Genomic DNA, 56,658 nt, shown 5'->3' on the forward strand with positions numbered 1-56,658 from the left:
TGCCCCGCCTGCGCTCGCTGTTCGCCATCCCCGCCGTCCTCGCGCTGTCCTGCCGGAGCGTCCCGGCCGCGGTGCCACAGGCGCATGCCGTCCTCCCGAAGAACGTCGTCCTGATGGTGGGTGACGGCATGGGCCCCTCGCACTTCGCGGCGGCCCGGCTCCTCCGGGGCGAGGCCTTCGCGGCGGGCCGCTTCCCGGTGACGGGCATGGTCTCCACGCGCTCGGCGAACTCGGTGGTGACCGACTCGGCGGCGGCGGCCACGGCGATGGCGACCGGGACGAAGTCGAACAACCGGATGCTGGGCGTGGACCCGCAGGGACATCCGCTCACCACGCTCCTCGAGCTGGCTGAGGGGCAGGGGCGGGCGACGGGGCTGGTGACGACCACCTTCTTCGGGGACGCCACGCCCGCGGCCTTCGCCGTCCACACCGCGCGCCGCGACCAGGTGGCGGACATCGTCCATCAGCTCCTCGCCAGCGACGTGGACCTCGTCGCGGGAGGCGGCGCGGAGCTGTTCGGCACGGACGGACTGCCGGCGTTGTCCACCGCGGCCGCGCAGCACGGCTGGTCACTCATCACCGAGCCCGCCGCGCTCGCCTCGGCCCCGGCGACGAAGGCGCTCGCCGTCTTCCCCTCGCAGAAGAACGCCGCGGACGTCCCGGGCGCGCGGCTGCCGGACCTCGCGCGCTGGGCGCTGGCGCGCCTGTCCACGGACCCGGATGGCTTCTTCCTCCTCCTGGAGCACGAGGGCACGGACACGGCCAGCCATGAGAATGCGGCCGACGACCTGCGCGACAGCCTGCGCTCCTTCGACGAGACGGTGGGCGTCGTCGCGGACTTCGCGCGGCAGCGCGGTGACACGCTGGTGCTCGTCGTCGGCGACCACGAGACGGGTGGGCTGCGCGTGCTCGCGGACCCGGCCGGGGGCGTGGCGCTGGAGTTCGGCACCAAGACGCACACCGGCTCGCTCGTCCCGCTCTTCGCGCTCGGGCCGGGCTCCGAGCGGTTCATCGGCTTCTACGAGAACACGGAGATTGCCCACAAGGTGCAGGCGCTCTACGGCGTGAGCGCGGAGCCGGCGCAGGCCACGTCCCACGCCGCCCGTGTCTCCACGGGCAGCGTGGCTGGCGGCCGCTGAGCGCGGGCGTCAGGCCTTCTCGGCGTAGACCAGCCCGTACTCGTCGGTGTTGTAGTGCAGGTGCCAGAAGAGCTGGCCGGGGTCCGTCTCCCGGGCCTTGCGCACATTCTCGCGGACCTGGTCCATCGACATCGCGCCGGGCTCGCGCTGGTGGCGCGTCAGGCTGTGCAGGGCGGTGAAGGCGGTGTTGGCGCCCGGGTACACATCCAGGGCGATGGACTCCAGCTTTGCGTTCTTGAATCCCGCCCGCTGCAGCTCGGCGACGTAGCGCTGCGACGTCCACACGTTCGACTCGGGCATGGCGATGCGGCCGCGCCAGTAGCGCAGGTGCAGGCGGCGGCGCAGTCCCAGCCCGGCCTCGCGGTCCGTCTTCATGCACATGTCCGCCATCACCAGCCGGCCGCCGGGGCGTAGCACGCGGAAGGCCTCGCGCAGGAAGTCCCGGCGCGTCTTGAAGTGCAGGGCGGACTCCAGGGCGAAGACGACGTCGAACTCGCCGGCCCCGAAGGGCAGGCTCGTCGCGGAGCCCTCCATCAGCCGGATGACGTTGTCCAGGCCGACGAGCCGCGCGCGCTCGCTCGCGATGCGCACCTGCGTCGGAGTGACGTTGATGCCGGCGATGCGCGCTGGCTTGTAGGACTCGGCCCAGAGCAGGTCCTGGTCTCCATAGCCGAAGCCGCAGTCCAGCACCGACTCGCCCGCGCCCAGCCGCGCCGTCCGCGCCAACAGGTGTGCCATCTGGGACTGGGCGGCGGGGAACAGCTCACCCACCCGCTCGCAGTTGTTCTCGTCCACCTTCTCCACGTCGCGCCAGTAGCCCAGGTTCAGCCACAGCGGCTCGCGCCCCGTCCCAGGGCGTACCTGCTGGGGCGTGGGCATGCCGGGCACCCACGGGCCCACGTCCTCCGTGTAGAAGCGCGCCGCGTCCGCCAGCAGCGCATTCTTCAAGCGCGTTGCCACCTTCACCACTTCGAGCATCCACTCCTCCCGAGTCGTGCGGGCAGCATATCCGAGTCACTGGATTTGCATGAATAGCGAGGAACGCTCGGAGATAGACGAAGGGCCCGGATGCCGGGAGTGTCTTCCTCCCAACACCGGGCCCTTCCACTCCACCGTGCCGTGCCGCGCGCTACGCCGAGCGCTTCACGTTCTTCGAGGCGTCCACCAGCACCTTGGCGAACACGAGCCCGTCGGGGCCCGCGTCGGCCTGGATGTGGTCGCCCGGGAGGAACTCGCCGCTGAGCACCTTCAGGGCCATGGGGTCCAGCAGGTACTTCTGCACGGCCCGCTTCAGCGGCCGGGCGCCGTACGTCGGGTCGTAGCCGCGCTCCGCGAGGAAGTCGCGCGCCTTGTCCGTCAGCTCCAGCGTGAGCCGCTTGTCGGCGAGCAGCTTCGACAGCCTCGCGAGCTGCAGGTCGACGATGCGGTAGATGTCCTTCTTGCGCAGCGGCTCGAAGATGACGACTTCGTCCACGCGGTTGAGGAACTCCGGGCGGAAGTGGCCGCGCAGCGCGTCCATCACCTCGTCGCGCGTCTTCTCGTCCAGCTCGTCCTTGCCCGCCATGCCGGCCTGGATGTCCTGCGAGCCCAGGTTGGACGTCATGATGAGCACCGCGTTCTTGAAGTCCACCGTGCGGCCCTGGCTGTCCGTCAGCCGGCCCTCATCGAGAATCTGGAGGAGGACGTTGAACACGTCATGGTGCGCCTTCTCGATTTCGTCGAAGAGCACCACCGTGTACGGCCGCCGGCGCACCGCCTCGGTGAGCTGGCCGCCCTCCTCGTAGCCGACGTAGCCCGGCGGCGCGCCGACCAGTCGCGACACGGCGTGCTTCTCCATGTACTCGGACATGTCGATGCGGACCATGGCTGAGTCGTCGTCGAAGAGGAACTCCGCGAGGGCCTTCGCCGTCTCCGTCTTTCCGACGCCCGTGGGGCCCAGGAAGATGAACGAGCCGATGGGCCGGTTCGGGTCCTGCAACCCGCTGCGCGCGCGGCGCACGGCGTTGGACACGGCCTCAATGGCGCTGCGCTGGCCGATGACGCGCTTGGCGAGCCGCTCCTCCATGTGGACCAGCTTCTGGACCTCGCCCTCCATCAGCCGCGAGACGGGGATGCCCGTCCACTTGGCCACGACTTCGGCGATGTCCTCCGCGTCCACTTCTTCCTTGAGGAACTTCTGGTTCTTCTGCAGCTCGGCCAGCTTCTCGTTCTGCGCCTTCACCTCCTTCTCCAGCGAGGGAATCACGCCGAACTTCAGCTCCGCCGCCCGGTTCAGGTCGCCCTGACGCTCGGCCGCCGCCTGGTCGTTCTTCGCCTTCTCCAGCTTCTCCTTCAGGCCGCGGATGGCGCTGATGGCCGTCTTCTCCGCGTCCCAGTGCGCCTTGAGCGCGTTGAACTTCTCGCTCAGGTTGGCCAGCTCCTTCTCGATCTGGCCCAGGCGCTCCTGCGAGTGCGGGTCCGTCTCCTTCTTGAGGCCTTCCTTCTCAATCTGGAGCTGCATCACCTTGCGGCGCACGTCGTCCAGCTCCGTGGGCATGGAGTCGATTTCGATGCGCAGGCGGCTGGAGGCCTCGTCCACGAGGTCGATGGCCTTGTCCGGGAGGAAGCGGTCCGCGATGTAGCGGTGGCTGAGCGTGGCGGCGGCGACCAGGGCGTTGTCCTGGATGCGCACGCCGTGGTGCACCTCGTAGCGCTCCTTCAGGCCGCGAAGGATGCTGATGGTGTCGTGTACGCTGGGCTCGCCCACCATGACGGGCTGGAAGCGCCGCTCCAGGGCCGCGTCCTTTTCGATGTGCTTGCGGTACTCGTCCAGCGTGGTGGCGCCGATGCAGTGCAGCTCGCCGCGCGCCAGCGCCGGCTTGAGCATGTTGCCCGCGTCCATGGCGCCTTCCGCCTTGCCCGCGCCGACGATGGTGTGCATCTCGTCGATGAAGAGGATGATCTCCCCGGCCGCGTCCGCGATTTCCTTCAGGACGGCCTTGAGGCGCTCCTCGAACTCGCCGCGGTACTTCGCGCCGGCCACCATGGCCCCGAGGTCCAGGGACACCAGTCGCTTGTTCTTCAGCCCCTCGGGAACGTCGCCATCGATGATGCGGCGCGCGAGTCCCTCGGCGATGGCCGTCTTGCCCACGCCCGGCTCACCGATGAGCACCGGGTTGTTCTTGGTGCGGCGGCTGAGCACTTGGATGCAGCGGCGGATCTCCTCGTCGCGGCCGATGACGGGGTCCAGCTTGCCGGAGCGCGCCGCCTCCGTGAGGTCGCGCCCGTACTTCTCCAGCGCCTGGTAGGTGGCCTCCGCGTCCTGGCTCGTCACGCGCCCGGAGCCGCGGACCTCCTTGAGGCCCGCGAGGACGCGGTCTCTCGTCACGCCCGAGGACTTCGTCACCTCGCCCACCGCGCCCTTGTCGTGCGTCAGCGCGAGCAGCAGGTGCTCCGAGGAGACGAACTCGTCCTTGAGGGACTTGGCCTCGTCCTCGGCCTTGTCGAAAAGCTTGAGCAGGCGCTGGCCCAGAATCGCGCTCTCGCCGCCCTGCATCTTGGGAAGCTTTCCGAGGGCCTCGGCGAGGCGGGCGGCGAACAGCTTCGCGTCCGCGCCAATCTTCCGCAGCAGGGGCTCGACGATGCCGTCCTTCTGGCCCAGGAGCGCGGTCGCCAGGTGCTCCGGCTCGTACTGCGGGTTGTCCGCCCGCCGAGCAAGCGACTGGCCTTCCTGGATCGCCTCCTGCGCCTTCACCGTGTATTTGTCGAGTCGCATGTCAACAACGTAAGAGCCGAACCCCCCTTGGCAAGTTGGCGCAGTGCGTCGGAGTGTCTGCCTGTCATGGAATACTTTGGACTCCTGGTAGCATCCGGGCTTTCAAGGAGCCGGAGTTGCCATGTGGGCTCGGGCCGGGTATAGGCGGCGCCCATCCTCGGGGGGCTGAAACCTGGAAGCGCACGGCGGTTATCTCGTACGACTCGAAAGCCTGGGCGGGCTGGAGCTGATCCGGCTGGCGCGCGAGGCGCTGGCGCTGGACGGCGCCACCGGCGCCGGCGGCCTGCACGTGACGGTGAACCGGCGCCGCAAGGTGGTACGGCTGGCGTACGTGGGCCCCTTCTCCGCCGGACGCCAGGGCGCGCACTGGTACGCGGCACACCACGCGCTGCCGAGGCTCCTGTCCCGGGCCGCCAACGTCACGGTGCACGCCTACGTGCATGATCCAGACGAGGGCGAGCAGGTCATCGCCTACGGCAACGGCAGGCGCGTGGGTGGCGAGCGGGTGGTCTACGAGGACGTGGAGTTGCCCGGCCGTCCGGAGGACGTGGACGACGCGGCCTTCAAGCACATGCAGGAGCGTTGGCCCATGGGCCACCTGGCCTACGTCTTCGGCCTCACGCGCAAGGAATTGCTGCGCCTGCCACTGGCGGTGCCCGGCCGCGTGCTGGCGCTGGATGGCTCGGAGCAGGACAGCGCGTCGGCGCTGGAGGCCCTGCTGCCGGGCTCGCAGGTGCCGCACCTCGGGCCGGACGCCCACTGAAGGGGCGCCCCCGCACCGGGGCGGCTACTCCTCTTCGGTCGCCGGCTCCCTGGCGAGGACGGCGTCCCGCACGGAGTCACTGCGGAAGTACTGGCCGAGCAGGGCGAAGGTGCCCGCCACCAGGGCCGTGCCGAGCACGGAGAGCCCCACGGCGAACCACGGCGCGAGGGTGCTCACCATGTCCGCGGCCACCGGGTCCTGGTACGCCGGCAGGTTCTTCATGCTCTGCGCCAGCGCGGTGCCCATGCGCCGCGACACCACGGCGAACTGGGCGCCGTCGATGGTGCGCAGCACGGCCACGGTGATTGCGGCGCGGCCGAGCAGGCGGCGCATGCCCTCGCGCGGCAGCCCATCCGGACGGAGCATGCGGGCGGCGGCGACGAAGACGAAGGCACACGCGATGGAGAGCACCCCCATCAGGACGGTGCGCGGCTCGCGCATGGGCTCGAGGGCGGAGTACTGCGTCCGCACCACCGTCTCCATGAGGGCCTTGTCGCCCATCCAGGCGGGGAACTCGTTCTCCAGCTGGCGCTCGCGCGCCTCGTAGAAGTGGGCCAGGTGGGTGGCCTCGCTCAGCGCGGACCAGCCGGTGAGGGCGGCGAGCACGAGGCCCACCATGGCGGCGAAGCGGATGCCACGAGGAAGCCCGCTCGAGCGGGAAGCAGACACCGTCACCGCTTGGTCGCCTCCACGAAGCGCAGGCGCAAGTCGGTGAGGAGCCCGTCGAAGAGCTTCTCCTCCTCGGCCGTGAGGTTCCCCTTCGTCTTCACGCGCAGCATGGAGAGCAGGTCCAGGTTCTGCCGGGCCAACGGCAAGTCCCGCGCCGTCTGGCCCGTCTCCGGATTGGGAGCGTCACCGAGGTGGATGAGCACCGCGGTGCCCAGCCCCACGATGAAGGTGCTGAAGGAAATGGACTCCTCGGACGCGGAGCGCGCTTCCCCCCGCATCACGAAGGTCTCGCCGCGCTTCTCGTCCCCGGAGCTCATGCGGAGGCCGGACCCTCGTCCTCGGAGCCCTCGTCGGACTCGTCCTCATCCTCGTCGATGTCGTCCTCGTCATCCTCGAAGTCGTCGACGTCGTCGAGCATGAGCGTCTCGATGGGGACGGACTTCTCCTGCACGTCCGGCAGGCCCTTGATGTGGCGCTCGTACGCCTTCTCGTCCAGGTGACCGGAGCGCAGGTACCGGTCCGCCGTGCGCTTGTCGAGGTACTTCGGGTCAGCCGAATCCGCCATGTTCAAATCCTCAGAATTGCTTGGAAAACAGCGCGCCACCTTATAGCAGGGAGGGCGCCTGTCAACGCCGCCGAGCCGCCTTCCAGAGCCGATGAACGCACCGCCCCGCCCCATGCTTCCCCGCGGCCCGTACCTGCTGTGTGACGATACCGTCCTCCCGGATGTTCCGCTGGTGGACAAGGCGGCACGGCTGGTGGCCGGTGGGGCTCGGGTGGTGCAGCTGCGCATGAAGCGCACACCGCCCCGGGAGGCACTGGCGGCCGCGCGCGAGGTGGCCGCGCTGTGCCGGCGCGCGGGGGCGCTGTGCCTGCTGAACGACAGGGTGGACCTGGCGCTGCTGGCGGGGGCTGACGGGGTGCACGTGGGGGACGAGGACTTGCCGCCGGAGGCCGCGCGCGAGCTGCTCGGGCCTGGCCGGCTGGTGGGCGTCACGGTGCGCGGCGTGGACGGAGCGCGGGCGGCGCGCGAGGCGGGTGCGGACTACGTGGGCGTGGGGCCGCTCTTCGGCACGACGACGAAGCAGGTGGCGGCGCCGGTGCTGGGGCTGGAAGCGTTCGCCGCGGTGGTGAAGGGCAGCCCGCTGCCGGTGGTGGGCATTGGCGGCGTGGGGCTGGCGAACATCTCCCGGGTGGCGGCGGCGGGGGCGCATGGCGCGGCGGTGGTTTCCGATGCCCTGCTCGCCGGGGACATCGCCGAGCGGGTGCGGCAACTGGTGGCCGCGTTTGAACGGGGCGGGGCGGGGGACTAGCCTCGCCCGCTCAGGAGCCCCATGAACAACCATCCGCGACACCACGGGCCGCCGCCGCGCCGCCCGAACATCGGCATCACCCCGGACTGGAGTCAGCCCGAGGACCAGGCCTTCGCCCGCTACGAGCTGAAGGTGCCGTACTCGGACGCGGTGATGCGCACGGGGGGCCTGCCCTTCGTGTTGCCGTACACCGACGACCCGTCGTGCGTGGAGGCATACCTGGACCGCGTCTCCGGGGTGCTCGTCACCGGTGGCGCGTTCGACATCCCCCCGGAGGCGTACGGCGAGGCCGCGCGCGAGGGGCTGGGGGCGCTGAAGGAGGGGCGCACCGCGTTCGAGGCGGCGCTGATGCGCGGCGCGCTCAAGCGCAACATGCCGGTGCTGGGCATCTGCGGTGGCATGCAGCTGCTCAACGTCGTGCTGGGCGGCACGTTGTTCCAGGACATCGGCCGCGAGGTGCAGGGTGCTCGCGAGCACGAGCAGAAGCATGACCGCACCCAGCCGCAGCACCCGGTGGAAGTGAAGAGCGGCACGCTGCTGGCGGAGGCGGTGGGGCACGGCCAGTTGATGGTCAACTCCACGCACCACCAGTCGGTGCGCGCGGCGGGCAAGGACGCGGTGGTGTGCGCGGTGGCGCCGGACGGCGTGGTGGAGGCGATTGAGTCCACCGTGCACGGCTTCGCGGTGGGCGTGCAGTGGCACCCCGAGTACATGGCCACGACGATTCCCGTGCACATGGGCCTGTACAAGTCCTTCGTGCAGAAGGCGCGCGAGCACCGGCGGTGAGTCCGCGCGTCCTCCTCTTGGCCGGGCACGAGCCCACGGGGAGGGCGGGGTTGCTGGCGGACGTGTCGGCCGTGCTCGCGCGAGGCGGCCAGCCGGTGGCGGTGCCCATGGCCCAGACGGCGCAGGGCACCACGACGTTCACCTGGGTGGCCTCGTCGCCGCGCATGGTGGCCGCGCAGGTGGCCGCCGCGTGCGAGCTGGGGCCGCTGCACGCGGTGAAGTGGGGCATGGTGCCCGGCCCCGCGCAGCTGTCCGCCGCGCGCGCGGCGCTTCAGGGCACGGAGGCGTGGTGGGTGGTGGACCCGGTGGTGCGCACGTCCCGGGGACAGGTGCTGTCACGGCTGTCCCCGAAGGCGTACCTGGCGCTGGCTGGGCCGCGCGTGGTGCTCACGCCCAACCTGGACGAGGCGGGGTGGCTGCTGGGCGAGCCCGCACCCCGCTCGGTGGAGGAGGCGGCGAAGGTCGCCTGCGCGCTGGTGCGGTATGGCTTTGGCGCGGTGCTGGTGAAGGGCGGACACCTGCCGGGTGACGAGGGGCTGGTGGACGTGCTGGCCACGCCCGGGCCGATGGTGTCGGTGAAGAGCAGGCACCTGTTGGGCGATGAGGGGCCGGCCACGCGCAAGTGGATGGTGCCGGAGGTTCGGCTGCTGCACGGCGAGTGGTTGGAGCGCGCGCCCGAGCTCCGCGGCACCGGCTGCCGGCTGGCCTCCGCGCTGGCCACGGAGCTGGGCCAGGGCCATCCGCTGGAGGCCGCGGTGAACGCGGCGCGCGAGCTGGTGGCACGCTACCTGCGAGCGGGTTAGTGCAGGAGCCAGCCGCCTGGGCGTCGCGGGTTCTACGCCCGACGCGGTCATGCTTCGCGAGCGGCCCGGCCCGCATGGGGCTTCGCGGGCCCTGCTCGCTGCGTGAGCAAGGCCCGCCTGAAGCGTCGAGGTCCTACTCGCCGCGGCTGCGGCTCTCGAAGCGGGTGTACTCCGAGAGGAACACCAGGTCGACGGAGCCGATGGGGCCGTTACGCTGCTTGGCGACGATGAGCTCCACCGGGATGACGGTGCTGGAGGGCGTAGACTGCGCGCCGTCGGCGCCTTCCTCCGTCTCCTCGCGGTGGATGAACATCACCACGTCGGCGTCCTGCTCGATGGAGCCGGACTCGCGCAGGTCCGACAGCATGGGCTTGCCGCCCTTGCGCTCCTCCACCTTACGGTTGAGCTGGCTGAGCGCGATGATGGGCACCTCCAGCTCCTTCGCCAGCTGCTTGAGCGCGCGGGAGATTTCCGCCACTTCCAGCTGGCGGCTCTCCACCTTGCCCTTCTGGTGCATCAGCTGGAGGTAGTCGATGACCAGCAGCGACAGCCGCGGGTCCTTCTGCTTCACACGCCGCGCCTTGGCGCGCAGGTCGAACGGGGACAGGCCGCCCGAGTCGTCGATGTAGATGGGGGCGTTGTAGAGCGCGCCCGCCATCTCCTGGAACTTCTCCTCGTCGTGCGGCGACAGCCGGCCTCCGCGCAGCTTCTTCATGTCCACGCGCGCGGTGGACGCGAGCAGACGCATGAGCAGCTGGTCCGCCGGCATTTCCAGGCTGAAGATGCCGACGGCCTTGTTCTCCTTCAGGGCCGCGTGCACCGCGATGTTCATCGCGAAGGACGTCTTGCCGATGCCGGGACGCGCCGCGAGGATGATGAGCTCGCCCGCGTGCAGGCCGGTGAGCTGGTTGTCCAGGTCGATGTAGCCAGTGGACAGGCCCGTGATGCCCGTGGCCGCGGCCTTCATCTTGTCGAGCAGGTCGAGCGTCTGCTCCATCAGCTCGCTGACCGGGCGCAGGTCGCCCTCGCGCTTCTTCTCCGCGAGGAGGAACACCTTGCGCTCGGCCTCGTCGAGCAGCACCTCCAGCTCGCCCGTCTCCGAGCTGGCCAGCTCCTGGATCTCCCGGCCCACGTTGGCCAGGCGCCGGCGGATGGCCTGGTCCTTGACGATCTGCGCGTACTGGACGGCGTTGGAGGCCAGCGGCACCACCTGGTCCAGCCGCATCAGGTACGCGGGGCCGCCCACGGCGACGAGCTGCCCGAGGACTTTCAGCTCCTCGGCCAGCGTCAGGTGGTCGACCTGCTTGGACTGGCCGTCCAGCTTGAGCATCGCCGCGAAGATCTGCGCGTGCGCGGGGCTGGAGAAGTCGTCCGGGAAGACCACCTCACCGACCGCGGCGATGAGTGTGTTGTCCGCGAGCACGGCACCCAGCACCGCTCGCTCAGCGGCCAGGTCCTCGTGAACCCGCCGGCCTTCTCTCATTTCCAGGACGTTTTCCATGGCTGCCCGCCCACTCTACAGGCGGCCCTGACATCCCCCAATTTTCTGGAACAGACCTGTAGCACCGGGTGGGCGGAGGAGGGGGATCCTACCCCCTGGCTCACCCCGCCATTCCCCATCTTTCGAGGAAGGCTTCACGCCACGTGCGGCTGAGCACCACCGTGGTGCCGTCCTTGAGGACGAGGATGCCGTCTCCGTGCGTCCAGGGCTCCAGCTTCGCCACCGCCTCCAGGTTGACGATGTCGCCCCGGTGCACGCGCACGAAGCGCTCCGGATCCAACCGCTCCTCCAGCGCGCGCAGGCTCTGGCGGACGAGGTGCTCGCCCTGGGCGGTGTACAGCCGCACGTACTTGTCCTCGGAGGACAGCCGCCAGACGGTGTCCAGCCGCAGCGGCACCCAGGCCTCGCCCACCTTCACGACGAGCCGCTCCAGCGGGCGCGCGGGCGTGGCGCGCGACAGGTCCTGCAGCAGTGCCTGGAGCCGGCCGGCCTCGCTGTCTCCGCCGATCAGCACCGCATGCGCCTTATCGAGCGCCCGGCCGAAGCGGGCCGCGTCGTAGGGCTTGAGCAGGTAGTCCACCGCATGCGCGTCGAAGGCGCGCAGGGCGAAGGCGTCGTAGGCGGTGGAGAAGATGACCGCGGGGCAGTCCTCCGGCCCGAGTGACTCCAGCACCTCGAAGCCGGTGAGCCCCGGCATCTGCACGTCGAGCACGAGCAGGTCCGGCCGCAGCGCCTCCACGCGCGCGAGGGCGTCTGTTCCGTCCACCGCTTCGCCCGCGAGGACGAAGCGGGCGTCGTCCGCGAGCAGGCGCTTCACCTTCGCCCGCGCGGGGGCTTCGTCGTCGACGACGAGCACGCTGAAGCGCTTCATGCCGTCACCTCGCGGGGCAGCCACAGCGACACGCGCGCGCCGCCTTCCGGTCCCTGCCCCCGCTCCAGCCGCGCCCGTCCACCGTGCAGCAGCGCGAGGATGCGCTCCAGGTGCGTCAGCCCCACGCCGGGCCCCTTCGCGGGAGAGGGCTCCCCGAAGCCGCGTCCCGTGTCCTCCACTTCCAGCAGCACGCTCGCACCGTCCTCACGCGCGCGGATGCGCACTTCCAGCGGCTCGCGCCGGTCCTGGTTGTGCTTCACCGCGTTCTCCACCAGCGCCTGCAGCGCGAAGCAGGGCACGCGCGCGCCTTCCACCCCGGGCGCCACGTCCCAGCGCACCGTCACGCGCTCGCCGAAGCGGGCCGCCAGCAGCGCGATGAAGCGCTCCGCATGGGCACGCTCCTCCGCCAGCGTCCACGTGGCCTCCTGGCGCTCCAGGCTGGCGCGCAGCAGGCCGCCCAAATCGCTCAGCAGCCGGTCCGTGCGCGCCAGGTCCTCGTACATCACCGCGCTGATGGTGTTCAGCGCGTTGAAGAGGAAGTGCGGGTGCAGCTGCCCGGTGAGCGCCTGGAGCCGGGCCTCCCGCAGTTCGCTCTCCAGCGTGGCCTCGCGCACGGCCCGCGCCTGCCGCTCCCTCCAGGCGATGAGGAGGCTCCAGAGCGCCCCAGCCACCGAGTACGCGATGAGGTCCTTCTGGGCCTCCATGGGAATGCGGAAGGCCAGGTCCCCATAGTCGTAGTGCCCCAGGCCGAGCAGCGCGTAGAGCGGGTACCTCGGCGGCACCATCGCCACCATGTGCAGCGTGGTGAAGAGCACGAAGCCCACCACGTGGATGCCCAGGAAGCGCGCCCAGCCGACGCGGGGGCCCGGCGCGTTGATGACGGCGGCGTGGAGGATGGGCAGCACGACCCAGACCCCCAGCGCCCCGGTGATTTCCCAGACGAACGGCTCCAGCACCGGGATGCTGCCGCCATTGCCGAGAATGGTGAGGAACACCGTCAGCCCGTTCCACAGCCCTATCCCGAGGAAGAGCGCGAACAGCCCCAGCACCGTCCGCGCACGCAGGCGCGGCCACTGCCAGCCGGAGGCATGAACGGAAGGGCTCTCGGTGGGAAGGGAAGCCATGGGCGCGTCAGGCAGTATGCTCCGCCTCCGCCGTCCGGAGCGCGGTGCGTCGGGTGCCGCGCGGCTTCATCCCGAAGCACGGCCTCAGGAAGGGCACCCGCGCCACGGCCTCGGTCAGTCCCCAGGTGACGCCGAAGGACGCGACGAGCACCAGCCCGAACAGCGCCAGCGGCCCCACGGGGAGCGCCAGGAACACGTAGCCCACGACGATGATGACCGTCTGGTGGAGGATGTAGAAGGGATAGGACAGCTCCTGCGCGTGCTTCAGCCAGGGCCGGCGCACGTGGATGCGCGCCCGCGCCCAGGCCAGCGCCGTCAGGATGAAGAACCAGAGCGCCGCCTGCGCGCCGAGCACCTCCGGCACCAGCGGGAACTCGCCGTCCGGAAACATGACGACGAAGAGCACGACGCTCGCCACCAGCAGCCCGCGCCGCCGCTCCGCCAGGTGGTCCCACACGCGCGGGCAGCGGCCCAGCAGGTGCCCCAGCAGGAAGAGCAGGCCATAGTGGCCGAAGGTCCTCGGGTCGTCCCTGAGCGCGTGCGTCTCCGGGTGGTGGCGCAGGAGCAGCCAGTTGAGCGCGAGCGGCGCGAAGAGCCAGGCCACGTTCCACCCCCGGCACAGCCAGTCCTCCACCCGCGTGAGTAGCGCCTGCCCGCGCGCCGTGCCCAGCGCCGCGAAGAGCGGCAGCGCGAGCATGCAGAAGACGAAGAGGTACGCGACGAACCAGAGGTGGTGCCAGCTGAAGCTGCCGGCGGGGTAGGGCACGAAGTCGAACACCGACGGGTAGAACTCCGCGTAGCTCCCGTGGAACCGGCCGCGGAACAACAGCTCGATGTAGATCTGCGGCGGCACCACCACGAACATGCCGAACACCAGCGGCCCGAAGAGCCGCTTCACGCGGTCCTTCGCGAACATCCCCACCGAGCGCCGCCGCAGCGCCAGGGCCGTGCCCACCCCGGAGATGAGCATCAACAGCGGCATCCGGACGTGGTGCAGCACCTGCATGGGCGGCTCCAGCCACGTCAGCGCCTGGGCGCTCTTCACGTGCCAGTCCCACCGGTTGAACATCATCCCCGTGTGGAACAGGTGCAGCAGCAGGATGGCCACCACCCGGAGCCAGTCCAGGTCGGGGCGGTGCTCGTCAACGGCGTGCGGCGCGGCAATGGTGCTCATGGGAGAGCCTCCTTCCACACCGGGATACGCACGGCGCGCATGACGCTCCACGCGGATGTCGTGGGACGGACCGGACGCGGCGCGAGCCGGACGGGAGGGGGCACGGGAAAAGCGAAAGGCCGCCCGGGTTGCCCCGGACGGCCTTCCGAACTTCAGCGACGCAAAGTCGAGGACTACTCGGCCACCACGTCGACCTTGATCTTCGCCACCACGTCGCGGTGCAGCCGCAGCTCCACCTCGAAATGGCCCGTCGACTTGATGGGCTCGGGCAGGTGGAGGGCACGGCGATCCACCGTCTGACCCTGGGCGGCAACGGCCTCGGCGATGTCCAGCGCGGTGACGGAGCCGAAGAGCTTGTCCTGCTCGCCGACCTTGCGCTTGATGGTCACCTTGATGTTGCCAATCTTCTTCGCCTGCTCCTCCGCAGCGCCCTTCAGCTTGGCGTTGCGGGCGGTGAGCACCGCCTTCTCGTGCTCGAGCTGGCGCATGTTCTGCTCGCTCGCGAGAACCGCCTTCTTGCGAGGCAGCAGGTAGTTGCGGCCGAAGCCGTCCTTCACGGTGACGAGGTCCCCGGACTTGCCGAGGTTGTCGATGTCCTCACGCAGAATGACCTTCATGTTCAGTCTCCTGTGCGGACCGGCGGCTAGCCGACCACCGCGTTGTAGGGGAGCAGCGCGATGCCACGGGCGCGCTTGATGGCCACCGCCACCTCACGCTGGTGCTTCGCGCAGTTGCCGGAGATGCGGCGGGGGATGATCTTGCCGCGCTCGGTGACGAAGTACTTCAGCGTCGCCTGGTCCTTGAAGTCCACGGAGGCGTTCTTCTCGGCGCAGAAGCGGCAGACCTTCTTGCGGCCGAAGCCGCGTCCACCACCACGCTTGTCGTCGTCGCCACCCATGCCGCCGCCGCGGTCATCACGACCGCCGCGGTCGTCACGGCCACCGCGGTCGCCACCGCGGCCGCCACCACCAAAACCACCGCCGCCGCCACCACCACCACCGAAGCCGCCGCTGCGGCCGCCCGGGCTGGAGCCCGTCTTGCTTTCAGTTCCGTTGCTCATGAGCGTTCTCGATTCCTGGGTTGGTCCCTAGGGAGTTGACCCGGTGGCCCTCAGGCCTCCTCGGTCGACTCCTCCTCCGCCTCGACACCCGGCTCCTCGCCGCCACGGAAGCCGCCCTCGCGCTCCGCGGGAGCGCCCGGACGGGTCTCCTCGACGTCGCCGGCCAGCTTCAGGTCCTCGAGGACCGGACGCGTCTCGGGGTCCACTTCGTCCGCGATCTTCACGGAGATGTAGCGGGTGACCTCGTCGAGGTTGCGGAGGTTGCGCTCCACCTCGGCCACCAGCTTCGCGCCGCCCAGGTAGCTGGCGTGCACGTAGATGGCGCGGGGCTGCTTCGCCACGGGGAACAGGGTCTTCTTCTTGCCCCACACCGTGAAGCGAAGGAGCTTGCCACCGTCACGACCAACGATGCCGCGGACGCGCTCCTTGAGCTTGTCCACGTTGTCGTCCGTCAGGTCCGGCTTGACCAGGAAGATGGTCTCGTACTCACGAAGCCGCGTCGCGGCCTGCGTCTCAGCCATGTTTTCTCTCCCCTTGGGGTCGAGTGCCCCCCGGACAATCCGAGGAGCGGGGAAACGGTCAACAAAGCCAGGAGGCCCTGCCGCCGGGGACGGGAAACCGCGCGCCCGTCACCTTCGCGCTACGTCCCGTGCACGAACACGGGAAGCTGTGAAAGAACATCCCACCGGGCCTACACCCGCTGGGGGAACGCGCCTTCTAGGAGGGGGCCCCCTCCAAGTCAAGCGGCCGGAGGGCCCGGCCGCCCGTCTGCCGCCCTGGAAGTGCCGGGGCGGGCCTGTTGGGGGCTACGCCTTCCGGTTGAACCGGTTCATGGCCACCGACAGCCCGTCCCGAATCCAGGTCTCCGTCATGTCCACCGAGCGGCCGATGAGTTCCTCCAACTGCCGGCGCTCCCCGTCGTCGAAATTGGACAGGACGTAGCCGGCCACGCGCTCGCGGGCGTTGGGGCCCTCCGGCTTGCCGATGCCGAAGCGCAGGCGGATGAAGCCCTCGTCGCCCAGGCTGGAGACGGTGCTCTTGAGGCCGTTGTGGCCGCCGCTGCCGCCGCCCGCCTTGAGCTGGAGCCGGCCGAAGGGCAGGTCCAGTTCGTCGTGGATGACGAGCACGTCCTCCACCGGCACCTTGTAGAAGCGCGCGGCCTCCGCCACCGAGCGGCCCGACAGGTTCATGAACGTCTGGGGCTCCACGAAGAGCACCCGCTCGCCGGCCAGCGTGCCCTGGCCCACCTTCGCGGCGAACTTGTCCTGGTTGAGCTGGGCGCGCGCCCGGGGCAGCAGCGCCTCCACCACCATGAACCCGATGTTGTGCCGGTGCCGCTCGTACTCGCGCCCCGGGTTGCCCAGCCCGACGATGAGCTTCATGAGAGGCTCCGAAACGAGAACGGGGCCAGCCCCTGCTTCGGGCCAGCCCCGCTCCAGAAGGGTTGCGTGAGACGAAGACTACTTCTTCGCCGGGGCCTTCGCCGCGGCGGCCGGAGCCGCAGCCGCCTTGTCGCCCGCCTTCGCCGCCGCCGGAGCCGCCGCAGCCGCCGCCGGAGCCGCCGCAGCCGCCGCCACGGGGGCCACCTCGGCCGCCTCGGGCGCGCTGAGGACCGCGACGGTGTAGTTGACGCTCGTCTTCACGGACACGCCCGCGGGGAACTTCACGTCGTTGACGTGGAGGGCGTCGTTGATCTTCAGCGGCGTCACGTCCACCTCGATGCGCTCGGGGATGGCGTTCGGCAGCGCCCAGACCTCGAGCTCGCGGCGAATCTGCGTGAGCAGACCGCCGTCCGCCACGCCCGCCGCCTTGCCGACGAGCACCAGCGGCAGGTTGACCTTGACCTGCTCGTTCTCACGCACGGCGATGAAGTCGACGTGGAGGATGTCCCGGGTCAGCGGGTCCATCTGGTAGTCCTTCAGGAGGACCTGGTGGGTGTCCGCGCCCACCTTGATCTGGATGAGGGTGTTGAACTTGTGCGGGGTGTTGATGGCCACGCGGACCGACTTGGGGTCCACGGCGATGTGCACCGGCTTGGCCAGGTGCTTGCCGTAGACCACGGCGGGAACCACGCCCTTCGCGCGCAGACGGCGGGCAACGCCCTTGCCGGAACCTTCACGCGCCTGGGCCTCGAGGGTGGTCTTGTCGACGGACATGGAAATGCCTCACGAAAGGGGGACTGCGGTTGCCACCGGCTGCCCTGGCGCCCTCGGCATCCCGCCCCATTGGCGGGCCCCGAAGACGGCGCCCTGGTCGAGGGAGCCAATGGAGGAGGCTGCACATGCCAGCCGGAGGGCTTGGAGTCAAGCCGTCCGGCGGGCGGGCGGGCGCCGGCTCAGACGAAGAGCGAGCTGAGCGAGTCCGCGCGGTGGATGCGGGCGATGGCCTCGCCGAAGAGGCGCTCGGTGGTGAGCACGCGAATCTTCGAGCAGGACTGCGCCGCGGGCGACAGCGGCACCGTGTCCGTGAAGACGACCTCTTCCAGCACCGAGTCGGTGATGCGCTGGATGGCCGGGCCGGAGAGGATGGGGTGGACGGCGTAGGCCACCACCCGGCGCGCGCCCTTGGCCTTCAGCGCGGCGGCCGCCTGGGTGAGCGTGCCCGCGGTGTCCACCATGTCGTCCACCAGCACGGCGTCCTTCCCGTTCACGTCGCCAATGAGGTTCATCACCTCGGAGGCGTTGGGGCGCGGGCGGCGCTTGTCGATGATGGCGAGGCCGGTGTTCAGCCGCTTCGAGTACGCGCGGGCGCGCTCCACGCCGCCAGCGTCCGGCGAGACGATGACCAGCTCCTGCGAGTCGGGGAAGCGCTTGCGCAGGTCCTCCAGGAACACCGGCGAGCCGTAGAGGTGGTCCGAGGGGATGTTGAAGAAGCCCTGGATCTGCCCGGCGTGCATGTCCATGGACACCACGCGCTCGACGCCGGAGGACTCCAGCAGGTCGGCGATCAGCTTCGCGGTGATCGGCGTGCGCGGGGCGACCTTCCGGTCCTGCCGGGCGTAGCCGTAGTAGGGGATGACGGCGGTGATGGAGCCGGCGCTCGCCCGCTTGAGGGCGTCGCACATGATGAGCAGCTCCATCAGGTGGTCATTCGCCGGAGGACACGTCGACTGCAGCACGAAGATGTCGTGACCGCGGACGTTCTCTCCAATCTCGACGTGGATCTCCCCGTCGGAGAAGCGACCGACCTCCGCCTTGCCCAGAGGGCGCTTGAGGTACTCGCAAATGCGATGCGCCAGGCCGGGATTCGAGTTCCCGGCGAACACCTTGAAGTCACGCGGCTGCATGGTGGGGCCGCTGACTAACCTGGACACGGGTGGAAGGGAAGTCCTAGTCCATGTCAGCCGGCGCTGAGACGAGCATCCCGGCTTGCGCCTGGTGCAGGTGTCTCTCGTACTCAATGAGGATGACGCGCTCCATCTGGCTGCGCGTATCCGCGTTGAGCGGGTGAGCTATATCCTTGTACGTCCCATCCTTCCGTTTCTTTGCCGGCATCGCGATGAACAGCCCGGAGGAGCCGTGGATGACCTTCAAATCGCGAATGACGAAGCAATGATCCAGGGTGATGGTGACGTACGCCTTGAGCTTGTCCTCTTCGACCGGAAACACCCGGACGTCGGTGATGTTCATGGTCCCCCCCCGAACCCGAAAGGTCGGAGCTGAAGGGAAGCCTGGGACATACCGGGTGTAAAATGCAAGCGGGGACCCGACTGACCCAGGTCCCAATGTTCAATTCACCCACAGTCCAACGGTCTACCGGTGGGGTCAGTGGAACGCGCCGGGCCAGTGCAGGACCAGGTGGGTCAGGAAGGCCAGGTGATAGACGACGATGATGCCGTAGACGATGGCGCCCGCGCGGATGGCGATGCGGCTGGCCCTCAGCCTCCGGTGGAGGCACAGCAGCCAGAGGCCCGCGTTCACGATGACCAGCTTGGAGAACATGAAGACGAGCGGAGACTGCTCGTACGCCACGCGCATCAGCGGGTTGAGCTCCTCCGCCACCCCGAGCTGCAGGAACAACAGGGTGAACAGTCCGTCCATCAGGTTCAGCATCAACAGCGCCACCGACGCGGGTGACACGTAGAAAGAAGCCCTGCTGGCCCACGCCGCATCCCGCGTCTGCTCGATTGTCGCCGCCACGCCCGCCTCCCTCGCCCGTCCACCGGAACCGGAAGCAGTCCCTTTCAAGAGGCTTGCCAGCGCCGCGCGCGGCGGCCCGGAGCAGGCGGGCGAGCGGGCTCATACGGGGCGTGGAGCGGGTGTGGGACGGGCGCGTTGAAAGTTGACTCCCCTGGAGGTGTGGCAGACTATCCGCGCCCCTTCCGGCCCCTCTTCGCGAGCGCTTCCTTGCACCAATTCCCCAAAGATATCGGGTGGATAGAGGTCATCTGCGGCTCCATGTTCTCCGGCAAGACGGAGGAGCTGATCCGCCGCGTCCAGCGGGCCTTGTACGGCAAGCAGAAGGTGCAGGTCTTCAAGCCGCGCATCGACAACCGGTACGACGACAATGCGGTGGTGAGCCACTCGCAGCTGAAGGTGACCTCCACTCCCATCGACCGGGCTGAAGAGATTTTTTACCGGTTGGCCGCGGACACCCAGGTGGTGGGCATCGACGAGGTGCAGTTCTTCGGCGCGGAAGTCGTCGCGGTGGTGCAGGCGCTGGCCAACAAGGGCCTGCGCGTCATCTGCGCGGGGCTGGACCAGGACTACCAGGGGCGGCCCTTCGAGCCGATGCCGCAGCTGATGGCGGTGTCCGAGTACGTGACGAAGGAGCTGGCCATCTGCGTCGTCTGTGGGAATCCGGCCAATCGTTCCCAGCGGATTGTTTCGAGCGGGGAGCGCGTGGTGGTGGGCGCGGCGGGGGCGTACGAGCCGCGCTGCCGCAAGTGCCATGTCGCGGAGCCGACGGAAGGCACGCCGCCGCAGACGCTGAAGCTGTTCGACTGAAGGACACGAGTCGTCCGCCTGGCGGGCGAGAGGAGCCGACCGCATGCGCGACACCTTGTACGCGAACGTGCCCTTCAAGCTGAACGAGATGACCCACCACTATGGACCGCACGTCCACCTGGTGGGAAATCCGTTCCTCCTCTCGCAGCTGGCGACGCTGTGTTCGAAGGGCGTCATCCAGCCGCAGATCAACCGGCTGGTGGAGCAGCTCTACGCCGACCTGGTGAAGACGGTGGTGAACGCCGAGTTCCCCCGGAAGATGGTGAGCCTGCCCACCCGGATGATTGATTACACCCCGCAGGGCCTCTACCAGGGCGAGGTCATCGACCCGCAGGTGCGCGTGGTGACGGTGAACATTGCCCGGGCGGGCACGCTGCCGTCGCAGGTGACGTACGACTTGATGAACACCACGGTGGACCCGTCGCTGGTGCGGCAGGACCACATCATCATGAGCCGCATGATTGACGCGGCGCAGGCGGTGGTGGGCTCGGAGATTGGCGGCGCGAAGATTGGCGGCGACGTGGATGACGCCTTCGTGCTCTTCCCGGACCCGATGGGAGCCACGGGCGGCAGCCTGTCCACGGCGATTTCGCTCTACAAGTCGAAGGTGCCGGGGCGTCCCCGGCGCGTCATCACCCTGAACCTCATCGTCACGCCGGAGTACCTGCGGCGCATGACGAAGGACCACCCGGACGTCATCATCTACGCGCTCCGGTTGGACAGGGGCATGTCCCCGCCGGAGGTGTTCGGCACGGAGCCGGGCGCGCTCTGGGAGAAGGAGCGGGGACTGGATGACCGGCAGTACATCGTCCCCGGAGGTGGCGGCTTCGGGGAGATCATGAACAACGCGTACGTGTAGTGGAGGAACCCTTGGCGTTCTACGAGCAGCAAGTCGGCGTGATGATTTCCGAGGAGAAGTTGCAGGCCCGCGTGCGGGAGCTGGCCGCGGAGATTACGCGCGACTACGCGGGCAAGGACCTGACGCTCATCTGCGTGCTGAAGGGCTCCGTGTTCTTCGCCATGGACCTGGCGAAGAACATCGACCTGCCGCTGAAGCTCGAGTTCCTCGGCGTGTCCAGCTACCAGGGCGGCACGGAGACGACGGGCGAGGTGCGCATCACCACGGACGTGAGCAAGCCCATGGCGGGCAAGCACCTGCTCATCATCGAGGACATCATCGACACCGGGCTCACCATGCAGTTCCTGCTGGAGAACCTGCGCGCCCGGCACCCCGCGTCCCTGAAGCTGTGCTCGCTCCTGGAGAAGCCGGCGCGGGCCCGGACGAAGGTGGACATCGACTACAAGGGCTTCGTCATCGACGACCACTTCGTCGTGGGCTACGGGCTCGACTACGCCGAGGTGTATCGGAACCTGCCGTTCATCGGCGTGATGAAGGGGAAGTAGAGGCGCCAGGGCCCGCCAGGCGCGCCTGCCCCGTCTCGGGGTGGCGAAGCGCCGAGGGCTCTGCGCGGATGCCGCCCTCCGGCCATGAGGAGGGCGGCCCTGTTGCCATCTGGTTGCACGTGCGCACCGTCCCTGAGGGGACTGCTCGTGTCGCGAGGCGCCAGTCATGGGCAACCATGACGCGGGCCCTCGCTGAGAGAGGCTGCGCATGCCTGCATCCATGGTGAGGTCCGCTCCGGCGCGTGCCGGTGGCGATGAGGCGCTCCGGAAGTATCTGGCGGAGCTGATAGGCACTTTCGTGCTGGTGCTGGGCGGCGTGGGGGCGGCCGTGCTGGCGGGGGAGCGCATCGGCTTCCTGGGGGTGTCGCTCGCGTTCGGCCTGTCGCTGCTGGCGATGGTCTACACGGTGGGGCCCATCTCCGGCTGCCACGTCAACCCGGCGGTGACGCTGGGGCTGCTGCTCACGGGGAAGATGGAGTCCCGGCACGCGCTCGGCTACGTGGTGGCCCAGTGCGTGGGGGCCATCGTCGCGGCCGGGGTGGTGCTGCTGATTGCCCGGGGGGCACCGGGGGGCTACTCGGCGTCCGTGGAGGGGCTGGCGTCCAACGGCTTCGGCGCCGCGTCGCCCGAGGGCTACGGTATGGGCGCGGCCTTCCTTACCGAGGTGGCGCTCTCTTTCCTGCTGGTGCTGACGGTGCTGGGCGCCACGGATGCGCGCGCACCCGTGGGCTTCGCGGGGCTGGCCATCGGCCTGGTGCTGGCGCTCATCCACCTGGTGGGGATTCCGGTGACGAACACGTCCGTGAATCCGGCGCGCAGCCTGGGGCCGGCGCTGTTCGCGGGCGGGCTGGCACTGAGCCAGTTGTGGCTGTTCATCGTTGCGCCGCTGCTGGGCGGCGCCACCGCCGCGGCCGTGTACCGCACCGTGTTCCGCCCGGTGGTGCCGATTACGGCGAGGACGGCGGAGCGGGCCACGGAGCGCGAGCGGGCGGAGCGCGTGGCAGCCAACCGGACGGACACCCAGGCTCCGGTCTGAGTCCGTACGTGGGGGCGGCCCGCGCGGAATGACGTGACCCGGGCCGCGCTCCCCCGGCCGGCAGCCGTGGAAGGAACGTTCATTCCGTCCGGCCGCCGGCAGAGGGGAGTGACGCGACTCGGGCCGTCTCCCCCGGACGGTAGCCGTGGAAGGAACGTTCATTCCGTCCGGCCGCCGGCAGAGGGGAGTGACGCGACTCAGGTCGTCTCCCCCGACGGTAGCCGTGGAAGGAACGTTCATTCCGTCCGGCCGCCGGCAGAGGGGCGTGACGCGACTGGGGTCGCCTCCCCCCGACGGTAGTCGTGGAAGGAACGTTCCTTCCGGCAGTCCGCCGACGGAGTGGAGGGCTTGCCGCGTCCTGGATGGATGCGACGGAATCGCGGTTCCGGACGGAGCCTGCGGTCTGGAGCGCGAGCACCCGCTTGCACGGGCCGGCGCGCTTCACGGGACGCTCGTGCGGGCGTATACGGCGGACGTGGGACGCGGCCGAGGTGTCCCGCACCTCGCTCCGGGTGTCACGGAGTGGAGCCACCGCCATGCTCTTCGACCCGACCTGCCTCGCCGCGTTCATGCTGGCCGGCATCGCGCTCAACCTCACGCCGGGGCCGGACACGATGTACGTGCTGGCTCGGAGCCTCGGCCAGGGCCGGTCCGCGGGCGTGGTGTCCGCGCTGGGCATCGCCGCTGGCTGCCTGTTCCACATCGCCGCAGCGGCGCTGGGGCTGTCCGCGCTGCTGGCGACTTCCGCCATGGCCTTCACGGTGGTGAAGTGGGTGGGCGCCATCTACCTGGTATGGATGGGCGTGCAGATGCTGCGCAGCAAGGCGGGCCCGGAGGCTGTGCAGGGACTCCAGCCCACGAGCCTGTGGCGCATCTTCCGCGACGGCGTCGTCACCAACGTGCTCAACCCGAAGGTGGCCTTGTTCTTCCTCGCCTTCCTGCCGCAATTCGTGGACCCGGCCCGGGGCTCCACGGGGGCGCAGTTCATCGTGCTCGGGCTGCTGTTCGACGTGACGGGGACGGCGTGGCTCGTCTTCCTTGCCGGTGCGTCGGGCGCGTTCGGCACGTGGCTGCGGCGCAACCCGCGCGTGGCCGCGGCGCAGAAGCGCGTCACCGGCGCGGTGTTCGTCGCGCTCGGGGCCCGGCTGGCGCTTCAGGGGCGGGAGTAGTCAGAAGACGGCGGTGACGACGAGGTACGCCACGTAGACCGACCAGGGCAGGGCGACGAGGATGCTCAGGAGGTTGAGCAGCCCCGCCCAGAGGGGGTAGCGCTCGCGCCAGGGCAGGAGCAGGAACTGACCTCCGGCCAGGATGGGCATGGGCAGGAGGTTGATGGCGGCCAGCTTCGCGCTCATCAGGCCCCAGGCGCGGAGCAACTCTCCGTTGCGGAGCAGCGCGACGAGGCGCTCGATGCGGCCCGGGAGGGCGGAGAACTCGAAGGGCAGGGTGAAGCCGTGGACGAACTGGTGGAGGCCCTCGGTGGCGCCCAGGCAGACCATGGCGATGGCGACCTGGGTGACCCACGGCAGGAGGATGACCGCGCCGTGCATGGGGAGTGAGAGTTGCTGGAGCCGGTTCACCTTTGGTGCGTCCGCGGGCTCTTCCGTGAAGCCCACCGCGCTGGCGACGGCGAAGGGACGGAAGGACCAGACGATGCCGCCCAGTCGCCCGGTCAGCAGGATGGGACCGATGCCCAGGTCCACGAGCACGGGCCGCGCGCCCAGGGTGCTCGCGACCGCCGCCTGGGCCAGGGCCCAGAGCACGTTGATGGCGAAGAAGAGCAGCCAGAGCCAGAGGAAGGGGACGAGGCGGTCCATACGGTGCGTCCTGTTCTAGCACGGTGGGGACGGTGCTTCCGGGCACCGCACCGCGCCTTCCTGAATCCTCCTGGAGTGACGCGTTGCAACCCTGATACGCCGCCATGGCGAGGTCGACATGGGCTACGGCATCGTCAGTCATCTATGGATTCATGGTCACCCGGACGGCGCCACTGTGAGACGGTGGATGGACGTAGCGCTCGCGAGTGCCTTCCGGAGTGGGTACGGGTTCGAAACCGTGGTCGTGGATGCGTACCGGTTCGGCCCGGCGCTGACGCTCGTCGACGTGCAGTCCCTGGGGGAGTTGACCCGGAGCAAGGCTGCTTCCGAGGCCGCTGAGGCCGGAGCGGAGACCGACTTCCTGACCCGGGTGGCCGAGCTCGCGGCCGGGGCGGGATTCCGGTGCACACGCCTCTGGATGGGTGACCTCGGCGACATGTCCTGGGAGCTCGAGGTCACGGGCACGGGAGGGCGCCCCAGCGGAGCCCGCATGCAGGACGCGGAGTTGACCACGCTCGGTCCGCAAGGCTGGAGCGAGGACCCCAATTGCCCCGCGGTGGCCCGGGACATCATTCGAGGCGTCGTCACCCTGCCGCTCGTGGAGGTCCATCACTACATCGACTGGGCGCTCGCCACCCGTGATGCCATCGAGAGGGGCGCGCCGGTCGAGGGGTTGGGTTCAGCGCTCATCGAGCGACTGCTCTCGACTCACTACCTGGTCTGGGAGGGCAGGGCGCTCCAGAGACCCATGACGGAGCAGGAGCTGGCACCCGAACTCGCTGGAGCCCGGCGGCTTCGGAAGGCCCGCGGTCTCGTTCAGCCGGTCCTGGTCTGGAGTCTCGTCGTGACGGTGGCGTTCATCGTGCCGGCCGTGCTGTTCCACTCCATCTTCGCCCCACCGCCCCCGGAGAGCCCGAAGCTGGGGCTCGTGCTTGGCGGCATCATCACCTTCTTCTGGCTCCTGTTCTCGCTGGTGGGGTTCGACGACTTCAATGGCGCCCCGGTGCGCTGGCCGCGAAGGGCGGCGCTCCTCGTGGGCGGCGAGCTGGCGATGGCCTTGCTGATGTGGGTCGTTCACGGCGCGCCGTCTTGAAGTGTGCAGGTGCGGCGTCCGGACGGGCCGATGCCCACGGCACCCGCGTTGCGGCCTGGACACTCCTCTCGGACGGCGGCGCAGGTCTGCCTTCCGCGTAGAACCCGATTAACGGCACGCGCGTTACTTCCTGCAACCACAACGTCCGCCCACGAAGGGCGGACACGCAGGAGGTACTCACATGGCGAAGAACAGCAGCCGCGGTGGTGGCGTTCACACCACCCCGAATCCGGAGGGCGCGGGCTGGGTCAATCAGGTGAAGGGGAAGGTGACCAGCAAGCACCGGCTCAAGGACCGCGCGGTGGAGGCGGGACGGGAGCTGGCCCAGGATCGGCGGATGGAGCACACCATCCACAACATCGACGGAAGCATCGGGAAGAAGAACAGCTACGGCAACGATCCGAGCACGTCGAAGGGCTAGCGCCTCGTGCGGCGCAGCCACCCGGATGGGGGACCGGGTGGCCCTTGGCGGGGGCGACGCAGGCGCGCGGCCCGGGTGTGGATTACGGAGTCAGGGCGGGCATGGTGAATTCAGGGCATGCGCTCCAACCACCTGTGGGTCGCATTGGCGCTGCTGGCGGGTTGTGCGTCGTCCCCGCTCGTCAGAGCGCCTTCTTCCGAGAGCCGGGCCGTCGCCCCCGCCACGAAGCCCACGAGGTCGCGCTATCGGCTGGAGAGCGTCGAGGTCTTCGGCTCACATCGCTACTTGCGCGAGGAGGTGCTCGCCGCCTTCGGTGTCCCGGAGGGCCGGGACGTGGACCTGTCGGGTGGCGAGTTCCTGCGTGAGCTGAAGCAGGGCAAGGAGCGGCTGATGTCGCGCCTCGCCTTCGCGCAGGTCCGCTGCGGCATCACCAACTACGAGGACACGCACACCGTCTACGTGACAGTGAACCTCGTGGACGTCGGGGACGAGTGGCGCGTCGACTTCGCTCCCGCTCCGGACGGTGCCCCGGAGGACCCGGACGGCTTGGTTGCCGCCTGGGCCGCTCTTCTCGGGAGCGTCAGAACGCCGCGTCGAACACCACGTCCGTCGCCGCGCCCACGCCCACTGCCACCTGGTACGAGGACACGCGGCGCTCGAAGAAGTTGGTGAGCTCCTGCACGTCCTGCAGGTCCATGAAGTGCAGCGGGTTCTTCGTCCGGAACACCGGCGCAATCCCCAGCATCTGCAGCCGCTGGTCCGCCACGTACTCCAGGTAGCCGCGCATCTCCTGCACGGACAGGCCCATGACGCCGCCGCTCAGCAGGTCCTGTGCGAACTGCGTCTCGCACTCCACCGCCTCGCGCATCATCGCCACCACGTCGCGCTCCATCTGCGCGTCGAAGAGGTCCGGCTCCTCCTTGCGCGCCGTCTGGATGCACTCGAACGCGAAGCCCATGTGCGCGCTCTCGTCGCGGAACACCCAGTTCGTCCCCGCCGCCAGCCCGTTCAGCAGGCCCTTGCTGCGCAGGAAGTACACGTAGGCGAACGCCGCGAAGAAGAAGAGCCCCTCGATGCAGCCCGCGAAGCAGATGAGGTTGAGCAGGAACTTGCGCCGCTCCTCCTTCGTCCGCACCTCATCCATGCCGTGGATGCTGTCCATCCACTTCATGCAGAAGCGCGCCTTGCGCTGGATGGAGGGGATGTTGTCGATGGCCGCAAACGCCTTTGACCGCTCCGCCGGGTCCGGCACGTACGTGTCCAGCAGCGTCAGGTAGAACTGGACGTGCAGCGCCTCCTCGAAGAGCTGGCGCGACAGGTACATCCGCGCCTCGGGGGCGTTGATGTGCTTGTAGAGGTTCAGCACCAGGTTGTTGCCGACGATGCTGTCCCCCGTCGCGAAGAACGCCACCAACCGGTGGATGAGGTGACGCTCCGCGTCCGTCATCTTCGAACGCAGGTCCACCAGGTCCGTGGAGAAGTCCACCTCCTCCACCGTCCAGGTGTTCTTGATGGCGTTCCGGTACATCTCGAAGAACTGCGGGTACGCCATCGGGCGCAGCGTCAGGTTCAGTCCAGGGTTCAGCAGCATTGCTTCGGTGCTCCTTGCGCTGCGCGCGCGGGGTTCTTGCCTGTCCTTCGAAACGTCCGTGCTTCAGCGTCCCAGGCCTACTGGCAGGCCTCGCACGCCTCCGGGTTCTCCAGCGAGCAGGCCACTGCCTCGGCCTCGGTGACCTCCGCCTTGGCTGCCACCGGAGCAGGGGCCACCGGCATCGTCGTGCCCGTGCCGGCACCGTTGACCGTGGCCTTCGCAATCCGCGTCGCCGGGCGCGAGCGCAGGTAGTACGTGGTCTTCAGCCCCTTCTGCCACGCGTAGAAGTACATCGACGACAGCTTGCCGATGTTCGGCGTCTCCACGAACAGGTTGAGCGACTGGCTCTGGTCGATGAAGGCCCCGCGGTCCGCGCCCATGTCGAGCAGCGAGCGCATCGGAATCTCCCAGGCCGTCCGGTACACCTGCCGCAGGTTCTCCGGCAGCTCGGTGATGTCCTGCACGCTGCCTTCCGCCATCTTGATGCGGTTGCGGACGTTCTCGTTCCACAGCCCCAGCGACTGGAGGTCGCGCACCAGGTAGCGGTTCACCTGGAGGAAGTCGCCCGACAGCGTCTCGCGCTTGAACAGGTTGGACACCTGCGGCTCGATGCACTCGTAGCAGCCGACGATGGAGGCAATCGTCGCGGTGGGCGCAATCGCAATCATCAGCGAGTTGCGCAGGCCGTGCTTCAGGATGCGCTGGCGCAGCGCGTCCCAGCGGGCCGTGTCCTCGGGCACCACGCCCCAGCTGTCGAACTGGAGCTCGCCCTTCGCCGCCCGCGTCTCCGGGAAGGAGGGGTGCGCGCCGAACTGCTCGGCCAGGTCGCACGAGGTGGTCAGCGCCGCGTAGTAGATCTCCTCGGAAATCTTCTTCGACAGCGCCCGCGCCTCGGGAGCGTCGAACGGCATCCGGAGCTGGAAGAACACGTCCTGCAGGCCCATCAGCCCCAGGCCCACCGGACGCCAGCGGCGGTTGGAATCCGCCGCGGAGGAGATGGGGTAGTAGTTGAGGTCGATGACCCGGTCCAACTGCTTGAGGGCCAGGTGCGCGTTGGCGCGCAGGCGGTCGAAGTCGAACTTCCCGTCCACCACCATGCGCCCCAGGTTCAGCGAGCCCAGGTTGCACACCGCCGTCTCACCCTGGCTCGTCACCTCCAGGATTTCGGTGCAGAGGTTGGACAGGTGGATGACGTTGCCATCCTTGCCCGTCTGGTTGCTCTTGCGGTTGCTGATGTCCTTGAAGGTCATCCAGCCGTTACCCGTCTGCGCCAGCACCTTCATCATCCGGGCGTACAGGTCGCGCGCCTTCACCTTGCGCATGGAGAGGCCCTGGGCCTCGGCCTCGGCGTAGGCCTTCTCGAAGGCGTCGCCGTACAGGTCCGTCAGGTGCGGGACGACCTTGGGGTCGAACAGGCTCCACTCGCCGTCCGCCTCCACGCGCTTCATGAAGAGGTCCGGCACCCAGTTGGCCAGGTTCAGGTTGTGCGTGCGGCGCGCGTCGTCGCCGGTGTTCTCACGCAGCTCGAGGAAGTCCTCGATGTCCGCGTGCCACGTCTCCAGATACACGCAGCAGGCGCCCTTGCGCTTGCCGCCCTGATTCACGGCGGCCACCGAGGCGTCCAGCGTCTTCAGCCAGGGGACGATGCCGTTGGAGTGGCCGTTGGTGGAGCGGATGAGCGAGCCGCGCGCGCGCACCCGGTGGTACGCCACGCCGATGCCGCCGGAGAACTTCGACAGCATCGCGATGTCCGAGTACTTCTTGTAGATGGCGTCCAGCTCGTCCGCGGGCGAGTCCAAGAGGAAGCAGCTGGAGAGCTGCTCGTGGCGCGTGCCCGAGTTGAACAGGGTGGGCGAGCTGGGCATGTACTCCAGCGAGCTGAACAGCCGGTACAGCTCAATCGCGTCACGCGCGTTGTCGCCGCTGAGCGCGCAGGCCACGCGGAGGAAGAACTCCTGCGGCGTCTCCAGGACCTCGCGCGTCTGCGGGTTCTTCAGGAGGTAGCGGTCGTAGACGGTGCGCAGACCGAAGTACTCGAACAGGTCGTTGCGCGACGGGTCGATGGCGGCGTTGAGCTTGCGCGCGTTGGCCTGGACGAACTGGAGCAGCCGGTCCGCGATGAGGCCGTGCCGGTGGCCCGCGGCGATGGACTGGCTGAAGGAGTGGATCTCCTGGTTGCTGACCTCCTTCTGGATGAAGGCGGACAACAGGCGCGCGGAGAGGCGGCCGTACTCGGGCTCCTCGGCGATGAGGGCCGCGGCCGTCTGGATGGACAGGCCGTCCAGCTCGCGCGTGGTGGCCCCGTCATAGAGGCCGGAGATGGTCTTCGTGGCCACGCGCATCACGTCCACGCGGGGCAGCCCCATGCAGCAGCGGCCCACCGCGCGGACAATCTTGTTCAGGTCCACCGGCTCCGCGGTGCCGTTGCGCTTCTTCACGCGCATCGTGGTGGAGCCGAACTCGGCCGGAGGGGCCTCCGTGGGCGCTGGCGCTGGCGTGGCACTCACGGACGGCACCGGGTGTCCGTTGGTGGCGGGCGGGACGGCCAGGTTGACGGCAGCGGGCTTCACGGGCGTTTCGAAGTTCACGAGCGGCTCACTCCGGACAAAGGCATGGCCTCGGGCAGACACGGGTGTCTGCCCCAGGGAGATGGCTCCCGAGGTCACGCTACTTGAAAAATGTTCAGGTGGGACCCGTCCTGGAGGGGGCGGGTCTAGGGTCTGAAGACGACCGGGTGTCGGCGGTGTTTTATGAGGCAGCTGCTAGCTGTGCGCAAGAAACCCACAACCCCTCCTCTGCCCCACGCCACGGCGACGTCTTTCGGTGGGGCGCCGTCGACCGGGCACAAGCTATGGGGGGGTATCGAAGGTGTCAACGCGAGATCTAGTGCCTGACCGGGCCCGATCATTGCAATCTATGATCGATCTCCAACACGTTTCGTCACGTTGTCCTGACGACACTCCGTGATGTGCCCAGGGACGCCATGTATGGGGTCCCTGGAATCCAACCTGAGCGGCAGGAATGCGGCCTGATTTACGGATTTCCGCCCGCGTCCGGAGCCGCCGGAACCAGCGTCTCGGGGGGCGCCGTCTCGGTGGGTGCAGGTGGGGAAACCGGCGTCTCCGGCGCGGGCTGCTCGGGCGCGGCCTGGGGACCGCTGAGGGTGTGCACGGCGCGGCGGAGGGCCTCCTCCAGCTCACGGGCGGGCGGGGTGACGGCGCTGAGCATCTGGTTGGCGCTGCGGGCGTGGCGGCTCTGGCTCTCCGCGGCCATCTTGAGCTGGCTGAGGGCGTCGCTGATGAGCCTGCGGGCGTCCTCCAGCTTCTGGCGGGCCTGGTAGTAGGCGACGTCCGTCATGAGCTTCTGGAGCGTCAGGCGCTGCTCCTCGGTGATGCCGGAGAGCTTCTCCGCGCGGCGCAGGTAGTAGAGGCCCTGGTCCACGCGGGCGGGCTCGTCCGAGGCGATGCGCGGGCGGGCCAGCGACTCCAGGAGGGGGAAGAGGGCGCGGTCCAGCTCGTCGCGCTCGGTGAAGCTGCGCTGGGCGAGCGCGGTGACGTCCTGGCCCTCCACGGGGATGGGGGCGTAGGCGTCCGCCAGCCGCGGGTCCCCGGGGCGGTAGGGGACCGAGCCCATGGGCGCGTTGCGGCCCTTCATCACCGCGAGCTGCCCGTCCATGAGGGCCAGGGTGAAGGTGCGCGCGTTGAGCTGGGAGAGGAGGAAGACCACCACCCCTCCCAGGCCGAGGATGAGGGTGAAGACGAGCAGTCGCGTGAAGGTGCGCTTCGCCCGGTAGCCGAATCCCTGCTGTCCCGCTGAGTTCATGTCGCCTGCTCTCCTGTCGTCCAGGCGCGAGGCCGATTTCTGGCCCTGGCGCTTAACTTGGGGCTCGGTCGCCCACGGCTATACTCCTACTCCCGAACACACCCATGCATCACACATTCCGCCGCATGGGGCCCAGTGAACTGCTGCCCCGGTACATCTTCGCGGAGAGCCTCTTCGCCCGTCGCCGGGTGCTGGAAGTCGACGCCGTGGCCTCCACGGGCGGCGAGAGCGCGCGCTTCCTCGTGGAACGCGGCGCGCGCGCCGTGATTGCGTGCGACGCGGACGTGACGGCGGTGGAGGCGGCGCAGAAGGCCCACGGCGGCCCCTCGCTGCGCTTCCGCGCCAACGTCTACGACGACTTCGAGGCGGGCAGCTTCGACGTGGTGCTGATCGCCGACCTGGCGCCGTACGTGAAGGCGCCGGAGCTGCTCGCGGAGCTGGCGCGGCTGGTGACGAAGCAGGGCTTCCTCCTGGGCGGCCTGCGCAACGTGGCGGGCCTGTCGCTGCCGCAGTTGCTGGAGCCGGAGGAGGGCGTGCCGCCCACGTATGGGATGCTGCTGGACGCGCTCTCCGTCCACTTCCCGCACGTGGAGGTGGCCACGCAGTCGCCGGTGTTGGGCTACCAGCTCGCCTTCGAGCGCGGCGAGGGGCTCCAGGTGGACGGCACCCTCGTCAACAACAGCGAGGCGGCCTACTTCCTGGTCGTGGCGGGGCAGGAGCCGGCGCGGGTGGTGGACCCCACGTGGGTGCAGCTGCCGCCGGAGCCGCTGGCCTTCACCCGCGGGAAGCTGGACGAGGTGGTGGCGCGCGCGAAGTCCTGGGAGGACCGCAGCACGCGGCTGAAGGAGTCCCTGACGAAGCTTCGCGCGGAGCTGACGGACCGCGAGGCGGAGGCCGCGTCGCTGCGGCCGGCGCTGGAGGTGGCTCGCGACGAGGTGGCGCGGCTCACCGCGCAGCTGGAGCTGGCGCGAGGCACCCAGGAGTCGCAGCGCGAGCGGGATGATTTGTCCGGGAAGCTGCGCCGCCGCGAGCTGGAGCTCCAGGTGGCGACGGAGCGGATGGCGGACGCGGACCGCCGGCTCGCGGCCCAGCGGCTCGAGGTGGAGGCCGCGCAGCGCGCCCAGGCGGACGCGGGCGTGCAGGTGCTGGCCGCGCAGGAGTCGCTGCGGCTGGAGCGGGCGCGGCGCGAGGAGACGATTGCCTCGCTGGAGGAGGCCCGGGAGCGGCTGACGCAGGCGTACTCGCAGGTGCGCGAGCTCCAGGACGAGCTGTCCACGCTGCGCATCGACCGCGAGAAGGACCGGCTGGCGGCGGAGCGCGCCGTGGAGCAGTCCGAGGACCGGCGCAGGGCGGCGGAGGCCGCGCGCGAGCGGGAGCTGCGCATCGCCGAGCAGTACTCGGCGGCGCTGGCGGCCGTGGAGCACCTGAAGGCCGAGTCCGCGCGGGCGGAGGAGCTGTCCCGCGACTCCGGCACGGCGGTGGCGGTGAAGGAGGCCGAGCTGGCGCGCGTGGCGCGTGAGCTGGCCGACGCGAGGCAGCGCACCGCTTCGGCGGAAGGGGCGCGCAAGGACGCGGAGACGCGGCTGGAGGCGCTCCAGGCCGAGGCTCGCGGGATGGAGACGGAGCTGACCGCTTCGCGCGAGGCGGAGGCCCGGCTTCGCGGCGAGGTGGAGACGCTCACGCGCGGCGAGGCCGCGTCCCGGGCCATGGCGGCGCGGCTGGAGGAGTCGCTCCACGAGGCGACGGCCCGGCTGGAGGCGCTGGAGGCGGAGCGCGCGCGGACCGAGGTGCGGCTCGGGCAGGCGCTGGAGACCGAGCGCACGGAGCTGCGGGAGCGGCTGGAGTCGCTGGAGCAGGCGCTGGAAGGGGCGCGCGGCCGGGCGGAGGCGCTGTCCGGCAAGGCGCGCGACGAGGCGGCGGCCCGGGCGGACAGCGAGGCCCATCGGCTGGAGCTGGAGGCGGAGCGCGAGGCGCTGGTGCGGCGCGTGGTGGAGCTGGAGGCGGAGTCTTCCGCGCGCGCCCGGACGCAGCGGCAGGAATTCGAGGAGGCCCTCCAGACCGCGCGGGCGGAGCTGGAGTCGGCGCACGAGGAGCGGCACGCCTCGGAGGCGCGGGCATCGCAGGTGCGCGGCGAGCTGGACGCGGAGCGACAGGCGCGGGCCTCTTTGGAAGAGGCGCTGCGGCTGGCCCGTGAGGGGCTGGAGGACGCGGCACGACGGCTGTCCGAGGCCGAGTCCACGCTGGCACACACGCGGGAGACGCTCGTCGCGGAGGTGCGCCGGCGCACCGAGCTGGAGACGGGGCTGGCCGAGCTTCGGTCCACGCTGGAGTCCGAGCGCGAGGGACGGGCCCAGTCCGGCTCCGCGCTGGAGGCGCTGCGCGCGAAGCTGGAGGCGGAGCGCGAGCTGCGGGGTGGGGCGGAGACGGCGCTGGCCGAGGCCCGCGAAGGATTGGAGGAGGCGCGCCAGGCGCTTGCCCAGGCACGGGACGCGCTGGCGACGGAGCAGGAGCGGCGCGCACGGTGGGAAGCGGCGCTCGCGGACGCGCAGGCCCAGCTCCAGGACGAGGCGCAGCGGCGGGCCCGGGCGGAGACGGCGCTCGAAGAGGCGGCGCAGGGGCGTGCTCGGGCGGAGACGGCCCTCGAGGAGTCACGAGCCCGGCTCCAGGCTGAAGCGCTGCGCAGTGGGGCCGCGGAGTCGGCGCTGGCGGAGACGCAGGCCCAGCTTCAGGTGGAGACCCGGCAGCGCACCCAGGCCGAGGCGGACGCGGCGGAGGCTCGGTCGCGGCTCACGCTGGGCGCCGAGGAGGCGCAGGCCCGGCTCGCGCAGGAGTCGGAGCAGCGCGCCCAGGTCGCCGCGGAAGCGCAGGCGCGGCTCCAAGAGGAGGCGCGTCAGCGGGCCCTGGCGGAGGCTGCTTCGGCGGAGTCGCAGGCCCGGCTCCAGGATGAGGAGGCGAAGCACGCCCGGGCCACGGCGGCGCTGGCCGAGGCGGAGGCCGGACTCGCGGCCGAGGCGCAGCAGCGCTCCCGGCTGGAGCTGGCGCTTCAGGAGGAGGCTCAGCAGCGGGCTCGTGCGGAGGCTGCGCTGGCCGAGGTCCGCGAAGAGCTGGCCTCCTCGAACGAGGCACGCGAGCGGCTGGAGGCCCGCACCCAGGCGACCTTGACGGAAGCCCGGGACGCCCTGTCCTCCGAGCGCGAGCATCGCGAGCGACTGGAGGCCGAGCTCACCGGGATGCGCGAGCGCGCCTTCGGTGCCGACGAGGTCGTCACCCAGCTCCAGGCCGAGGCGCAGTCGGAACGCGAGGGACGCGTCCGAGCCCAGGCGTTTCGCGAGGTATTGCAGAAGACGCTCGACGTCGAGCGCGAGGAGCGGGCGGAGCTCGACGAGGCGCTGGCTTCGGCTCGCGCGGATCTTCAGGGCGAGCGCGAGGCCCGGACCGGGCTCGACGGCGCCCTCACCCTGGCTCGCACCCAGCTGGATGCCGAGCGTGACGAGCGCACCCGGCTCGACGCGGCGCTCGTCTCGGCTCGCGCGGAGCTGGAGGCCGAGCGGCAGGGCCGCAGCGAGGGCGAAGCGGGACTGGCGCAGCTTCGTGCGCGCCTGGAGTCCGAGCAGCTCGCCCGGGTGGATGCGGAGGCCGCGCTGGCCCGCATCCAGGCGGCGCTGTCCGCCGAGCAGGAAGCCCGCTCCGAGGAGCGCAGTGCGCTGGCGCAGGCCCAGGCCGCGCTGGAGTCGCTGCGCACGGACGCCGCCGCCCGCGAGCAGGCGCGGTTGGAGCGACTGGAGGCCGCCGAGCGCGTCATGGCCGAGCAGCAGCGCGTCCTCGAAGAGGAACGTGCGGCCGCGAAGGCACGAGAGCAGGAGTTCGAGGCGGCGGTGGCGCGGCTGGAGGCACGAGTCGCGGAGACCCAGGCCACCCGGGAGACGGAGACCGCTCGCACCGCGACGCTGGAGCAGTCTCTTGCCGAGGCCGAGGCCGCCCGGCGCGCCACGGAAGCCCAGCTGTCCGAGCGCGAGTGGTCCCTCCAGGAGCTTCAGTCTCAGGTGGCCCGGCTGCGCGAGCAGGTCGGGGAGGGCGAGAGCGAGGCCCGTCGCCTCACCGAAGCCGCCACGGCGCACGAGCTGGCGCTGTCCGAGGCTCGCGAGGCGCTGACCCGGCAGGAAGAAATCTCGCGCAAGAAGTTGGCTGCGCTGGATGCGGAGGTCGAAGAGGCGCTCATCCGCGCGGAGCGGCAGCAGCGGCAGCTCGAGTCCCTTGGGGAGGAGCGCGCCCGCGAGCAGGAGGAGGCCCGAACCGCCCTGGAGGCCGCGCACCAGGAGGTGGTGTCCCTGCGGGCGGAGCTGGGTCACGTGGTCGCGGCGCGGCAGGAAATCATGCGCCTGGGCTCGGAGCTCCAGCGCGCCATGGGGGCCCTGCACGAGCGGGGCATGCACATCGCCCGGCTCGACGCGGAGCTGGTGGACGCGCAGGACCGGCTCGCCGGCCAGCGCGAGAACGCCGAGCTGCTCATGGTGCAGCTTGAGACGGCGCGGCGCTTCGCGGGCAAGGCCACCGCGATGGAGACCTCGCTGGAGGCCGAGCGCGCCGCCCTGGACGCGCTGAAGGCCGAGCTGGCGCGCGCCACCGAAGTGGCCCGGACCGAGCAGGAGCGGGCGGCTGCGCTGGACTCCCAGCTGACGGAGGCCACCGCGATGGTCACCGCCCAGCGCGCCGAGCTGGAGACGCGGCAGGCCGACATTGCCCGGTTCGAGGCGCGGCTGGCGGAGCTCCTGTCCGGCGCCGAGTCCCAGCGCACCGCGCTGGAGGAACTCTCCACTCGGCAGCAGGCCGAACGTGCCGAGATGGAAGCCCGGCTCGCGGAGACCACCGCACTCTCCGACGCTCAGCGCACCGAGCTGGAGTCGCGGCTCGCGGAGGCGACCGCGCAACGCGAGGCTCAGCGTACCGAGCTGGAGTCGCGGCTCTCCGAAGTGGAGACCCGCCTCACCGAGACCACCGCCCAGCGCGCCGAGCTGGACGCACGGCTCACCGAATCCACCAACCGCTTCGAGGCCGAGCGTTCCGAGCTTCAGTCGCGACTCGCCGACGTCACCGAGCGTGCCGAGACGGACAGGCGCGAGCTGGAGTCGCGGCTCGCGAGCCTCACCGCGCAGGCCGAGACCGACAGGCAGGAGCTGGAGTCGCGTCTGTCGGACGCCACCGCACGCGCAGAGGCGGACCGTGCCGCGCTGGAGCAGCAGCTCGCCGCCGCCACCGAGCGCTTCGAGTCCGACAAGGCCACCCTGGACACCCGGCGCGCCGAGCTGGAGGCCGCCGCCTCCGAGAGCACCACCGCTCTCCAGTCCCTCCAGGAGCGCCTCGGCCGCGCCGAGTCCGAGCGCACCGCCCTGGCCTCCGAGCGCGAGCGCCTCCAGTCGGACCTCACCGTCGCCCGCGCCGCTCGCGTCCGCCTCGAAGGCCGCATCACCGCCATCGAGACGACGTCCACCGACGCCGTCCGCATCCTCGACGCCGAGCGCGCCGAGCGCGAGCGCCTCGCCCAGGCCCTGGAAGAAACCCGCCAGCAGCTCCAGAAGCGCGAGGGCAGTTCCGCCGACCGGCTCAAGACGCTGCTCACCGAGGTCACCGCCCTCAAGGAGCAGGTGACCACCCTGGGCACGGAGAAGCAGTCCCTCCTGGAGGACCGCGCCGAGCGCGCTCGCCTCGAAACCCGCGTGCGCGAGCAGCAGGAGCGCCTCGCCGCACTGGAGACCGAGCGCAAGGACCTCCTCGCGTCCGTGGAGGAGCTCAAGGCCTCCGCCCAGCCCGAGGCCGTGCTCGAGATGGCCGCGGAGATGGAGCAGCTCCAGACCCAGGTGGAGGAGCTCCAGCAGAAGCTCGCCGCCCAGGAGACGGAGCTGGGCGCGCTGCGACGGCAGGCGGCCCGCGCCGGCGCCAACCCCGTCCAGGAAATCTACGAGCGCGCCAACGCCGAGCTGAACGCCGTGAAGAACGAGCTGTCCCGCCGCTCGGCCACGACCCCCGCGCCGCCCGGGGGCACGCCCGGCCGCCTGCCCACGATTCCCCAGGCGAAGCCGGCCCGCACCGCCATGCCCGCCCTCGATCTGCCGCCTCCCACCACTCCGAAGAAGCCAGACGAGCGCGAGTGACGGCTCGCGGCTAGGATTGCGCACGTGGACGCTCGCGAGCGCATCTTCAAGTATCAGGGCCTGGGCAACGACTTCGTCATCCTGGACCGCCGTCGCACCGGCGTGGACATCGACGCCGCCACGTCACGGTGGATGTGCGACCGGCGCCTGGGCATCGGCGCGGACGGGGTGCTCTCCATCCTCCCTTCGCAGCACGCCGTGGCCCGCATGGTGGTGCACAACGCCGACGGCAGCATCGCGGAGATGTGCGGCAACGGCCTGCGCTGCGCCGTGAAGTACCTGGTGGACCACACCGACGACAACCCCGGCCGCATCGACGTGGAGACGGGCGCGGGCGTGCTCTCCTGCATCCCCGGCTATGGCGACGGCGGCGTCATCGGCGTGGACATCTCCATGGGCCCCGCGCGCCTCGTCGCGCCCAACCTGCCCTCGGGCGCCACCGGCAAGCCCTTCCTCGACCTGCCCCTGCCGGGCCACCCGGACCTGCGCGGCTCCGCGGTGAGCATGGGCAACCCGCACCTCGTCCTCCTGGACCAGCCCCTCGAGGACGCCCCCCGCCTGGGCCCCACCCTCGAAGTCCACCCGTCCTTCCCCGACCGCACCAACGTGGAGTTCGTGCGCGTGGAAACGGATGGCCTCACGGTAGTGGTCTGGGAGCGGGGCTGCGGGCTGACGCAGGCGTGCGGCACCGGGGCCTGTGCGTCGGCGGTGGCGGCCGTGCTGGCGAAGAGGCTGCCCCCGGACGCCTGGCTGCGCGTCACGCTGCCGGGCGGAGACCTGCGCATCCGAGTGCCCGCCGACCTGTCCGACATCCGCCTCCGTGGCCCCGTGGCCTTCGTGTTCGAGGGCGTTGTCGCGCTTCCTTCCCCCCGGTAACCTCCCGCGTTCCTCCCCCCTCGCCCCCAGGTCAAAACGCGCCGTGGCCGGACCCATCCTCGTCGTCGATGACGACCTGTTCTTCCGACAAGTCGCCAGCGACATGCTCACCCGCAACGGGCACCGCGTGGTGGCCGTGGAGAACGCGACGCTCGCGCTCGTGGAGGCGGCCCGCACGCCCTTCGACCTCGTCATCACCGACGTGGTGATGCCCGGCGTGGACGGCTTCGCGCTCACCGCGCGCCTGCGCGAGAGAGATCCCGACCAGGAGATCATCCTCGTCAGCCAGCACACGGAGGTGCGTGGCTCGGAGATGGCGCTGCGCTCCGGCGCCGCGGACTGCCTGACGAAGCCGGTGGTCGAAACCGACATGCTGCTGGCGGTGGACCGCGCCCTGCAACGCGCCGACCTCCGCCGCGAGCGCGCGCAATTGCGCGACGAGAATCTCGAGTTCGCCCGCTTCCACAACCTGCACCAGCGCTGCCTGGAGCTGCTGTCCCATCCGGATTTGGAGTGGCTGCAGGAGCGCATCATCGCGGAGCTGGGCGCCGTCTGTGACGCGCAGAGCGCCGCGCTGTGGGTGATGGACGACCGGGGTGACCTGGTGCTGCGCGCGTACCGGGGGCTGCTCGACAAGCAGTTCCTCGCCGAGAAGATGAATCCCGAGGGGCCGCTGGCCGGCCGCCTGCGTGAGGCCCTGCCGTGGCTCGCGCGCGACGAGCGCTCCGCGGTGATGTACGTGCCGCTGCTGGCCTCCGGGGAAATCGTCGGCCTGGCGCAGCTGTCGGACCCGCTCGCCGGGGACTTCCGCTCCGAGCACTCGCGCGACGCCAAGGTGCTCGCGGACTTCGCCGCGGTGGGTGTGAAGAACGGCCGGCGGATGCTCGCGCTCCAGCGGTTGGGCCTGCGAGATCGCGAGACGGCGGCGTACAACCTCAGCTACTTCACCGACTACGCCTCCAAGGAAATCTACAAGGCGCGCCGCTACGGGCGGACGTTCTCGCTGCTGACCTTCTCCATCGACAACCTGCCGCTGGTGCGCGTGCGCCAGGGTGCGGCGGACGCGAAGAAGGCGGTGCGCGGCATCATCCGGGCGCTGAGCAAGATCATTCGCGACTCGGACGTCATCGCGAAGGCGAGCGACCAGGAGTTCTACCTCCTGCTGCCGGAGACGGACTTCTTCGGCGCGCTGATGTTCGTGCGCCGCGCGGTGGCGGCGGTGCGCGAGGAGCCCGAGGTGCAGGACGTGGAGCAGCGCCTGCCGCTGGCCCTCGTCGGCGGGGCGAGCACCTTCCCCAAGGACGGGGAGGACTTCGACGAGCTGGTCCACCGCTGCCGCCGCCGCATGGACGAGCGGCGCGCGTCCCTGCAGCGCCGGCTGATGCTGGACGGGCTGCCCTTCTGGGACGAGGTGGACCTGCTTCTGGGCACGCCGACGAGCCCCCGGCTGCCGGTGGACGAGCGCTCCGAGCCGAGCCGCCGCGGCAAGGTCTCCGACGTGCTCTTCGACGAATTGCAGGCGGAGATTGCCCGCGAGCTGATGCGAGACCCGGGCTCGCGCGGCATCCTCTACGTGGGCGGGCCGGAGATTCGCACGGACCTGCCCATCGCCGCGGGGCTGGAGTCGGCGCCGCCGGACATGGCGTCGCGCATCTACCTGCTGGGCCGCCGCGTGGACCTGGAGTCACACCCCGCGCTGACGCCCGTGTTCCTGGAGGGTGATGACCGCGTGACGCGGCACGAGTTCATCCTCTGGCTCTCGGAGAACGCCGCGTACGCGCTCATCCAGCGGCGCGGGCTCGGGGCGACCTGGGGCTTCCATACCTCGGACACCGCGGTGGTGGACGGGCTCATCTCCAAGCTGCAGGCCGAGTACGACCTGCAGCCCTACTGAGACGAAGGGCAATTCCCGTGGCCCAGGTCCGGAAGATTCTCATCGCCGACCCCGACCTCGAGTCCGTGCGCTCGCTGTCGCGCGCGCTGCGCACCAAGGGCTACCAGGTGCACTACGCGCCGGACGGCTCGCGCGCGCTGGAAGTGGCCGTGCTGCGCCACCCCGACCTCACGCTGTTCGACGAGGGCTGCCGGCTGCTGGACGCGCGGACCTTCATCCAGATTCTGCGCACCAACCCGCGTACCGAAGACATCCCGGTGGTGCTCACCACCTCCAGCTTCGACTCGGACCGGCAGCGCGGCCTGCGCGACGGCTACCTGCGCAAGCCCTTCAACCTGGACGAGGTGCTCAGCCGCATCGAGCACATCTTCCGGCGCAGCGAGGCCGCCAAGGACCTCAAGAGCGAGCAGCAGGAAATCGAAGGCTCGCTCAGTCAGCTCAGCATCCCGGACCTGATGCAGCTGCTGGGCATGAACAAGCGCAGCGGCCGGCTGGCGCTGGAGCGCGGCAACGACCGGGGCGAAATCTTCGTCGTCGATGGCCGCCCCGTGAATGCGAAGCTGGGGCGCGTGGAAGGGGAGAAGGCGCTGTTCCGACTGCTCGCGTGGGCGGATGGCACCTTCACCTTCTCACCGGGGACGAACGCGGCGCGGCCCCGCATCAACCGCGGCATGGACGACTCGCTGCTGGAGGGCATGCGGCAGTCGGACGAGGTGAACCGGCTGATGCCGGGCCTGCCGCCGCGCCACACACGGCTGATGCTGGCGCCGGACGTGGACCTGTCGCAGGACCAGCACCCGGTGACGGCGCAGGTGGTGGGCCTGCTGCGCCAGCCGCGCGCGCTGGGCGAGGTGCTGGACCTGGCGCCGGCCACGGACCTGGAAGTGCTGAGCGTGTTGTCCGCGCTGATGCAGCGGGGCGTGGCGCGGGCGGTGGACTCGGACGGCTCGGAAACCAACGCCGGCGAGCTGCTGGGCGCGGCGGAGGTGCACGCGCTGCGCGGTCGCATCCTCCGGACGCGCACGGCGCCGGCGAAGGTGGCCACCGCGAAGGTGTTCGTCTGCGGCAGCGGCGCGGCGGCGGCGCGTCGGATTCTCGCGAGGCTGCCGGGGCTGGAGGCGCTGTCGGCCGAGCCCACCGCCGTGAAGAGCGGCTTCGGCACGTTGGGCCGGCTGGTGCTCAGCGAGGTGCTGCGCCTGGACTTCTGCGTGCTGCCGCCCGCGGAGGCGGCCCGTCCCCTGTGGAGGCCCTTCACGGCGGGCGCGGTGGGCGCGCTGCTGCTCGACGTGTCCGAGCCGGCCGTGCGCCTGGCGCACTACCTCTCGTGGGAGGTGCGCATGCCCGTGGTGGTGGTGGGAGCGGAGGTGCCCGTGCCGCTGCAAGGGGCGCCCGCGGGCGCGCTGGGCGTGAATGACGACCTGTCCGAGGCGCTGCGTGCGCTGCTCGTCCAGGCGCTCAACCCGGCGCCCACGCTGCCTGGGGTGACGCAGGCGCAGCGGCTCACCGCCTCCGCGGTGTAGCCGCCGCTCATCACCAGTAGCGGCGCGGAGGCGGCGCGGGAGGCGGAGGCGCCGCGGGCAGGGGCTCGAGCATGCCGAGCTTCAGCAGCCGCTCGACGGCCACTTTGACTTCCTTCGCCGTGGTGCCGCAGCCATCGAGGTTGCGCGTCGCTTCCGCGACGGTGCGCTCTCCCGCGGCGAACTCCACGAGGTAGAGCCCGTCATCGGGGGGAAGTCCGAGCGAGGTCCCCCACGAAGCCCGGGCCGCGTCGAACTGGGCGCGCCCGGTGCCGTTCTTCGCCGCTTCAATCATGGCCGCATACGACGCCGCGGCCTCGCTGCCCTTGGGCGACAGGCGGAACTTCTGCGCGCGTCCGTACCGAACCTTCTCCGTCTCTTCACTCATACCGCACCCTCGATGACGGGCTGCCCCATCCGCTTGAGCCAGCGCACGTGGCTCTTCAATGCCGCACCCACGCTCGTGTTCACCCGGTAGTGGACGCCGTGCTTGCGGCAGGTGTCCTCCACGATGCGCGAGAGCGCCGGGTAGTGCAGGTGACACACGCGCGGGAAGAGGTGGTGCTCCACCTGGAAGTTGAGTCCGCCCAGATACCAGCTCACCAGCCAATTGCCCCGCGCGAAGTCCACCGTGGACCCGATCTGATGGGTCGCCCAGTCGTGGGGGATGGAGTGGCTGTGCTGCGGCACCTCGGTGAAGACGGCTTCTTCCACGCAGTGCGCGAGCTGGAACACGGTGGCCAGCGTCAGCCCGAGCACGAAGGCGGTGAGCGCGTAGGCGAGCGCCACCTGCCAGAGCGGATGGAGGAGCAACGGCACCACCAGCGTCCAGCCGTAGAAGAGGGCCTTGCCGACGAGCACCCCGGCGAGCTTGCGCCCCGAGGGGCGCGGCATCTTCTGCCGGCCGACGCGGCCGGTGACCAGGTCCTTGAAGTCGTCGATGAAGTGCCACTTCACCGACAGCAGCCCGTAGAGCACCCAGATGTAGAGGTGCTGGAAGCGATGGGCCGCGTGCAGCTTCTGGCCCGGGGCAATCCGGCACAGCGGCTGGATGTCGATGTCCTCGTCCAGGCCGACGACGTTGGGATGGCTGTGGTGGAAGATGTTGTGCTTCCAGCCCCACACGTAGGAGGAGCCGCCAACGATATCCAGCGTCCATCCGAGCAGCCGGTTGACGCTCCGTCGCGATGAATAGCTGCCGTGGTTGGCGTCATGCTGGATGCTGAAGCCGATGCCGGCGGTGGCCAGCCCGAGCGACACGCACCCGGCCACGACACCCCACACGTTGGTCGCACCGAAGACGAGCCAGGCGTACGAGGCGCCGAACCAGCCGAGGATGACCGCGGTCTTCAGGTACATTCCCGGCAGGTCCCGGGCGGAGCGACCGCTTGCTTCCAGGTACTGCTCCACCCGCGCCTTGAGGTCCTGATGGAAGGGCCCCGACTCCAGGAACTTCGCCTTGGTTGCTTGCGACAACGTTCACCCGCTCTCACGCCGCCAACGCCACCACCGCTGGAGCGGGAGGCCGCGCCGGGAGAATCCCCGCGCGGCCCTCGCCTGCCTGGTGCCGAAGTACTTCGTAACACACCAGGCGGCACGGCTGTTCCGCTAGAAGACCACCGTCCACCCGGGACGGGCCTGCGCCTTCACGTACGAGACACCGTCGATCTTCAGGCCCTGGGCATCCAGGAGCGAGATGAGGCCGCCGTTGTTCGACAGCTCCAGCGGCTTGCTCACGGGTAGCAGCCGCGTGGCGCCCGGCGGCAGGTCTCCGCTCAAAGGCTGCTTGTGCTTGTTCTTGTCCACGAGCGCCCACCCGTCGAGCGACACCGGGTCGGGCGAGGTGTTGAGCAGGGTGATGGTCTCCCGCTCGGGCGTGCGCGTGTCGTTGACGAGCGCGGCGATGATGCGCACGGCGCCGTCGTGCGTGACGGGGATGGTTCCGTCGAGGGTGTGGCCCGTCCTGTCGTCGGTGTGCCACGACTGCGACTGGAACTTGAGGAAGATGCCCACCCACTGCTGCGTCGCGGGGAGGTGGATGAGCACGCCGCCGTCCTGATAGACGCCATCCTGTTCGGCGAAGGACGGGTCGTTGCCCTGGTTCATGTGGATGTCGTGGATGCCTCGGCCGGGCTTGAAGTGGAAATACTTGTCTTCAATCTTCGGCTCGGGGCCCCAGGGCTCGCCGAAGGCATAGACCTGGGCCTGCGCGTCCCGCACCGCGCGCTGGAAGTAGTGGTCCAGCTTGTCGTTCAAGTCATTGTCCGGCCCGGGGACGTTGGGCGGCAGGGGCGTCATGCCTTCGCGGTTGAAGAGGTTGCCGCGGATGAAGTCGAGCGCCAGCCCGCCCGCGCTGCTGGGAACGGGCGTGAAGCCGGGAGGCAGCGCTTCGAGGGCCTCGGCGAGAGGATGCTGGAAGTGCTCGTCGACGAGGTACTGAAGGTCCGAGGGCGGGAGCTTCGAGCTGACGTTGACCGCGATGCGGTAGTGCACCCCCTCGGCAACGATTCGCACCTGGTAGTGGGGGCTCGGTCCCGTGCCCAGCTTCATCTCGGTGGCCGAGCCCTTCAAGACTCCATATTGCTTCAGCGGCATGTGCGGTCCCTCCTGTTCCTCGGGAGGGAGTGGACCGGGAGCGGATGTGATGCCGGTACCCGGGGCTAGCCCAGCAGCCAGCCCATCGCTTCCGGGAGCCGCCGCTGCCAGTCCCGCTCGTGGTGCTGGCCCCCGGGTTCGAGCACCAGGCGCAATTCGTGGTCCGCGTAGCCCAGGTGCTGGAGGTGGCGGTGGAAGTTCCGCGTGGCCTCGCCGTAGCGCATGACGTAGCCCACGGGGTCCACCGTCTCGTCGGTGCCCGCGTCCAGGTAGATACGCGACCACCTGCGCGTGTGGGCGGTCCACTCGCCGAAGAGCCGGTCCCAGCTCCACATCACGGAAGGGGACAGCGCGCCGATGCGGCCGAAGAGGTCCGGGTACCGCCAGCCGAGGTACAGCGACATCAGGCCGCCGAGCGACGCGCCCATGAGGCCCGTCCACTCGGGCCCCTGGCGCGTGCGGTAGACGCCGTCGACCCAGGGCTTGAGCGTGTTGACGAGGAAGCGGACGAAGGGCTCGCCGCGGGCGGAGATGTCGCCGCGCGGCTCGGGCCAGGGGGAGTACTCGGCGAGCCTGTCGTGCGTGGAGTCCACCGCGACGATGAGCCATGGGCCGATGCGGCCCTCGGAGACCAGGCGCTCCAGCGTGTGGTTCGCGCACCAGGTGTCGAAGAGCGCGGACTCCGGGTGGGCGAAGACGTTCTGCCCGTCGTGCATGTAGAGCACGGGGAAGCGCTGGTCTGGCTCGGCGTCGTACGCATCCGGCGTGAAGATGCGCACGGTGCGGGTGCGCCCCTCCTGGGGAGAGGCGAAGTCTCGGATGATGTGGACGTGTCCCATGGGCTCGCGGCGCGGAAGATAGATGGCGCCCCCGCGCCTCGCCAGTCCGGCCCATCGCGCGGTGTTCACCTGAGACGTCCGCCACGTGCCGGATATCACCTCGAACGGGCCGTCGCGCATGATTGCGAAGGCCGACAGACACGCCTCTCCGATGAACAGAGACCGTGCGCTATTGGCTCGACGGAGGTATCAAGGCCCGACGCATGCCCACGAAGCAGCCGCTCCCCGCCGACATGTCGACGCCCCCTGGCCGGGACCAGGGACGGCAGACTCCGTCCGTGCGCGGTGTGCCGGCGCTGACGGTGGTGGCCCACCCGCAGCTCCAGCGCGTCGGAGACCAGTTGTTGCTGGAGTCGCTGGTCACCGACGGCAGGCCCGTGCCGCTGTCCCGCAATGCTCCGGACTTCGCGCGCCCCGGGGGCCTGCTGTCCATGCCCCTCGGGGACCCGTTCATCAGCCGCACGCCCATCCAGCTCGAGCCCGGGCTGCGCGGCGGCGTGCGGTTGCAGGTGCCCGAGGATGCGACGCAGGTGCGCGTGGCCTGGGAGCCCGTCACCGGTGGCCGCGACTTCTCTCCCGAGGAGCTCGCCCTCGGTGTGCCGCTGGTGCTCGCCGACCGCGTGGTGCTGCTGCTCCACCGGACGTCGCCCACGCAGGCCACGGGGCCTGAGGACCTGGGCATCGTGGGGCAGGGGGAGGGCATCCGCCAGGTGCGCGACGACATCGCCCGCGTCGCCGACCTGAACGTCCCCGTGCTCATCCGCGGAGAGACGGGCACGGGCAAGGAACTGGTGGCGCGCGCCATCCACGAGCGGGGCCCGCGCCGCGCCGGGCCCTTCGTCAGCGTCAACCTGGGCGCGCTGGCGAAGGAGCTCGCCGCCGCCGAGCTGTTCGGCGCGCAGCGCGGCGCGTACACCGGCGCCACGAAAGATCGCGAGGGCTTCGTCCGCTCCGCGCACGGAGGAACGCTCTTCCTCGACGAGGTGGGCGAGGCCCCCCCCGAGGTGCAGGTCGCCCTGCTGCGCGTGCTGGAGACGGGCGAGGTCTTCCCCGTGGGCGGCCACGAGCCCGTCCGCGTCGACGTGCGGCTCGTCTCCGCCACCGACGCCGACCTGGAGGCGCGCATCCAGGAGCGCCTCTTCAAGGCCCCGCTGCTGCACCGGCTCGCCGGCTTCGAAATCCAGATGCCCCCGCTGCGCACGCGCCGCGAGGACATCGGCCCGCTCTTCCTGCACTTCGCCCGGCAGGAGCTGGAAGCCACGGGCGAGGCCGGACGGCTGTCGTCCTCGGAGCCTCGGACCCAGCCCTGGCTGCCCGCGGCGCTGGCCGTGCGGCTGGTGCGCTACGCGTGGCCCGGCAACGTGCGGCAGTTGCGCAATGTCGCGCGGCAGCTCGTCATCGGCAGTCGGGGAACGCCGCGCCTGCGCGCCGACCCGCGTCTGGAGCAGACGCTCGACGCCGACGTCCTGCCCGTGCCCGGCAGTCCCGTGGACGCGCCCACGCCCCCCGCCGCCTCGGACACCCCCGAGGTGAAGGCCTCGCGGCGCAAGCCCGCGGAAGTGGCGGAGCAGGAACTGCTGGAGGCCCTGCGCGCCTGCTCGTGGGACCTCAAGGCCACCGCGGACTGGCTGGGCATTCCCCGTCCGTCCGTCTACGTGCTCATCGACAAGAGCTCGCTGATTCGCACCGCACGGGACTTGAGCGCGGAGGAAATCACCCGCTGCTTCCACGAGTGCGGGGGAGACCTGGACCAGATGGTGCAGCGACTGGAGGTCTCCAAGCGCGCCCTCCAGCGCCGCGTGCGCGAGCTGGGCCTGGACGCGTGACGCGTCAACGCCGGGCCTGACGCACTGGATGACGTGTCCACCGGGCTGCCTCGCGGCCGCGTCGCCGTGGCTCCCGAGGGAAGCGTCGCTGGTACACTGCCTGCAATCTCGCGGTGACAACGTCCTTCAGCCCCCGAAAGGGGAGGAGCCACGGCCCATGGGCAGCATCACAATCCACATCCGACGCGACGAGGATATCCGCTACACGCCCGGTCCCCTCGTCTGGCGCGGCGACGCGGTGACATTCAAGCTCGAAGACGTCCCCTATGCGGCGGAGGTGCGGTTCCCAGACGGAACCTGCCTCTCCATCCCGGGGCCCTACGAGCTGGATGGCAACTCGCTGCTGCTGTCGTCGTCCCTGCAGACCGTCGCCTCGAACGCCGCCCCGGGGCCGTACCCCTTCACGGTGACCATCTTCGACGGCGCCACCAGCCGCAAGGTGGGCGGGCAGCATGAGGTGAAGAAGGGCGGCATCGACGTGTCGACGGAGCCGCCGACCGACCCCGACAAGAAGTAGCGGTGTCGGTCAGGGCGTGGGAGGGCCCGCCAGCCGCTCCGGTGACGGAGGGAGCAGGCCCTGCCACGCGGGCACGAGGTGCGGGTTGTGGGCCAGGGCCCCCTCCAGGTCCTCCCGCGCCTCGTCGCTCCACGCCTGCCGTTGTTCGGCGGGCGCGCTCGTCCGGGCCAGTGCCAGCAGCACGCTGGCGCGCAGCACCCGCGCCCGTGCCCAGCGGGGCCGCGCGGCCAGCACGTGCCCGGCCAGCTCCAGGCCTCGCTGCAACGCCGGAGTCGAATCTCCGCCCTGGCGCTCCTTCCACTCCGCCCACTGGCGATGGAAGTGCCCGGCGGCCAGCCGGTACTCCAACTGCGCGGGAGCCAGCTCCAGCGCCTGTCGGAAGGCCGCTTCCGCCTCCTCGAAGTCCGCGTCCCGGGCCGAGCCTTGCCGGGCCAGCCACCGGGCCCGCACGGCACGCGCCTCGCCGAGGTACCGCCACGCGCTGCCCAGGCGCGGGTTCAGGGCACGCGCGCGCGCCAGCGCCTCCTCGGCGCGGGCCACGTCGCGCCGCGGGTCTCCTCCACGCTCCTGCGCCCACGTGGCATTCACGCCGTGCGCCCGCGCGAGGTTGGCCCAGAGGTCGGCATCGTCGGGCATCAGCTCGAGCGCGTGCTCGTAGGCCTCCACGGCCGCGCGGACGCTCGCCCCCGGGTCTTCGCGCTGGGCGAGCTGGAACGTGGCGCGCATGGCCCAGACCTCACCCAGGTTGTTGTAGCCGTAGGCCTGCTGCGGGGCCACCGTCCGCGCCTGCTCGAAGGCCCGCTGGGACGCGGCGAGCAGGGGCTCGGGGTCGCCGCCGTCCTCCCAGCGCAGCTCCGCCTGCGACAGCAGCGTCGAGCCCAGCCCGTTGTGCAGCTGTGGAAGCTTCGCGTTGACGGTCAGCCCCTGGCGGTAGAGCGCCTGCGCCTTCTCCAGGTCCGGGCCGGGGTCCTCGCCCCGGTCCAGGTGCCAGCGCGCGAGCTGTTCGGAGACGTCCGCGCCCTGGAAGCAGGCCGCGATGTTGCGTGGGTTGAGGGCCAGGGCCCGCTCGAGCGCCTCCCGCGCCCGCGTCAGGTCGCCCGGCGCATCCGGCGCGCGAGGATGCGCGGCCCGCTTGCCCAGGGCACTGCCCAGGTTGATCCACGCATCCGGATATTGCTCTCGCAGGCGGATGGCCGCGCGGTACTCCTCGATGGCCCGGTCCTGATGGGCGAGCGGGTCCTCTCCGTGCTCGGCCTCGTAGTCGGCCCACACCTGGTACGTCAGGCCGAGGTTGATGTGGAAGGCGTAGTCACGCTCCTCGGGGAGGAGGCGCTCGAAGGCCTCGATGGACAGCCGGAGCTGCTCGCGAGGGTCCTGTCCCTGCCGCTGCCGGTGTCGCGCCCAGACCCGGTACGTCAGGGCCAGCTCCAGCGGCACGCGGGCTCCGGGAGTCGCCACCGCCTGCGCGGCGCTCGCGGCGTCGATGCCCTTCTGCAACAGCGGCTCCACGTCCGGGTTCCCCTTCAGGATGCGCTGCTCCGCGAGCCGGCGGTGGAACCTCGCCATCCCCATCAGCGCGCGGACGTCGTCTGGCGCGGCCGCGAGTGCACGCGACATGGACTCCAGCCCACGCTCGTAGGGAGGCAGGACGTTGCCTTCGCCATACTGCTCCATGACGAGCGCGGCCAGCTCCAGCCGTCCCTGCGCGTAGTGCGCGGCGGGCAGGCTGTCGGCGATGGTGATGGCGGTGGCGTAGGCCCGGCGCCCGGCGTCCAGGTCCACCTGCGAGCCGGCGCGGTCGCCCGTGTTCCAGCGCTGCGTGGCCCGGGCGAGGAAGACGTCGCCGCGCAGCAGCGGCGCCTCGTAGAACCACGGCTGCGCGCGGCCCATCGCGTCCAGGTGCGCCAGCGCCTCCTCGTAGCGGTCCTCGTAGAAGGCGAACAACGCCCGCACGTAGAGGGGTGGAGCGGGGACGTCGGGCCCCTCGGCCTGGCGGAGGTACACGAGCGCCGGGTCCCTGTAGCGCTGCTCCAGCTCGCGGCGGCGGGCCTCGCGCGCCTCGGGGGTGCGGCGCTCCACGTCCAAGAGGAGCTGCTCGCGGTACTGCTCTCCCAGCACCCACGCCAGCGCCCAGGCCACCCGCGGCTCGCGGTAGCCGAGCGCCCACGCGGACTCGAGCCGCTTGCGCGCGCCATCCCGGTCATCCAGCACGAGCAGCGCGCGCCCCAGCGCGTACTGGCCGGGCCCCTGCGCCTGCGGCCCCGCCTCCCGCACCTCGTCCTCCAGCGCGTCCATGCTCGCGCGCAGCGCCTGCCGGTCCTCGCGCGTGTCGTGCAGCGGTGAGAGCGCGGAGTAGCGCGCCGAGGCTTCGATTCGCTCCACGCGCTCCGTGAAGCGGCGGGCCAGCCGCTCGCGCTCGGCGACTTCACTTCGCGCCAGCACCGCCTGCCCCAGGGCCAGCGTCACCACCGTCAGCGCGGCGGCGCCCAGCGCCAGCGCCACCCGGTGCTTGCGGGCCTTCTTGCGCAGCGTGTAGCCGAGGCCGCGGCGCGCCAGCACCGGCTCGCCCTCGAGGAAGCGGCCCAGGTCCTCCGCCAGCGCGCGCGCCGAGTCGTAGCGGGCCGGCCGCTCCTTCTCCAGGCACTTGAGGACGATGGCCTCCAGGTCCTCGGGGATGTCCGCGTCCACCGCGCGCGGCGGCTTGGGCTCCTCCGTCTGGAGGCGCGTGAGGACCTCTGCTTCCGTGTCGCCGGGGAAGGGCGGCTTCCCGGTGAGCAGCAGGTACAGCGTGGCGCCCAGGGCGTAGACGTCCACGCGCCGGTCCAACCGGGACACCTCGCCCCGGGCCTGCTCCGGCGCCATGTAGTGCGGCGTGCCCAGCACCTGGTGCGCGGCTCCGCCCTCGTCCCGTCCCTCGCGCGCCAGGCCGAAGTCCATGACGAAGGGCGACAGGCCCCCGTCCTCGGTGCGCTCCACCACGATGTTGCCGGGCTTGATGTCGCGGTGGATGAGGCCGGCGCGGTGGGCCGCGTGCACGCCCTCGGCGGCCTGGCGCAGCACCAGCACCTTCTGCTCCAGCGTGAGCGTGCTCGCGAGCTGCCCCAGCGTCCGGCCGTCCACGTACCGCATGGCGATGTAGCCGCGGCCGCTCACCTCGCCGACCTCGTACACCTCGCACACGCGCTCGTGCCGCACGCGCGCCTGGGCGCGGGCCTCGGACAGGAAGCGCCGGGCCTGCTCCGGGTGCGCGCCGCGCACGAACTTCAGCGCCACGTTGCGCCGCAGCATCGGGTCATACGCCAGGAACACCTGCCCCATGCCGCCCTGGCCGAGGAAGCGCACCGGCTGGTAGCGCTCCCACTCCGGCACTGGGAAGTCGGGCAGCCCGGCCGCGCCGACCGCCACCACCTCGCCAGGGGCTCCGGGGGTGGGCGGTGTCAGCGTGTCGGCCTCCTCGGGCTGTACGCCGCCGCTGTCCGTGTCCCCCCCGTCCGCGCGCGCCCGGGGGGTCAGCTCCTCGCGCAGCAGGTGCAGGGTGTCCTCCGTGAGGCGGCCCCGCTCTCTCAGCAGCTGCAGGGGGCCGCGTTCAAGGCGGAGTGCCTCTTCGCGCAGGGCGGCGGCCTCCTCATGGGAGACCAGCCCTTCATCCAGCGCGAGGAGCAGCTCCTCCTCCAGCAACTCGTTTTCACGGCCTACCGCATGCACCGGGGCAGCATACGGGCTGGCCCCGGTGCGGCCGGAGGCCCGCCGGAAGGTCCTCGGGCCCAGGGGGAGGTAGGGCCCGGTGAGGGGAGGTGGACCTTCCGGCGGTCTCGACTACTTCCGCGCACCCTCCGGCCGGCGGTTGCGCCGACGGAGGCCGAGCAGGGCCAGCAGGGCCAGTCCGGACGAGGCCGGCGCCGCGCTGCAGCCGCCACCCGCGAAGGCGCGGGTGATTTCCTCCACCGTCCAGCTGTAGACGGCGGGCGAGGCATCCACGTTGCCCGCCGCATCCACGGAGCGCACGCGCAGGGTGTGCTCACCCAGCCCGACGTCGTAGCTGTCCTCGCACGGGACGTAGGTGCCGCCGTCCAGGCTGCACTCGTAGCGCACGCCGTCCTCGGTGGAGGCGTAGTCGAACGAGGCATCCCGGTCGTTGGTGAGCGAGCGCGGCCCGCGGGGAATGGAGGTGTCCGGCACCAGGGTGTCGATGGTGAAGGTGTCCGTGTTCGACACGGGGCTGGTGTTGCCGGCCGCGTCGGTGGCCGTGGCCGTCACGGAGTGCTTGCCGTCCGCCATGGGCGCGGTCGGCACGCAGCTCCACGCGCCGGTGTCGCTGGCGACGGCCGTGCAGATGACCGTGTTGCCCTCGCGCACCGTCACCGTGCTGCCCGCCTCCGCCGTGCCCGTCAGCGTGGGCCTGGAGGTGGACAGCACCGAGCCCGGGGCGGGGCCGGTGATGACCGGCGCGGCGGGCGGCGTGGTGTCGACCGGAGTGGGGCCGCGGACGGTGATGTTCACCGCCGGGGCCGGCTCCGTGGCGCTCAGGGTGGTGGAGGTGAGCACCACCGAGTGCGTGCCGTCCGCGACATCCCCCAGGTCGCACGTCCAGTGACCCGTGGCGTCCACGACGGCGGTGCAGGCGGGCGTGTTGCTCCCGTCGACGTAGACGAGGACGGTGGAGCCCGGCGACCCGGTGCCGCCGATGTCACCCTCCGTGGTGCCGCCCGTACCGGGGCTGGTGAGCACCGGGATGAGCTGGCAGATGGACAGTGCGTCCACGCGGTACGTCACCGCCGTCTCGGTGTTGTTGTTCAGCCCGCAGTCGGTGTCCACCAGGGCCAGGCGCACGTCGCCCGTGGCCGCGTCGAAGTCACGCGACAGCGGGAAGCCCAGCGTCATCGCGGCGTTGCGGGTGCTGGAGACGGGCCCACCCACCGGGACGGCGCCCTGCGAGAAGGCCTGCGTCCCGGCGCCCGGGTTGGCGTTGACGCCGAAGATGCCCGGGTACCAGCTGCTGGCACCCGAGTAGCTGACCGCGCCGGACACGTAGTGCATGCGGTAGCGGCCCGGCACACTCAGCGCGGCCTGGACGGCGCCGGCGGGCAGGGACGGGCTGTTGATGTCCGACACCTGCGTGCACTGGCTGCGGCCCAGGCGGGTGAAGAAGGTGCTCACCCCCGTGTTCTTGCAGCCGTACCCGCTCTCGGTGGTGCAGGTGGCGCTGCAGCCGTCGCCCGCGGTGGTGTTGCCGTCGTCGCACGCCTCGGAGGCGGCCTTGACGCCGTCGCCGCACGTCACCGCGCACACCGACGGGTTGCCGGAGCAGCTGTAGCCCGCCTCGAGCGTGCAGGTCGCGCCGCAGCCGTCGCCGGTGGCGGTGTTGCCGTCGTCGCACAGCTCGCCCTCGTCCAGCGCGCCGTTGCCGCAGTTGGTGAGGACGGCGCAGCGGTTGGTGTTGGGGTTGCAGTAGCCGCTGTCGCAGACGCCGGAGGCCGCGCACGTCTGGCCCACCTCCCACAGGCAGCGCGGCGAGCAGGTGTCCCCGCCGGACAGGTTGCCGTCGTCGCACACCTCGCTGCCGGCGACGACGCCGTCACCGCAGGAGGTGCGGCACACGCTGGGAGCGCCGCTGCACGAGTAGCCACTCTCCACGCGGCAGGTGCTGCTGCAGCCATCACCGTTGTCGGTGTCGTCGTCGTCGCACTCCTCGCCGGAGTCCACCGTGCCGTTGCCGCAGGTGTTGAAGCACACGTTGCCCGGCGCGGGGCAGCTGTAGCCCGGCTCCACCGAGCACTGGCTGTTGCAGCCGTCGCCCGCGGTGGTGTTGCCGTCGTCGCAGGCCTCGGCGCCCGCGGTGATGCCGTCGCCGCAGAGGGTGACGCAGGCGCTGGGCTGGCCCGAGCAGCTGTAGCCCGTCTCCACGCGGCAGCCCGGCGAGCAGCCGTCGTTGCCGGCGGTGTTGCCGTCGTCGCACGTCTCGTTCGTGTTCAGCACGCCGTTGCCGCACGTCAGGGCGCACACGGAAGCGCCGTTCGCCGGGGTGCTGCACGCGTAGCCCGGCTCGACGCGGCACTCGGTGGCGCAGCCGTCGCCAGGATTCAGGTTGCCGTCATCGCACTGCTCGCCCGGGTTCATCGTACCGTTGCCGCACGTCTTCGCGCAGGGCTGGCCCACGGTGGGGCAGGAGTAGCCCAGCTCCAGGGTGCAGGCGATGGAGCAGCCGTCGTTCTGCTGGGTGTTGCCGTCGTCGCACAGCTCGCCCGAGTCCAGCCGGCTGTTGCCGCACAGGGGGGCGCACACGGACGGGGCGCCCGCGCACTCGTAGCCACTCTCGATGCGGCACGCCGCGGAGCAACCGTCCGAGCCATTCTGGTTGCCGTCGTCGCACTGCTCGCCGGCGTTGACGGCGCCGTTGCCGCACGTCTGCACGCAGGCCTGGCCCGGGGTGGGGCAGGCATGGCCGGCCTCGACGCGGCAGCTCGCGTTGCAGCCGTCGCCCGCGGCGGTGTTGCCGTCGTCGCACTGCTCACCGGGGTTCAGCGCGCCGTTGCCGCACGTCCTGGCGCAGGTGCTGGGCGCGCCCGTGCAGCCGTAGCCCGGCTCGATGGCGCAGGTGGCGCTGCAGCCGTCGTTGCTGGTGGTGTTGCCGTCGTCGCAGTCCTCGCGCAGGGAGACGGCGCCGTCGCCGCAGCGGTCGTCGTACGCGTCCACGAAGAGGTAGCGGAAGGCGTTGGGCTCGGTGGTCTCGTTCTCGTTGCACAGCTCGATGCGGTTGAGGCCCGTGCGCCAGGGGGCGGTGGTGCCGAACTCGCGGAAGATGTTCTTCTGCCAGGGCTGGCCACCCGGGTCGTTCACCGTGACGGGCGTGACGGCCGTGCCGTTCACCCGCGCGCTGTCGAAGCTGTTGTCGTTGAACGTCGCCAGGCGCAGGCGGAACTGGGAGATGTTCGTCGTCGAGGGGACGATGAAGTCCTGGTACACGCAGGTGCTCTCACCCAGGGGCGCCTGCATGTAGCGCGCGGTCTGGATTTCCTGCGGCCAGTCGTCGGCGCTGCGCACGTCGGTGACGGCGCCCGTCGTCGTTCCCCTGTAGAACCAGTGCGGGTCCGCACCGGACTCCAGGCGGCGGTTGTTCTGGTCCACGCCGGTGTTGAACACCGCGACACCCGCCCTCACGCAGCGGCTGGGGCTGCCCGCGCAGGCGAAGCCGGGCTCCACCTCACACTGGCGGCTGCAGCCGTCGCCCTCGAAGCGGTTGCCGTCGTCGCAGATTTCCTGGTCGAAGTTGGGGAACGGGCGGTTGTTGAAGACGCCGTTGCCGCACAGGGACAAATCGCAGTTGGCCGTGCAGCCATTGGCGCCCGCCGCGGTGTCGCCGTCGTCGCAGGCCTCGCCGGAGTTGGCGGCGTCGTTGCCGCACAGGCTCGCCAGGGAGCAGGCGCGGCCGGGGACGTGACAGAGGTAGCCCGACTCGATGGCGCCGGAGGCGGAACAGCCGTCGCCGGACACCGTGTTGCCGTCGTCACATTGCTCGCCCGGCTGGATCCGGCCGTCGCCGACGACCGACGACGACTGGCTGGCCAGCACGGGGCTGGAGGTGGAGGGCTGCCCGGCGATATCCGCCTCGCAGCCCGTCAGGGTGGACACCAGCGCGAGCGCCAGTGCCGCTGCCTTCAGGAAGACACGTGTAGTCATGGAATCTGGCCTCACTTCTCGATGGTGTCGGCGGTGGGGTTGCCCTGCTGCGTCGTCACGCCGACGGCGTCACCGACAATGTGGAACTCCACGCGGCGGTTCTTCGCGCGGCCTTCCTTGGTCTTGTTGTCCGCGAGGGGCTTCTCGGGGCCGAAGCCCTTCGGCTCCAGGCGCTCGCGCGCCACCGACTTGCCCACCAGGTACTGCGCCACCGCCTCCGCGCGACGCTGGGACAGGTCGCGGTTGTACTCGGGGCTGCCGGTGTTGTCGGTGTGGCCCTCGATGCGCATCTTCTCGATTTCAGGATGCGTGGCGAGGATGCTGGCCACCGTGTCGAGCAGCTTGAAGCTGCGCGGGCTGATGAGGTCCTTGTTGTTCTCGAAGTAGACCGTCTCCAGGACGCGAATCTGGCCCTCGCCAATCTGCGCCAGCTGCTTGCTCTTGCAGCCGTGGTTCTTCTCGGTGCCCGGCTCGTCGGGGCAGTTGTCCAGCCGGTCCACGAGGCCGTCGCTGTCGCGGTCCTTGTCCGGGCAGCCGCGGTTCTCCTTCGGGCCCGCCTCGTTGATGCAGGCGTCGCGCGCGTCGGCGAGGCCGTCCGCGTCATTGTCTGGGTCCGGGCAGCCGTTGGCGTCCTCGAAGCCGTCCGCGTCCTCCGCCTCGCGCGGGCAGGAGTCCTTGGAGTCGGCGATGCCGTCCTTGTCGGTGTCCGGGTCATCCGGGCAGCCGTCGGCGTCCTCGAAGCCGTTCGTGTTCTCCGCCTGGGAGGCGCAGCGGTCGGCCAGGTTGAGGATGCCGTCCTGGTCGTCGTCGCCATCCGCGCAGCCGTCCAGCTGGGCGAGGCCCTTGGACGCGGGGCAGCGGTCCGCGACGTTCTTCACGCCGTCACCGTCCACGTCGAGGTCGGGACACTGCGCCACCTCGTACGGCTGGCCCTCCACACAGCGGGCCGCGCTGCCGGACTCCGGGCCGAAGGTGATGCCCGCGAGCACGCGGAAGTTCGGGGTGCCGGGCGTCTGGCCGAAGCCGGGGCCGCCCATGACGTACACCTCGGAGCCGTGGCCGGTGGGCGCACGCAGGCCGAGCAGCACCTCCATGGACTCCGGCGCGTCCGCGAACGGCAGGGTGCCGCGCACCACCAACTCCTCCTTGAGGCCGAAGAGGCCGGCGGAGAGGTTGACGCCGCCGTTCATCTCCACGCCCATCTCGTCGCGCAGCGGCTGCGTCGCGGGGGACAGTGCGTACGTCTTGGTGCGCACCAGCGCGCCCACGTCCGCGCCCACGCGCCAGGTGCCGCCCAGCTGCTTGCCCAGGCCCAGGCGCGGCGTGAAGACGAAGCCCTCGTCCTTGGTGAGCACTTCGGTGTTGCCCACGGGCAGCGCCACGCCCAGGTGCACGGCGAGGTCCATCGGCCCCTCATCCGCCTCGGAGAGGATGCCCGCACGGCCCTGCAGCCAGGGGGTGCCGAGCCCCGCCGTCTCCGGCGTCGTCACACCGAGCACCGAGGTGTCCGGGCCCCACTGGGTGACGATGGGCACCTGCGCGCCCAATTCGAGCCAGTCGGTGACGGCATACGCGCCGCTCAGGTGCACCGTCACGCGGTTGCTGACGATGACGCCCTGCTGCTCGTCGCGCTCGAGGAGCACCAGCGGCTCGTTCTCGTAGTGCGCGGTGAAGGCGAGGC

General features: G+C 70.6%; 47 protein-coding genes (2 of these 47 running past the window's edge). 19 read left to right on the forward strand and 28 right to left on the reverse strand.

All coding sequences use genetic code 11. From position 1 onward, the window contains the following. A protein-coding gene (locus G4D86_RS41350; protein ID WP_163999904.1) for an alkaline phosphatase crosses the window boundary here: on the forward strand, positions 1–1,139 show its 3' portion. It extends 1 nt beyond the left edge of the window; the window shows 1,139 of its 1,140 coding nt (coding positions 2–1,140); only part of the start codon is in view: it crosses the left edge, with 2 bases visible at positions 1–2; its stop codon occupies positions 1,137–1,139. Positions 1,140–1,148: 9 nt separating this feature from the next. Here G4D86_RS41350 and G4D86_RS41355 read toward each other — a convergent pair whose 3' ends face one another. Next, positions 1,149–2,117, reverse strand: a complete 969-nt coding sequence (locus G4D86_RS41355; protein WP_163999906.1) for an SAM-dependent methyltransferase — start codon at positions 2,115–2,117, stop codon at positions 1,149–1,151. Positions 2,118–2,268: 151 nt separating this feature from the next. Beyond that, entirely contained in the window at positions 2,269–4,893 is a 2,625-nt protein-coding gene (clpB, locus tag G4D86_RS41360; RefSeq protein ID WP_163999908.1) for an ATP-dependent chaperone ClpB, read from the reverse strand. Between the two features lie 289 nt (positions 4,894–5,182). On the opposite strand from clpB, the gene G4D86_RS41365 reads away from it, so the two are divergent. Next, a complete protein-coding gene (locus G4D86_RS41365) occupies positions 5,183–5,656 on the forward strand; it encodes a hypothetical protein (RefSeq protein ID WP_240360775.1) in 474 nt (157 codons plus the stop codon). 24 nt (positions 5,657–5,680) lie between these two features. Here G4D86_RS41365 and G4D86_RS41370 read toward each other — a convergent pair whose 3' ends face one another. The 3 genes from G4D86_RS41370 to G4D86_RS52355 are packed head-to-tail and all read right to left on the reverse strand — an operon-like array spanning position 5,681 to position 6,890. Beyond that, the gene (locus G4D86_RS41370) at positions 5,681–6,331 is read right to left on the reverse strand and encodes a hypothetical protein (protein ID WP_240360776.1); all 651 of its coding nucleotides are present in this window, start codon (positions 6,329–6,331) and stop codon (positions 5,681–5,683) included. Continuing rightward, positions 6,328–6,642 carry a DUF1844 domain-containing protein gene (locus G4D86_RS41375; protein ID WP_163999909.1) on the reverse strand — a complete coding sequence of 105 codons (315 nt, stop codon included), beginning with the start codon at positions 6,640–6,642 and terminating at the stop codon, positions 6,328–6,330. Before G4D86_RS41375 ends, G4D86_RS41370 begins: the two co-directional genes overlap by 4 nt. Continuing rightward, positions 6,639–6,890, reverse strand: coding sequence for a hypothetical protein (locus G4D86_RS52355; RefSeq protein ID WP_205520229.1), 252 nt, complete (start codon positions 6,888–6,890; stop codon positions 6,639–6,641). The genes G4D86_RS41375 and G4D86_RS52355 overlap by 4 nt, the downstream gene beginning before the upstream one ends. 91 nt (positions 6,891–6,981) lie before the next feature. Here G4D86_RS52355 and thiE point away from each other — a divergent pair, with 91 nt between their 5' ends. Genes thiE through thiD form a run of 3 tightly spaced genes read left to right on the forward strand, consistent with a single transcriptional unit; the run spans position 6,982 to position 9,227 of the window. Then, entirely contained in the window at positions 6,982–7,638 is a 657-nt protein-coding gene (thiE, locus tag G4D86_RS41385; RefSeq protein ID WP_163999911.1) for a thiamine phosphate synthase, read from the forward strand. A 21-nt stretch (positions 7,639–7,659) separates the two neighbouring features. Then, positions 7,660–8,424, forward strand: a complete 765-nt coding sequence (locus G4D86_RS41390) for a gamma-glutamyl-gamma-aminobutyrate hydrolase family protein (RefSeq protein WP_163999912.1) — start codon at positions 7,660–7,662, stop codon at positions 8,422–8,424. After that, the gene (thiD, locus tag G4D86_RS41395) at positions 8,421–9,227 is read left to right on the forward strand and encodes a bifunctional hydroxymethylpyrimidine kinase/phosphomethylpyrimidine kinase (RefSeq protein ID WP_163999913.1); all 807 of its coding nucleotides are present in this window, start codon (positions 8,421–8,423) and stop codon (positions 9,225–9,227) included. Before G4D86_RS41390 ends, thiD begins: the two co-directional genes overlap by 4 nt. Before the next feature lie 133 nt (positions 9,228–9,360). Here the strand turns inward: thiD and dnaB are convergent, their stop codons facing one another. From dnaB to G4D86_RS41455, 12 genes are all read right to left on the reverse strand, one after another. Beyond that, entirely contained in the window at positions 9,361–10,728 is a 1,368-nt protein-coding gene (dnaB, locus tag G4D86_RS41400) for a replicative DNA helicase (RefSeq protein WP_163999916.1), read from the reverse strand. Positions 10,729–10,828: 100 nt separating this feature from the next. Continuing rightward, positions 10,829–11,599, reverse strand: a complete 771-nt coding sequence (locus G4D86_RS41405; protein WP_163999918.1) for a LytR/AlgR family response regulator transcription factor — start codon at positions 11,597–11,599, stop codon at positions 10,829–10,831. Next, positions 11,596–12,723, reverse strand: a complete 1,128-nt coding sequence (locus G4D86_RS41410) for a sensor histidine kinase (protein ID WP_163999920.1) — start codon at positions 12,721–12,723, stop codon at positions 11,596–11,598. The genes G4D86_RS41405 and G4D86_RS41410 overlap by 4 nt, the downstream gene beginning before the upstream one ends. 7 nt (positions 12,724–12,730) lie before the next feature. Then, positions 12,731–13,897 carry an acyltransferase family protein gene (locus G4D86_RS41415; RefSeq protein ID WP_163999922.1) on the reverse strand — a complete coding sequence of 389 codons (1,167 nt, stop codon included), beginning with the start codon at positions 13,895–13,897 and terminating at the stop codon, positions 12,731–12,733. A gap of 173 nt (positions 13,898–14,070) precedes the next feature. Further along, a complete protein-coding gene (gene rplI / locus G4D86_RS41420) occupies positions 14,071–14,514 on the reverse strand; it encodes a 50S ribosomal protein L9 (protein ID WP_163999924.1) in 444 nt (147 codons plus the stop codon). 26 nt (positions 14,515–14,540) lie between these two features. Next, a complete protein-coding gene (rpsR, locus tag G4D86_RS41425) occupies positions 14,541–14,957 on the reverse strand; it encodes a 30S ribosomal protein S18 (RefSeq protein ID WP_163999927.1) in 417 nt (138 codons plus the stop codon). 50 nt (positions 14,958–15,007) lie between these two features. Continuing rightward, positions 15,008–15,478, reverse strand: a complete 471-nt coding sequence (rpsF, locus tag G4D86_RS41430) for a 30S ribosomal protein S6 (RefSeq protein WP_163999929.1) — start codon at positions 15,476–15,478, stop codon at positions 15,008–15,010. Positions 15,479–15,763: 285 nt separating this feature from the next. Then, positions 15,764–16,339, reverse strand: coding sequence for an aminoacyl-tRNA hydrolase (gene pth, locus G4D86_RS41435; RefSeq protein WP_163999931.1), 576 nt, complete (start codon positions 16,337–16,339; stop codon positions 15,764–15,766). 78 nt (positions 16,340–16,417) lie between these two features. Beyond that, entirely contained in the window at positions 16,418–17,113 is a 696-nt protein-coding gene (locus G4D86_RS41440) for a 50S ribosomal protein L25/general stress protein Ctc (RefSeq protein WP_163999933.1), read from the reverse strand. 179 nt (positions 17,114–17,292) lie between these two features. Beyond that, positions 17,293–18,243, reverse strand: coding sequence for a ribose-phosphate pyrophosphokinase (locus tag G4D86_RS41445; RefSeq protein WP_164000009.1), 951 nt, complete (start codon positions 18,241–18,243; stop codon positions 17,293–17,295). Positions 18,244–18,286: 43 nt separating this feature from the next. Next, positions 18,287–18,586, reverse strand: coding sequence for a septation regulator SpoVG (gene spoVG, locus G4D86_RS41450; protein ID WP_163999935.1), 300 nt, complete (start codon positions 18,584–18,586; stop codon positions 18,287–18,289). A gap of 135 nt (positions 18,587–18,721) precedes the next feature. After that, positions 18,722–19,096 carry a DUF5658 family protein gene (locus G4D86_RS41455; protein WP_205520238.1) on the reverse strand — a complete coding sequence of 125 codons (375 nt, stop codon included), beginning with the start codon at positions 19,094–19,096 and terminating at the stop codon, positions 18,722–18,724. Between the two features lie 207 nt (positions 19,097–19,303). Here G4D86_RS41455 and G4D86_RS41460 point away from each other — a divergent pair, with 207 nt between their 5' ends. From G4D86_RS41460 to G4D86_RS41480, 5 genes are all read left to right on the forward strand, one after another. Continuing rightward, positions 19,304–19,903: a thymidine kinase gene (locus G4D86_RS41460; protein WP_163999939.1), complete on the forward strand. Its 600-nt coding sequence runs from the start codon at positions 19,304–19,306 to the stop codon at positions 19,901–19,903. A gap of 43 nt (positions 19,904–19,946) precedes the next feature. Further along, complete coding sequence (locus G4D86_RS41465) at positions 19,947–20,762, forward strand: uracil phosphoribosyltransferase (protein WP_163999941.1); 816 nt, start codon at positions 19,947–19,949, stop codon at positions 20,760–20,762. 11 nt (positions 20,763–20,773) lie between these two features. After that, positions 20,774–21,307: a hypoxanthine phosphoribosyltransferase gene (gene hpt / locus G4D86_RS41470; RefSeq protein ID WP_163999943.1), complete on the forward strand. Its 534-nt coding sequence runs from the start codon at positions 20,774–20,776 to the stop codon at positions 21,305–21,307. 208 nt (positions 21,308–21,515) lie between these two features. Beyond that, positions 21,516–22,343 carry an aquaporin Z gene (gene aqpZ, locus G4D86_RS41475; RefSeq protein ID WP_163999945.1) on the forward strand — a complete coding sequence of 276 codons (828 nt, stop codon included), beginning with the start codon at positions 21,516–21,518 and terminating at the stop codon, positions 22,341–22,343. A gap of 536 nt (positions 22,344–22,879) precedes the next feature. Further along, on the forward strand, positions 22,880–23,512 hold the full coding sequence (locus tag G4D86_RS41480) for a LysE family translocator (RefSeq protein WP_163999946.1): 633 nt from the start codon (positions 22,880–22,882) through the stop codon (positions 23,510–23,512). Here the strand turns inward: G4D86_RS41480 and G4D86_RS41485 are convergent, their stop codons facing one another. Beyond that, complete coding sequence (locus G4D86_RS41485) at positions 23,513–24,160, reverse strand: hypothetical protein (RefSeq protein ID WP_163999948.1); 648 nt, start codon at positions 24,158–24,160, stop codon at positions 23,513–23,515. A gap of 187 nt (positions 24,161–24,347) precedes the next feature. Here G4D86_RS41485 and G4D86_RS41490 point away from each other — a divergent pair, with 187 nt between their 5' ends. The 3 genes from G4D86_RS41490 to G4D86_RS41500 all read left to right on the forward strand — a co-directional run bounded on the left by G4D86_RS41490 (position 24,348) and on the right by G4D86_RS41500 (position 26,346). Beyond that, positions 24,348–25,253 carry a hypothetical protein gene (locus G4D86_RS41490; protein ID WP_240360777.1) on the forward strand — a complete coding sequence of 302 codons (906 nt, stop codon included), beginning with the start codon at positions 24,348–24,350 and terminating at the stop codon, positions 25,251–25,253. Positions 25,254–25,434: 181 nt separating this feature from the next. Then, the gene (locus G4D86_RS41495) at positions 25,435–25,674 is read left to right on the forward strand and encodes a DUF2188 domain-containing protein (RefSeq protein ID WP_163999952.1); all 240 of its coding nucleotides are present in this window, start codon (positions 25,435–25,437) and stop codon (positions 25,672–25,674) included. A gap of 117 nt (positions 25,675–25,791) precedes the next feature. Further along, positions 25,792–26,346 carry a hypothetical protein gene (locus tag G4D86_RS41500; protein WP_163999953.1) on the forward strand — a complete coding sequence of 185 codons (555 nt, stop codon included), beginning with the start codon at positions 25,792–25,794 and terminating at the stop codon, positions 26,344–26,346. Here the strand turns inward: G4D86_RS41500 and G4D86_RS41505 are convergent. The 3 genes from G4D86_RS41505 to G4D86_RS41515 all read right to left on the reverse strand — a co-directional run bounded on the left by G4D86_RS41505 (position 26,255) and on the right by G4D86_RS41515 (position 31,087). Then, positions 26,255–27,265: a ribonucleotide-diphosphate reductase subunit beta gene (locus G4D86_RS41505; protein WP_163999955.1), complete on the reverse strand. Its 1,011-nt coding sequence runs from the start codon at positions 27,263–27,265 to the stop codon at positions 26,255–26,257. The two genes, G4D86_RS41500 and G4D86_RS41505, sit on opposite strands and share 92 nt — an antisense overlap. A 77-nt stretch (positions 27,266–27,342) precedes the next feature. Beyond that, a complete protein-coding gene (locus G4D86_RS41510; RefSeq protein WP_420821886.1) occupies positions 27,343–29,709 on the reverse strand; it encodes a ribonucleoside-diphosphate reductase subunit alpha in 2,367 nt (788 codons plus the stop codon). A 589-nt stretch (positions 29,710–30,298) separates the two neighbouring features. Beyond that, a complete protein-coding gene (locus G4D86_RS41515) occupies positions 30,299–31,087 on the reverse strand; it encodes a plant Invertase/pectin methylesterase inhibitor family protein (protein ID WP_240360778.1) in 789 nt (262 codons plus the stop codon). A gap of 104 nt (positions 31,088–31,191) precedes the next feature. Here G4D86_RS41515 and G4D86_RS41520 point away from each other — a divergent pair, with 104 nt between their 5' ends. From G4D86_RS41520 to G4D86_RS41535, 4 genes are read left to right on the forward strand one after another with little or no spacing between them, the layout of a single operon-like run. Beyond that, on the forward strand, positions 31,192–37,236 hold the full coding sequence (locus G4D86_RS41520) for a methyltransferase domain-containing protein (protein WP_163999959.1): 6,045 nt from the start codon (positions 31,192–31,194) through the stop codon (positions 37,234–37,236). Between the two features lie 24 nt (positions 37,237–37,260). After that, on the forward strand, positions 37,261–38,112 hold the full coding sequence (gene dapF, locus G4D86_RS41525; protein WP_163999961.1) for a diaminopimelate epimerase: 852 nt from the start codon (positions 37,261–37,263) through the stop codon (positions 38,110–38,112). A 43-nt stretch (positions 38,113–38,155) separates the two neighbouring features. After that, complete coding sequence (locus G4D86_RS41530; protein WP_163999963.1) at positions 38,156–40,006, forward strand: GGDEF domain-containing response regulator; 1,851 nt, start codon at positions 38,156–38,158, stop codon at positions 40,004–40,006. Between the two features lie 17 nt (positions 40,007–40,023). Continuing rightward, positions 40,024–41,526 (forward strand): DUF4388 domain-containing protein, encoded by a 1,503-nt coding sequence (locus tag G4D86_RS41535; protein WP_163999965.1) that lies wholly within the window; start codon positions 40,024–40,026, stop codon positions 41,524–41,526. 10 nt (positions 41,527–41,536) lie between these two features. Here G4D86_RS41535 and G4D86_RS41540 read toward each other — a convergent pair whose 3' ends face one another. The 4 genes from G4D86_RS41540 to G4D86_RS41555 form a co-directional block, all read right to left on the reverse strand. Continuing rightward, entirely contained in the window at positions 41,537–41,911 is a 375-nt protein-coding gene (locus G4D86_RS41540; RefSeq protein WP_163999967.1) for a hypothetical protein, read from the reverse strand. Continuing rightward, positions 41,908–42,999 carry a fatty acid desaturase family protein gene (locus G4D86_RS41545; protein WP_240360779.1) on the reverse strand — a complete coding sequence of 364 codons (1,092 nt, stop codon included), beginning with the start codon at positions 42,997–42,999 and terminating at the stop codon, positions 41,908–41,910. Before G4D86_RS41545 ends, G4D86_RS41540 begins: the two co-directional genes overlap by 4 nt. A gap of 132 nt (positions 43,000–43,131) precedes the next feature. After that, positions 43,132–44,118: a DUF2278 family protein gene (locus tag G4D86_RS41550; RefSeq protein WP_163999968.1), complete on the reverse strand. Its 987-nt coding sequence runs from the start codon at positions 44,116–44,118 to the stop codon at positions 43,132–43,134. A gap of 65 nt (positions 44,119–44,183) precedes the next feature. Next, positions 44,184–44,957 carry an alpha/beta hydrolase gene (locus tag G4D86_RS41555; RefSeq protein ID WP_164000013.1) on the reverse strand — a complete coding sequence of 258 codons (774 nt, stop codon included), beginning with the start codon at positions 44,955–44,957 and terminating at the stop codon, positions 44,184–44,186. Between the two features lie 203 nt (positions 44,958–45,160). On the opposite strand from G4D86_RS41555, the gene G4D86_RS41560 reads away from it, so the two are divergent. Further along, complete coding sequence (locus tag G4D86_RS41560; RefSeq protein ID WP_240360780.1) at positions 45,161–46,783, forward strand: sigma 54-interacting transcriptional regulator; 1,623 nt, start codon at positions 45,161–45,163, stop codon at positions 46,781–46,783. Positions 46,784–46,940: 157 nt separating this feature from the next. Further along, positions 46,941–47,300 (forward strand): hypothetical protein, encoded by a 360-nt coding sequence (locus G4D86_RS41565; protein ID WP_163999970.1) that lies wholly within the window; start codon positions 46,941–46,943, stop codon positions 47,298–47,300. Between the two features lie 9 nt (positions 47,301–47,309). Here G4D86_RS41565 and G4D86_RS41570 read toward each other — a convergent pair whose 3' ends face one another. From G4D86_RS41570 to G4D86_RS41580, 3 genes are all read right to left on the reverse strand, one after another. Then, positions 47,310–51,005, reverse strand: a complete 3,696-nt coding sequence (locus G4D86_RS41570; RefSeq protein ID WP_163999972.1) for a serine/threonine-protein kinase — start codon at positions 51,003–51,005, stop codon at positions 47,310–47,312. A gap of 111 nt (positions 51,006–51,116) precedes the next feature. Beyond that, positions 51,117–54,977, reverse strand: coding sequence for a DUF4215 domain-containing protein (locus G4D86_RS41575; protein ID WP_163999974.1), 3,861 nt, complete (start codon positions 54,975–54,977; stop codon positions 51,117–51,119). An 11-nt stretch (positions 54,978–54,988) separates the two neighbouring features. Further along, on the reverse strand, positions 54,989–56,658 hold the 3' portion of the coding sequence (locus G4D86_RS41580; RefSeq protein WP_163999976.1) for an OmpA family protein. It continues 178 nt past the right edge of the window; only the last 1,670 of its 1,848 coding nucleotides appear in the window; its start codon lies off the right edge, out of view; it ends in the stop codon at positions 54,989–54,991.

The sequence above is a fragment of the Pyxidicoccus caerfyrddinensis genome (genome assembly GCF_010894405.1).
GTDB lineage: Bacteria > Myxococcota > Myxococcia > Myxococcales > Myxococcaceae > Myxococcus > Myxococcus caerfyrddinensis.

What these genes read in the sequence shown, in the direction of transcription:
- G4D86_RS41495 (WP_163999952.1), top strand. Translation starts at nt 25,435, where the DNA reads ATGGCGAAGAACAGCAGCCGCGGTGGTGGCGTTCACACCACCCCGAAT.
- G4D86_RS52355 (WP_205520229.1), bottom strand. Translation starts at nt 6,890, where the DNA reads ATGGCGGATTCGGCTGACCCGAAGTACCTCGACAAGCGCACGGCGGAC.
- G4D86_RS41440 (WP_163999933.1), bottom strand. Translation starts at nt 17,113, where the DNA reads ATGTCCGTCGACAAGACCACCCTCGAGGCCCAGGCGCGTGAAGGTTCC.
- G4D86_RS41505 (WP_163999955.1), bottom strand. Translation starts at nt 27,265, where the DNA reads ATGCTGCTGAACCCTGGACTGAACCTGACGCTGCGCCCGATGGCGTAC.
- G4D86_RS41480 (WP_163999946.1), top strand. Translation starts at nt 22,880, where the DNA reads ATGCTCTTCGACCCGACCTGCCTCGCCGCGTTCATGCTGGCCGGCATC.
- G4D86_RS41485 (WP_163999948.1), bottom strand. Translation starts at nt 24,160, where the DNA reads ATGGACCGCCTCGTCCCCTTCCTCTGGCTCTGGCTGCTCTTCTTCGCC.
- G4D86_RS41415 (WP_163999922.1), bottom strand. Translation starts at nt 13,897, where the DNA reads ATGAGCACCATTGCCGCGCCGCACGCCGTTGACGAGCACCGCCCCGAC.
- G4D86_RS41355 (WP_163999906.1), bottom strand. Translation starts at nt 2,117, where the DNA reads ATGCTCGAAGTGGTGAAGGTGGCAACGCGCTTGAAGAATGCGCTGCTG.
- G4D86_RS41555 (WP_164000013.1), bottom strand. Translation starts at nt 44,957, where the DNA reads ATGGGACACGTCCACATCATCCGAGACTTCGCCTCTCCCCAGGAGGGG.
- G4D86_RS41445 (WP_164000009.1), bottom strand. Translation starts at nt 18,243, where the DNA reads ATGCAGCCGCGTGACTTCAAGGTGTTCGCCGGGAACTCGAATCCCGGC.
- spoVG (WP_163999935.1), bottom strand. Translation starts at nt 18,586, where the DNA reads ATGAACATCACCGACGTCCGGGTGTTTCCGGTCGAAGAGGACAAGCTC.
- G4D86_RS41550 (WP_163999968.1), bottom strand. Translation starts at nt 44,118, where the DNA reads ATGCCGCTGAAGCAATATGGAGTCTTGAAGGGCTCGGCCACCGAGATG.
- G4D86_RS41375 (WP_163999909.1), bottom strand. Translation starts at nt 6,642, where the DNA reads ATGAGCTCCGGGGACGAGAAGCGCGGCGAGACCTTCGTGATGCGGGGG.
- rpsR (WP_163999927.1), bottom strand. Translation starts at nt 14,957, where the DNA reads ATGAGCAACGGAACTGAAAGCAAGACGGGCTCCAGCCCGGGCGGCCGC.
- G4D86_RS41575 (WP_163999974.1), bottom strand. Translation starts at nt 54,977, where the DNA reads ATGACTACACGTGTCTTCCTGAAGGCAGCGGCACTGGCGCTCGCGCTG.
- G4D86_RS41410 (WP_163999920.1), bottom strand. Translation starts at nt 12,723, where the DNA reads ATGGCTTCCCTTCCCACCGAGAGCCCTTCCGTTCATGCCTCCGGCTGG.
- rpsF (WP_163999929.1), bottom strand. Translation starts at nt 15,478, where the DNA reads ATGGCTGAGACGCAGGCCGCGACGCGGCTTCGTGAGTACGAGACCATC.
- dnaB (WP_163999916.1), bottom strand. Translation starts at nt 10,728, where the DNA reads ATGGAAAACGTCCTGGAAATGAGAGAAGGCCGGCGGGTTCACGAGGAC.
- G4D86_RS41510 (WP_420821886.1), bottom strand. Translation starts at nt 29,709, where the DNA reads ATGCGCGTGAAGAAGCGCAACGGCACCGCGGAGCCGGTGGACCTGAAC.
- G4D86_RS41560 (WP_240360780.1), top strand. Translation starts at nt 45,161, where the DNA reads ATGCCCACGAAGCAGCCGCTCCCCGCCGACATGTCGACGCCCCCTGGC.
- pth (WP_163999931.1), bottom strand. Translation starts at nt 16,339, where the DNA reads ATGAAGCTCATCGTCGGGCTGGGCAACCCGGGGCGCGAGTACGAGCGG.
- G4D86_RS41465 (WP_163999941.1), top strand. Translation starts at nt 19,947, where the DNA reads ATGCGCGACACCTTGTACGCGAACGTGCCCTTCAAGCTGAACGAGATG.
- G4D86_RS41500 (WP_163999953.1), top strand. Translation starts at nt 25,792, where the DNA reads ATGCGCTCCAACCACCTGTGGGTCGCATTGGCGCTGCTGGCGGGTTGT.
- G4D86_RS41520 (WP_163999959.1), top strand. Translation starts at nt 31,192, where the DNA reads ATGCATCACACATTCCGCCGCATGGGGCCCAGTGAACTGCTGCCCCGG.
- aqpZ (WP_163999945.1), top strand. Translation starts at nt 21,516, where the DNA reads ATGCCTGCATCCATGGTGAGGTCCGCTCCGGCGCGTGCCGGTGGCGAT.
- G4D86_RS41515 (WP_240360778.1), bottom strand. Translation starts at nt 31,087, where the DNA reads ATGAACTCAGCGGGACAGCAGGGATTCGGCTACCGGGCGAAGCGCACC.
- G4D86_RS41390 (WP_163999912.1), top strand. Translation starts at nt 7,660, where the DNA reads ATGAACAACCATCCGCGACACCACGGGCCGCCGCCGCGCCGCCCGAAC.
- clpB (WP_163999908.1), bottom strand. Translation starts at nt 4,893, where the DNA reads ATGCGACTCGACAAATACACGGTGAAGGCGCAGGAGGCGATCCAGGAA.
- thiE (WP_163999911.1), top strand. Translation starts at nt 6,982, where the DNA reads ATGAACGCACCGCCCCGCCCCATGCTTCCCCGCGGCCCGTACCTGCTG.
- G4D86_RS41565 (WP_163999970.1), top strand. Translation starts at nt 46,941, where the DNA reads ATGGGCAGCATCACAATCCACATCCGACGCGACGAGGATATCCGCTAC.
- G4D86_RS41540 (WP_163999967.1), bottom strand. Translation starts at nt 41,911, where the DNA reads ATGAGTGAAGAGACGGAGAAGGTTCGGTACGGACGCGCGCAGAAGTTC.
- G4D86_RS41490 (WP_240360777.1), top strand. Translation starts at nt 24,348, where the DNA reads ATGGACGTAGCGCTCGCGAGTGCCTTCCGGAGTGGGTACGGGTTCGAA.
- G4D86_RS41405 (WP_163999918.1), bottom strand. Translation starts at nt 11,599, where the DNA reads ATGAAGCGCTTCAGCGTGCTCGTCGTCGACGACGAAGCCCCCGCGCGG.
- rplI (WP_163999924.1), bottom strand. Translation starts at nt 14,514, where the DNA reads ATGAAGGTCATTCTGCGTGAGGACATCGACAACCTCGGCAAGTCCGGG.